Source organism: Streptomyces sp. NPDC025806 (assembly GCF_055558275.1).
On record NZ_JBVHMU010000033.1, the window covers coordinates 1 to 45,759 of the forward strand.

49 protein-coding genes and 1 pseudogene are annotated in these 45,759 nt (G+C 70.4%); 30 read left to right on the top strand and 20 right to left on the bottom strand.

Annotated features, from left to right (window positions below; genetic code table 11):
• Positions 1-165: 165 nt before the first annotated feature.
• The 3 genes from ACZ4E1_RS38280 to ACZ4E1_RS38290 form a co-directional block, all read right to left on the bottom strand.
• The gene (locus tag ACZ4E1_RS38280) at positions 166-1,923 is read right to left on the bottom strand and encodes an acetyl/propionyl/methylcrotonyl-CoA carboxylase subunit alpha (RefSeq protein ID WP_467548309.1); all 1,758 of its coding nucleotides are present in this window, start codon (positions 1,921-1,923) and stop codon (positions 166-168) included.
• An 86-nt stretch (positions 1,924-2,009) separates the two neighbouring features.
• The gene (locus tag ACZ4E1_RS38285; RefSeq protein WP_467548311.1) at positions 2,010-2,948 is read right to left on the bottom strand and encodes an NAD-dependent epimerase/dehydratase family protein; all 939 of its coding nucleotides are present in this window, start codon (positions 2,946-2,948) and stop codon (positions 2,010-2,012) included.
• A 26-nt stretch (positions 2,949-2,974) separates the two neighbouring features.
• Positions 2,975-3,889, bottom strand: a complete 915-nt coding sequence (locus ACZ4E1_RS38290; protein ID WP_467548396.1) for a ScbA/BarX family gamma-butyrolactone biosynthesis protein — start codon at positions 3,887-3,889, stop codon at positions 2,975-2,977.
• A gap of 473 nt (positions 3,890-4,362) precedes the next feature.
• On the opposite strand from ACZ4E1_RS38290, the gene ACZ4E1_RS38295 reads away from it, so the two are divergent.
• The 3 genes from ACZ4E1_RS38295 (at position 4,363) to ACZ4E1_RS38305 (ending at position 6,090) form a co-directional block, all read left to right on the top strand.
• Entirely contained in the window at positions 4,363-5,088 is a 726-nt protein-coding gene (locus ACZ4E1_RS38295; RefSeq protein WP_467548313.1) for a response regulator transcription factor, read from the top strand.
• Positions 5,085-5,300, top strand: a complete 216-nt coding sequence (locus ACZ4E1_RS38300; RefSeq protein ID WP_467548315.1) for a hypothetical protein — start codon at positions 5,085-5,087, stop codon at positions 5,298-5,300. Before ACZ4E1_RS38295 ends, ACZ4E1_RS38300 begins: the two co-directional genes overlap by 4 nt.
• 121 nt (positions 5,301-5,421) lie before the next feature.
• Positions 5,422-6,090 (top strand): ScbR family autoregulator-binding transcription factor, encoded by a 669-nt coding sequence (locus tag ACZ4E1_RS38305; protein WP_467548317.1) that lies wholly within the window; start codon positions 5,422-5,424, stop codon positions 6,088-6,090.
• A 31-nt stretch (positions 6,091-6,121) separates the two neighbouring features.
• On the opposite strand, the gene ACZ4E1_RS38310 is transcribed toward ACZ4E1_RS38305, so the two are convergent.
• Positions 6,122-6,658, bottom strand: coding sequence for a TetR family transcriptional regulator (locus ACZ4E1_RS38310; protein WP_467548319.1), 537 nt, complete (start codon positions 6,656-6,658; stop codon positions 6,122-6,124).
• Positions 6,659-7,018: 360 nt separating this feature from the next.
• Between ACZ4E1_RS38310 and ACZ4E1_RS38315 the strand changes: the two are divergent.
• Positions 7,019-7,675: pseudogene (locus ACZ4E1_RS38315) on the top strand (ADP-ribosyltransferase).
• On the opposite strand, the gene ACZ4E1_RS38320 reads toward ACZ4E1_RS38315, so the two are convergent.
• From ACZ4E1_RS38320 to ACZ4E1_RS38330, 3 genes are all read right to left on the bottom strand, one after another.
• Positions 7,648-7,866, bottom strand: coding sequence for a hypothetical protein (locus ACZ4E1_RS38320; RefSeq protein WP_467548321.1), 219 nt, complete (start codon positions 7,864-7,866; stop codon positions 7,648-7,650). The pseudogene ACZ4E1_RS38315 and the gene ACZ4E1_RS38320 overlap by 28 nt on opposite strands.
• Before the next feature lie 1,304 nt (positions 7,867-9,170).
• Positions 9,171-9,950, bottom strand: coding sequence for an alpha/beta fold hydrolase (locus tag ACZ4E1_RS38325; protein WP_467548323.1), 780 nt, complete (start codon positions 9,948-9,950; stop codon positions 9,171-9,173).
• 67 nt (positions 9,951-10,017) lie between these two features.
• Positions 10,018-10,638: a TetR/AcrR family transcriptional regulator gene (locus ACZ4E1_RS38330; protein ID WP_467548325.1), complete on the bottom strand. Its 621-nt coding sequence runs from the start codon at positions 10,636-10,638 to the stop codon at positions 10,018-10,020.
• A 126-nt stretch (positions 10,639-10,764) separates the two neighbouring features.
• On the opposite strand from ACZ4E1_RS38330, the gene ACZ4E1_RS38335 reads away from it, so the two are divergent.
• Genes ACZ4E1_RS38335 through ACZ4E1_RS38345 form a run of 3 tightly spaced genes read left to right on the top strand, consistent with a single transcriptional unit; the run spans position 10,765 to position 12,292 of the window.
• Complete coding sequence (locus ACZ4E1_RS38335; protein WP_467548327.1) at positions 10,765-11,316, top strand: dihydrofolate reductase family protein; 552 nt, start codon at positions 10,765-10,767, stop codon at positions 11,314-11,316.
• A gap of 47 nt (positions 11,317-11,363) precedes the next feature.
• Entirely contained in the window at positions 11,364-12,032 is a 669-nt protein-coding gene (locus ACZ4E1_RS38340) for a DUF998 domain-containing protein (protein ID WP_467548329.1), read from the top strand.
• Between the two features lie 56 nt (positions 12,033-12,088).
• Positions 12,089-12,292, top strand: a complete 204-nt coding sequence (locus ACZ4E1_RS38345; protein WP_467548331.1) for a DUF4287 domain-containing protein — start codon at positions 12,089-12,091, stop codon at positions 12,290-12,292.
• A gap of 49 nt (positions 12,293-12,341) precedes the next feature.
• Here the strand turns inward: ACZ4E1_RS38345 and ACZ4E1_RS38350 are convergent, their stop codons facing one another.
• The gene (locus tag ACZ4E1_RS38350; RefSeq protein ID WP_467548333.1) at positions 12,342-12,695 is read right to left on the bottom strand and encodes a hypothetical protein; all 354 of its coding nucleotides are present in this window, start codon (positions 12,693-12,695) and stop codon (positions 12,342-12,344) included.
• A 170-nt stretch (positions 12,696-12,865) separates the two neighbouring features.
• On the opposite strand from ACZ4E1_RS38350, the gene ACZ4E1_RS38355 reads away from it, so the two are divergent.
• The gene (locus ACZ4E1_RS38355) at positions 12,866-13,516 is read left to right on the top strand and encodes a hypothetical protein (RefSeq protein WP_467548334.1); all 651 of its coding nucleotides are present in this window, start codon (positions 12,866-12,868) and stop codon (positions 13,514-13,516) included.
• 49 nt (positions 13,517-13,565) lie between these two features.
• On the opposite strand, the gene ACZ4E1_RS38360 is transcribed toward ACZ4E1_RS38355, so the two are convergent.
• The gene (locus ACZ4E1_RS38360) at positions 13,566-13,844 is read right to left on the bottom strand and encodes a hypothetical protein (RefSeq protein WP_467548336.1); all 279 of its coding nucleotides are present in this window, start codon (positions 13,842-13,844) and stop codon (positions 13,566-13,568) included.
• Between the two features lie 39 nt (positions 13,845-13,883).
• Here ACZ4E1_RS38360 and ACZ4E1_RS38365 point away from each other — a divergent pair, with 39 nt between their 5' ends.
• Entirely contained in the window at positions 13,884-14,057 is a 174-nt protein-coding gene (locus ACZ4E1_RS38365; protein ID WP_467548338.1) for a hypothetical protein, read from the top strand.
• Positions 14,058-14,093: 36 nt separating this feature from the next.
• On the opposite strand, the gene ACZ4E1_RS38370 is transcribed toward ACZ4E1_RS38365, so the two are convergent.
• Complete coding sequence (locus ACZ4E1_RS38370) at positions 14,094-14,639, bottom strand: hypothetical protein (protein ID WP_467548339.1); 546 nt, start codon at positions 14,637-14,639, stop codon at positions 14,094-14,096.
• 949 nt (positions 14,640-15,588) lie between these two features.
• Here ACZ4E1_RS38370 and ACZ4E1_RS38375 point away from each other — a divergent pair.
• From ACZ4E1_RS38375 to ACZ4E1_RS38410, 8 genes are all read left to right on the top strand, one after another.
• Entirely contained in the window at positions 15,589-16,014 is a 426-nt protein-coding gene (locus tag ACZ4E1_RS38375) for a hypothetical protein (protein WP_467548341.1), read from the top strand.
• Positions 16,011-16,676 (top strand): hypothetical protein, encoded by a 666-nt coding sequence (locus ACZ4E1_RS38380; RefSeq protein WP_467548343.1) that lies wholly within the window; start codon positions 16,011-16,013, stop codon positions 16,674-16,676. The genes ACZ4E1_RS38375 and ACZ4E1_RS38380 overlap by 4 nt, the downstream gene beginning before the upstream one ends.
• Positions 16,676-18,478, top strand: coding sequence for a putative T7SS-secreted protein (locus tag ACZ4E1_RS38385; protein WP_467548345.1), 1,803 nt, complete (start codon positions 16,676-16,678; stop codon positions 18,476-18,478). Before ACZ4E1_RS38380 ends, ACZ4E1_RS38385 begins: the two co-directional genes overlap by 1 nt.
• Positions 18,472-18,768 carry a YrhB domain-containing protein gene (locus ACZ4E1_RS38390; protein WP_467548347.1) on the top strand — a complete coding sequence of 99 codons (297 nt, stop codon included), beginning with the start codon at positions 18,472-18,474 and terminating at the stop codon, positions 18,766-18,768. The genes ACZ4E1_RS38385 and ACZ4E1_RS38390 overlap by 7 nt, the downstream gene beginning before the upstream one ends.
• A gap of 13 nt (positions 18,769-18,781) precedes the next feature.
• Positions 18,782-20,074: a YrhB domain-containing protein gene (locus ACZ4E1_RS38395; protein ID WP_467548349.1), complete on the top strand. Its 1,293-nt coding sequence runs from the start codon at positions 18,782-18,784 to the stop codon at positions 20,072-20,074.
• Positions 20,075-20,194: 120 nt separating this feature from the next.
• A complete protein-coding gene (locus ACZ4E1_RS38400) occupies positions 20,195-21,418 on the top strand; it encodes a glycosyltransferase family 2 protein (RefSeq protein WP_467548351.1) in 1,224 nt (407 codons plus the stop codon).
• A 33-nt stretch (positions 21,419-21,451) separates the two neighbouring features.
• On the top strand, positions 21,452-21,658 hold the full coding sequence (locus tag ACZ4E1_RS38405; RefSeq protein ID WP_467548353.1) for a hypothetical protein: 207 nt from the start codon (positions 21,452-21,454) through the stop codon (positions 21,656-21,658).
• Positions 21,659-22,042: 384 nt separating this feature from the next.
• The gene (locus ACZ4E1_RS38410; protein WP_467548354.1) at positions 22,043-23,008 is read left to right on the top strand and encodes an SGNH/GDSL hydrolase family protein; all 966 of its coding nucleotides are present in this window, start codon (positions 22,043-22,045) and stop codon (positions 23,006-23,008) included.
• A gap of 153 nt (positions 23,009-23,161) precedes the next feature.
• Here the strand turns inward: ACZ4E1_RS38410 and ACZ4E1_RS38415 are convergent, their stop codons facing one another.
• The 3 genes from ACZ4E1_RS38415 to ACZ4E1_RS38425 all read right to left on the bottom strand — a co-directional run bounded on the left by ACZ4E1_RS38415 (position 23,162) and on the right by ACZ4E1_RS38425 (position 24,722).
• Positions 23,162-23,593, bottom strand: coding sequence for a hypothetical protein (locus ACZ4E1_RS38415; protein ID WP_467548356.1), 432 nt, complete (start codon positions 23,591-23,593; stop codon positions 23,162-23,164).
• Positions 23,594-23,727: 134 nt separating this feature from the next.
• On the bottom strand, positions 23,728-24,198 hold the full coding sequence (locus ACZ4E1_RS38420) for a hypothetical protein (protein ID WP_467548358.1): 471 nt from the start codon (positions 24,196-24,198) through the stop codon (positions 23,728-23,730).
• Positions 24,199-24,500: 302 nt separating this feature from the next.
• A complete protein-coding gene (locus ACZ4E1_RS38425; RefSeq protein ID WP_467548359.1) occupies positions 24,501-24,722 on the bottom strand; it encodes a hypothetical protein in 222 nt (73 codons plus the stop codon).
• 231 nt (positions 24,723-24,953) lie between these two features.
• Here ACZ4E1_RS38425 and ACZ4E1_RS38430 point away from each other — a divergent pair, with 231 nt between their 5' ends.
• A complete protein-coding gene (locus ACZ4E1_RS38430) occupies positions 24,954-25,709 on the top strand; it encodes an alpha/beta hydrolase family protein (protein WP_399130298.1) in 756 nt (251 codons plus the stop codon).
• A 142-nt stretch (positions 25,710-25,851) separates the two neighbouring features.
• Here ACZ4E1_RS38430 and ACZ4E1_RS38435 read toward each other — a convergent pair whose 3' ends face one another.
• Positions 25,852-26,406 carry a hypothetical protein gene (locus tag ACZ4E1_RS38435; protein ID WP_467548362.1) on the bottom strand — a complete coding sequence of 185 codons (555 nt, stop codon included), beginning with the start codon at positions 26,404-26,406 and terminating at the stop codon, positions 25,852-25,854.
• Positions 26,407-26,685: 279 nt separating this feature from the next.
• Here ACZ4E1_RS38435 and ACZ4E1_RS38440 point away from each other — a divergent pair, with 279 nt between their 5' ends.
• The gene (locus tag ACZ4E1_RS38440; protein WP_467548364.1) at positions 26,686-27,696 is read left to right on the top strand and encodes a helix-turn-helix transcriptional regulator; all 1,011 of its coding nucleotides are present in this window, start codon (positions 26,686-26,688) and stop codon (positions 27,694-27,696) included.
• Positions 27,697-27,703: 7 nt separating this feature from the next.
• Here ACZ4E1_RS38440 and ACZ4E1_RS38445 read toward each other — a convergent pair whose 3' ends face one another.
• The gene (locus tag ACZ4E1_RS38445; RefSeq protein WP_467548365.1) at positions 27,704-29,236 is read right to left on the bottom strand and encodes a class I tRNA ligase family protein; all 1,533 of its coding nucleotides are present in this window, start codon (positions 29,234-29,236) and stop codon (positions 27,704-27,706) included.
• A gap of 253 nt (positions 29,237-29,489) precedes the next feature.
• Here ACZ4E1_RS38445 and arr point away from each other — a divergent pair, with 253 nt between their 5' ends.
• Complete coding sequence (gene arr / locus ACZ4E1_RS38450; RefSeq protein WP_467548398.1) at positions 29,490-29,900, top strand: NAD(+)--rifampin ADP-ribosyltransferase; 411 nt, start codon at positions 29,490-29,492, stop codon at positions 29,898-29,900.
• A gap of 46 nt (positions 29,901-29,946) precedes the next feature.
• Entirely contained in the window at positions 29,947-32,061 is a 2,115-nt protein-coding gene (locus ACZ4E1_RS38455; RefSeq protein ID WP_467548367.1) for a HEAT repeat domain-containing protein, read from the top strand.
• Position 32,062: 1 nt separating this feature from the next.
• Here the strand turns inward: ACZ4E1_RS38455 and ACZ4E1_RS38460 are convergent, their stop codons facing one another.
• A complete protein-coding gene (locus ACZ4E1_RS38460; RefSeq protein WP_467548369.1) occupies positions 32,063-32,440 on the bottom strand; it encodes a toxin Doc in 378 nt (125 codons plus the stop codon).
• Between the two features lie 3 nt (positions 32,441-32,443).
• Positions 32,444-32,695 carry a hypothetical protein gene (locus ACZ4E1_RS38465; protein ID WP_467548371.1) on the bottom strand — a complete coding sequence of 84 codons (252 nt, stop codon included), beginning with the start codon at positions 32,693-32,695 and terminating at the stop codon, positions 32,444-32,446.
• Positions 32,696-32,835: 140 nt separating this feature from the next.
• Here ACZ4E1_RS38465 and ACZ4E1_RS38470 point away from each other — a divergent pair, with 140 nt between their 5' ends.
• The gene (locus tag ACZ4E1_RS38470) at positions 32,836-33,429 is read left to right on the top strand and encodes a VOC family protein (RefSeq protein WP_467548373.1); all 594 of its coding nucleotides are present in this window, start codon (positions 32,836-32,838) and stop codon (positions 33,427-33,429) included.
• A 40-nt stretch (positions 33,430-33,469) separates the two neighbouring features.
• Here ACZ4E1_RS38470 and ACZ4E1_RS38475 read toward each other — a convergent pair whose 3' ends face one another.
• Positions 33,470-34,162, bottom strand: coding sequence for a DUF4232 domain-containing protein (locus ACZ4E1_RS38475; RefSeq protein WP_467548375.1), 693 nt, complete (start codon positions 34,160-34,162; stop codon positions 33,470-33,472).
• Positions 34,163-34,292: 130 nt separating this feature from the next.
• The gene (locus ACZ4E1_RS38480; protein ID WP_467548377.1) at positions 34,293-35,753 is read right to left on the bottom strand and encodes a DHA2 family efflux MFS transporter permease subunit; all 1,461 of its coding nucleotides are present in this window, start codon (positions 35,751-35,753) and stop codon (positions 34,293-34,295) included.
• Between the two features lie 108 nt (positions 35,754-35,861).
• On the opposite strand from ACZ4E1_RS38480, the gene ACZ4E1_RS38485 reads away from it, so the two are divergent.
• Entirely contained in the window at positions 35,862-36,425 is a 564-nt protein-coding gene (locus ACZ4E1_RS38485) for a TetR/AcrR family transcriptional regulator (RefSeq protein WP_467548379.1), read from the top strand.
• 207 nt (positions 36,426-36,632) lie between these two features.
• Here ACZ4E1_RS38485 and ACZ4E1_RS38490 read toward each other — a convergent pair whose 3' ends face one another.
• Entirely contained in the window at positions 36,633-37,526 is an 894-nt protein-coding gene (locus ACZ4E1_RS38490; protein WP_467548381.1) for a LysR family transcriptional regulator, read from the bottom strand.
• A 161-nt stretch (positions 37,527-37,687) separates the two neighbouring features.
• Between ACZ4E1_RS38490 and ACZ4E1_RS38495 the strand changes: the two genes are divergently transcribed.
• From ACZ4E1_RS38495 to ACZ4E1_RS38525, 7 genes are all read left to right on the top strand, one after another.
• Complete coding sequence (locus tag ACZ4E1_RS38495; protein WP_467548382.1) at positions 37,688-38,365, top strand: CatB-related O-acetyltransferase; 678 nt, start codon at positions 37,688-37,690, stop codon at positions 38,363-38,365.
• Entirely contained in the window at positions 38,362-39,258 is an 897-nt protein-coding gene (locus ACZ4E1_RS38500; RefSeq protein ID WP_467548384.1) for a Vgb family protein, read from the top strand. Before ACZ4E1_RS38495 ends, ACZ4E1_RS38500 begins: the two co-directional genes overlap by 4 nt.
• A gap of 55 nt (positions 39,259-39,313) precedes the next feature.
• Positions 39,314-39,661 (top strand): YciI family protein, encoded by a 348-nt coding sequence (locus tag ACZ4E1_RS38505; RefSeq protein ID WP_467548386.1) that lies wholly within the window; start codon positions 39,314-39,316, stop codon positions 39,659-39,661.
• 297 nt (positions 39,662-39,958) lie between these two features.
• A complete protein-coding gene (locus ACZ4E1_RS38510; RefSeq protein WP_467548388.1) occupies positions 39,959-42,223 on the top strand; it encodes an MMPL family transporter in 2,265 nt (754 codons plus the stop codon).
• Positions 42,224-42,430: 207 nt separating this feature from the next.
• Entirely contained in the window at positions 42,431-43,639 is a 1,209-nt protein-coding gene (gene metK, locus ACZ4E1_RS38515) for a methionine adenosyltransferase (RefSeq protein WP_467548390.1), read from the top strand.
• A 49-nt stretch (positions 43,640-43,688) separates the two neighbouring features.
• Positions 43,689-44,672 carry a carbohydrate kinase family protein gene (locus tag ACZ4E1_RS38520; RefSeq protein WP_467548392.1) on the top strand — a complete coding sequence of 328 codons (984 nt, stop codon included), beginning with the start codon at positions 43,689-43,691 and terminating at the stop codon, positions 44,670-44,672.
• Positions 44,669-45,759 (top strand): homocysteine S-methyltransferase family protein (locus ACZ4E1_RS38525; protein ID WP_467548394.1); only part of this gene is annotated, 1,091 nt, incomplete at its 3' end. The genes ACZ4E1_RS38520 and ACZ4E1_RS38525, both read left to right, overlap by 4 nt.

Genomic DNA, 45,759 nt, shown 5'->3' on the forward strand with positions numbered 1-45,759 from the left:
GACGCCGTCTCCGATGTGAAACGGTCGCCGGTGAGCTGCATACCGTCACCGGAGTCGCCCGCGAACCGGATGATGACCCGGTCCACGCGCCGCACATCCTTGCCGTCCCGCCCGGACGTGCTCGCGGAAACGGTCGTAGTGGTGTCGACAGACATGAAAGTGCCCTCAGTCCTTGATTTCGCAGATGGTGGCGCCGGAGGTGAGGGACGCGCCGATCTCGAGGGAGAGACCCTTGATGGTTCCGGCCTTGTGCGCGTTGAGGGGCTGTTCCATCTTCATGGCCTCCAGGACCACGACGAGGTCGCCCTCCTTGACCTCCTGGCCCTCCTCGACGGCGACCTTGACGATGGTGCCCTGCATCGGGGACGCGAGGGTGTCACCGGAGGCGGCCGGGCCGGACCTCTTCGCGGCGCGGCGCTTGGGCCTGGCGCCCTCCGCGAGTCCCCGACGTGCGAGCGTCATGCCCATGCCGGCGGGGAGGGAGACCTCCAGGCGCTTGCCGCCGACCTCCACCACGAGGTTCTCGCGCCCCGTCTCCTGGTCGGCGTCCGGATCGACGGCGGGCACGCTGAAGGCCGGGATGTCGTTGACGAACTCGGTCTCGATCCACCGGGTGTGCACCGTGAACGGGTCCGCGGTGAACGCGGGGTCCTCCACCACCGCCCGATGGAAGGGAATGGCTGTCGCCATGCCCTCGACCTGGAACTCCGCGAGTGCCCGGGCGGCCCGTTCGAGGGCCTCCTTGCGGGTGCGGCCGGTGACGATCAGCTTGGCCAGCAGCGAGTCCCACGCCGGGCCGATCACCGAGCCGGACTCGACGCCCGCGTCCAGGCGCACACCCGGGCCCGAGGGGGCGTCGAACTTCGTGACGGTGCCGGGGGCGGGCAGGAAGCCGCGGCCCGGGTCCTCGCCGTTGATACGGAACTCGAAGGAGTGGCCGCGCAGCACGGGGTCGCCGTAGCCGAGTTCCTCGCCGTCGGCGATGCGGAACATCTCACGGACCAGGTCGATGCCGGCGACCTCCTCGGTCACCGGGTGCTCGACCTGCAGACGCGTGTTGACCTCCAGGAAGGAGATCGTGCCGTCCGCGCCGACCAGGAACTCCACCGTTCCCGCGCCGACGTAGCCGGCCTCCTTCAAGATCGCCTTCGACGCGCTGTACAGCTCCTCGACCTGCGCCTCGGACAGGAACGGGGCGGGGGCCTCCTCCACCAGCTTCTGGTGGCGGCGCTGCAGCGAGCAGTCACGCGTGGAGACGACCACCACGTTGCCGTGCGCGTCGGCCAGGCACTGCGTCTCCACGTGGCGGGGCTTGTCGAGGTAGCGCTCCACGAAGCACTCGCCGCGGCCGAACGCGGCGACGGCCTCACGCACGGCCGAGTCGTACAGCTCGGGGACCTCGTCCAGGGTGCGGGCCACCTTCAGACCACGACCACCGCCACCGAACGCGGCCTTGATCGCGATCGGCAGGCCGTGCTCCTTCGCGAACTCCACCACCTCGTCCGCACCCGACACCGGATCCGGAGTACCCGCGACAAGCGGGGCACCGGCACGCTGCGCGATGTGGCGGGCGGCGACCTTGTCACCCAGGTCCCGGATCGCATGCGGCGGCGGACCGATCCAGATCAGACCCGCATCCAGGACGGCCTGGGCGAACTCGGCGTTCTCCGACAGGAACCCGTAACCCGGGTGGATCGCGTCCGCCCCCGAGTCCTTGGCGGCCTGCAGCACCTTGGCCATGTCGAGATAGCTGGTGGCCGGGGTGTCACCACCCAGCGCGAAGGCCTCGTCGGCCGCGCGGACGTGCAGAGCGTCCCGATCCGGATCGGCGTAGACGGCAACGCTCGCGATCCCGGCATCCCGGCACGCCCGGGCAACGCGGACAGCGATTTCGCCACGGTTGGCGATCAGGACTTTGCGCACGATGCCTTAACTCCCTTGATAATGTTGATACTTGTAATAGGTGCTGCCTGGCTTGCGTCCGGCACCGGACGGAGGCCTCGGCGCGGTCAGACCGCTGCCGGCAGGTCGTCGTCCCACTCGCTCATGTCCACCGCGTCCACGCCCCGGCCGGAGCCCGCGGACCGGCCCAGGTCGTCCCAGAGGGGAGTGCTGTCGAACCAGTGGTCGGTGGCCAGCATCTCCAGGACGCGGGTGAGGGTCCCGTCGCCCGCGAGCAGGGCGCGGGCCTGCGCCGGATCCACCGTGCGGCCGGTCGGCGGCAGCGCCGCCCCCGTGGCCACCGAGCGCAGCAGCTCGCCGGCCGTGACCGGCTGCGGGTACGCCGCGTGGTAGACGGAGGACGAGAGCTGTTCGCGCGGGGCCCGGCCGAGGGCCACGATCAGCTCCGCCAGTTCGGCCACGGCGATCACCGACAGGCGGGCGTCCCAGCCGGCCGGGGTGCCGTGCAGCGCCCCCAGCAGCCGCCGCAGCGCGGGCCGCACCCACGCGTCGCCGGGGCCGAGGACCAGATGAGGCCGTACGACGATGCCGCCGGCATCGAGGACCGCGTCCTCCGCCTCGGCCCGGGTCCGCGACGTGTGCGACAGCGGCCGGCGCGGGAGGTGTTCGGGCAGCGCGTTGCGGAAGACGCCGCGTCCGTACACGGATGCGGTGCTGAGGTAGACGATGCGGGGGACTCCGGCGCGCTGCGCCTCGGCGACGAGCGCGGCGGTCCCCCGGGCGTTGACCGCCTCGTTGGCCTCGGCGCTCCCTCCGATCCGGGACGCGCAGTGCAGGACGGCGTCGACGCCGTCGCACAGGCCGCGCACGGAGTCCGGCTCCGCCAGGTTCATCCGTACGACACGGGTTCTGGCCCGTCCCCCGAGCGGTACCGGGGGACGTCTGCGGTGCGAGGCCAGGGTCAACTGCCCGCCGAACCGGGCCGCTTCGCGGGTGACGTGGGTTCCGATGAACCCGCCGGCCCCGGCGATCAGGACGTTCTGCATGTAAGGCTCCGATCGCGCAGGGCGGGTCAGTGCGTACGCGTGCGCAGGGTGACGTACGCCTCGAAGACGGCTTCGCCTTCCTGCTGTCCGCGCACCCGTACCTGGACGTCGCCCGCCGCGTCGACGCCGGTCGGCTCGGCCTCCACCAGGCAGGGCGCGTCGAGTTCGGCGTACCGCTCGAAGGTGCTGTCCAGGGCGACGACGAGGGTGTCGGGCATTCCGGTGACGGCGTGGGCCGCCTGCCGGGCGGCCTCCAGGAGCACCATGCCGGGGACGTGGTCCACGGGGTGGTCGAAGAAGATCGGGTGGCCGCAGTCGACGCGCAGCTCCCACCGGTCGCCGGCGCCGCGCGAGATCTCGGACAGGACCACGTGCCGCGCGTCGGTGCGGCCCACCAGGGCCGGGTCGATCGGCAGGCCCGGCAGGCGGTCGCAGTGGGTGGACCGGTCTCCGCGCAGCCGCCCGTAGACGGAGGGCCGTATGCAGGTCATGGTCGCGCCCGCGGAGCCCAGGGACTCGCCCTCGACCACGGCGGTCACCTCGTAGCGCATGCCGGCGAACCGCTTGCCGCGCTGCACGATGTCGTGGCACGCCACGTGCAGTTCGACCTCGGTCGGGGCGGGGGTGGCGACGAACAGGGGTGCCGGGGCGGCGAAGTGCATCGACCCCATGAGGAACTGGTCGCCGAACTCGACCCCGTACTCGGCGTGGGCGAGCAGCGCCCCCACCTGGCGAACCGATTCGGCGAAGAGCATCGGGTCCTGGTAGCCGCCCGACTGGGCGAAGAGTGCGTGGCCGCGGGGCCACTGGGTGCCCACGACGAAGGTGTGCGGCTCCTGCGCGGGCCGCCAGCCGGTGAGCAGCACTTCGGAGATGGCGGCGCGGTGCACGTACTGGCGCGGAACGGTAGTGGTGAACGCGGTGAGATCGAAGTCGAGCATCGCGGTCAAGGCAGGCGCTCCTGTAGGTAGTTGGCCAGGAGGGAGCTGCTGTGTGGCAACAGCCCCCGGTCCACACGCAAACAAAATACAGACAGGTCTGTAGGGTAAATCAAGTAAAGCTTGAGCCAGGACGCCGACAGCCAGGCCGCAAAAAACGGCGTCCTTGCCTGTTCTTGACCAACTCTCGACACTCGGTGCCGCCACCAAGAGCCCGATAAACAACCGGACTTATCCATGATCGGCGCAGGTCACATGGCATGTAACGCCTTGAGGGAGGGCGCCGTGAACGACATTGACAATCAGACAAGTCTGTTTGTTACTCTCCTCTGGCACCTGAACTTCAACACGAGCATGTGAAGGCAGCCGACACCGGCACGCTCCAGGAGGACCAGTTGAACCAGCAGGTAGCGGACCCGCCCGGCCTTGCCACAGTCGGTCGGCACTACGCCGCGCCCCAGCCAACCCGCCCCGCCATGCCCCGACTTCACGTTCCGGTCGAGCACCCAGCCCTGCGCATCCTGGTCGTCGAGAACGAGGAGCGGGCCGCGAAAGCACTGGTCCAGGATCTGGTCCGGCGCGGATACCGCGCCGACAGCGTGGCCACCGGAACGCAGGCCCTGCGCGTGCACCGGGAGGCCGATCTGATCCTGCTCAACCTCGACCTCACCGACATCGACGGCCTGGAGGTCTGCCGCAGCATCCGCGCGATGAGCGACACCCCGATCATCGCCGTCACCGAGCGCGGCAGCGAGCTCGACCGTGTCCTCGGCCTGCAGGCGGGCTCGGACGACTACGTGGTCAAGCCGTACGGGTTCCACGAACTGCTCGCCCGCATCGGCGCGGTGATGCGCCGGGTGCGGCCGCCGTCCTCGACGGCCCGCACGATCGAGCACGGCCCGCTGCAGATCGACACCGACGTCCGCAGGGTCACCCTGCACGGGAACCCGGTGAGCCTCACGCGCAAGGAGTTCGACCTGCTGCACGTCCTCGCGATCCAGCCGGGCGCGGTGGTCTCCCGGCGGCAGCTGATGACCCAGGTCTGGGAGGACGCCTGGTCGCACAAGGGACGAACGATCGACACCCATGTCAGCAGCGTGCGCGGCAAGCTCGGGTCCAGCCATTGGATCGTCACGGTCCGCGGTGTCGGTTTCCGTCTGGGCGGGCCGCCCTCCATGCCTGTCCTGGGCCAGGCCGGGTGACGTACCGCCGCCACCACCGCAGGTCCCGGCGCCGGCCCGGCCGTGCGCCGAGCGGCGCCCGAGCCTGGTGCGAGGACTTCTCCGACTGGTACAACCTTGGTCACCGCCACAGCGGCATCGGCATGCACGCACCCTTCGGCGTCCCCTTCGGCGTCCCCTTCGACCGCGCCGGACAGCTCCGCGGGACGCGGCGCGCCCTGACGTCCCCGTGACGTCTGCACCGAGTGGGCGGCCCGTTCCGCCTTCTGCCGCCGCCCCTCTGGCGAGTCTGGAAGGTCCAAGTACAATGCAGACTTGTCTGTATTGATAGTTGACTCACAGCAAGGACCGGGTATGGCGAAGCAAGAACGCGGGACGCGATCGAGGCAGGCAATCCTCGCGGCCGCCGCCGAGGTGTTCGACCTTCGCGGATACGACGCCGCGAGCACGAACGAGATCCTGGCGCGCACCGGTCTGACGCGTGGCGCCCTCTACCACCACTTCCGGTCCAAGGAAGCGATCGCGGCCGCGCTGTTCGACGCGCACAGCGACGCCCTCGCCGCCCCCGAGCGGTCCACCAAGCTCCAGTCGATCATCGATCTGACCTTCGGCTTCGCCGTACGCCTGCAGCACGATCCGGTGCTGCGGGCGAGCGTGCGCCTCGCGGTGGAGAAGACGTCGTTCCCGCGCCCGGTCAACACGCCCTACGAGCAGTCGACCGAGGCCATCCATCACCTGTTCACCGAGGCCCAGTCGCAGGGCGAGATCCTGCCCGGCGTGGACCTGCGCGCCGCCACCACCGTCATCGTCGGCGCGTTCACCGGGCTGCAGGCGATGTCGCTGGTCTACACGGATCGCAATGACCTGCCCGAGCGGCTCACCGAGATGTGGCGGTTCCTGCTGCCGGGCATGGTCGCCCCCGGCATGATCGGCACCCTGCGCGTCACTCCCCCGCCCGCGGCCCTCGTCGCGCAGGACGAGGGCCGGGCGGAAGCCCTGGCCGCCGGCGCCGTCACCTCGTAGGACGCGGGGGCGGGCGGGCCGGCGCGGCCGGTCACACCCCGGCGGCGCCGACCGGCGATTCCCGCACGACCAGCGGCAGCAGCACGTCCCAGATCCGCTCCGCGCGCTCCTCGCCCCACCACGCCGGGTCGGCGTAGCCCAGCGACTCCAGGCCCGCCACGACCACGACCGTCAGATCCGCGAGCACCGCGCGGTCGAGTCCCGCCGGCACCCGCGCCAGGGTCTCGGCACGCACCCGGTCCAGCACTTCTTCCCTCAGCCGGGGCGGGTCCTCGGTCCCGTCGGGGGCCAACCGAAGCCCCGCGCGCATCAGTTGGTCGCTCGCCAGCGCCTTGCCGAGGGCGACACTGAAGCGCGCCGGCGCGTCCGCGCTGGGCTCCGCGAAGGTCTCGTCGGCCAGGGCGAACACCTGGTCCCGGGCCTGCGCGTGCACCTCGCCCACCAACTCCGCGATGGAGCGGAAGTGGTGGTAGAGCGCACCACGGGTGACCCCCGCTGCGTTGCAAATGTTGACCAGTCCCGCGTCGGCGAGCCGACGGGTCGCGATGAGTTCCACGGCAGCACTCACGAGTGCCTGACGGGAAGTTTGCGCCCGCTTCTGCATCGCGCATGCCCCTTGCCTGATGTGACGGCTCTCAAAAACAGCAGTGAGCAGACGCAGTCCGGCGCCTCCTCCTTCTGAGTAACCATACAACCGTGCCTGTTTCTCTGAACACCCAGTGGCCGCTTCGAATTCAGAACCGCCGGGGCTCGGCCAATTCCTGCCGCCGGATGTCTCGTTCGGAGGGGAGGTCGAGGGAGGCCCTCAGATGACCAGACGAGCCAGACAAACAGGTCTGTATCTTTTCAGTGACAGTGCGTCCGCGCGGACGCGCCCACGTTCGGGTGGCGGCCCGGTGCCGCATGCCGTGCGCCCGATGGTCATCAAGTGATCAAGAACCCCTTCTTCGGCAAAGCAGCGGCTGCCCTCGGTGTCCTCGCGAGCCTGGCCGCCACGTCCGCCGCCTCTGCCACCACCCCGGCCGCCACCACCACCGCTCCCGCGCACGCCGCCGCCCTGACCGCCGCCGCAGCGGCACCCACGTGTCCGGTCGTCGAGGACAAGCTCTACGCAGCGGTCGAACGCCCCGTCCCGCTCGAGAAGATCACCCCTCAGCCGGTGTTCCGCAAGGACTGCAAGACGCTCTACCGCGCCGACGGCCGCGCCCCCGACAGCATCTTCAAGGAGGGCTTCCACCCCCGGGACATCGTCAACGGCCAGTACGACCTCGAGAAGTAGGTGCTGGTGAACCAGCCCTCCCCGTTCGTCTCCACCTCCTACGACCACGACCCGTACAAGTCCTGGACGAAATGGCTGAAGCCCGGCGCGTACAACTACTACATCGACGCCCCCAACGGCATCGACGTCAACCGCACCATCGGCGACACCCACAAGTACGCGGAACAGGTCGAGGTCGCCTTCCCCGGCGGGATCGCCCCGCGCTTCATCATCGGCGCCTGCCCGATCGACAAGCAGACCCGCACCGAGATCATGTCCGGCTGCCAGAGCAACCCGGCCTACCAGCCCGCCACCGCGGACAAGTAGAGCCGCCGGCGGCTCCGGGGGGCAGCGGCCGGATCGGTTCGGGCTGCTTCGGTTTCAGGACATGCAGCCCCGTCGGCGCAGCCTCTCGCCACGACCTCGACCGTGCCGAATACGGCCGAAACCGCCTCGACATCCACCTCGTCGATCCCCTCGAAAACCAGCGAGTTCCAGAACGGTGCGTCAGTCTGCATGACCAGCACCATCACCGCTCGCAACGGTCCACACAGCGATAGGCAGAAACCTGAGGGAGCGTCAACTCTGATCGTCGGACAACAAGGCGTACGCGGTCTCACGCGAGCCTGTCTCCTTGCAATCGAACAACAGGGTCACGCTCCGCGACGACTCCCCAAGATCTGTGCCAGAACCCCCAACTCATCGACATTGATCATGCGGCCGCGTCACGACGTGACTCCCGAAGTCGCGCGGGTCGCCGGGGCGCGGGCGTACAGCGCCTGGCCGCCGGGCCACCGTCCAAGCTCGGTCATCCGCTGAGGCTGAACGTAGCCCGGCCGAGCCGGACTTGCAGGTAAGCGTTACGGTGGCGAGCAGGGCCTGGTGCTGCATCCCCCGTCAGCACCAGGCCCTAACCGTTGCCATGTGGGGGCCACGGGTGTCACGCCCGACCAGGACCGTAGTCGTTGGTGGAGCATGAACCACACAGGCACCACGCACGCGCAGCCCGGCGGCACCTAGGCATAAACGCCGGAGAAGCGGCAACGCGACCTCGCCGAACTCCGTGCCGATCCCGACCTGTCCGCACTCGAGTACCGCCTCGACGACCTCGGCTAGGCGTCGGCCCACGCGCTGCGCACCCGTTGCTCCTGGCGCGTGGCGACAGCGGCCGGGCGCGGCGTGACCGGGAGCCGGAACTGACTCGGCCCTTGGCGTCTTTGGCGGCCAGGGGAAGCGGACAACGACGTCAGCCAAAGACGCCCGGGTCGCAACGGCAACGCCCAGGCCTCACCGGCGGCCGCCGCGTCACCGCCGGCGGCCAGGACCTCCGCGTCGCGCACACCGACGCCGAACTCGTCGGAATCCTGCAGAACGGGGGACGCGACGACGCGATCGAACTCTTCGATGAGCTGGCATGGCTGATGTGGCTCGGCGACAACGCCCACCGATACACCCCACCCGCATTCGCCGGGCCTCGGTGTCCTGTTCGGACCCAGCAGCGGCGGACTCAGCAGTGAGCAGCACAGCAGGGCACCGAGGTCCGGCGTGTGGAGCGGCCGGGCCCGGGGGTGAGGCCCGGCCGCTCCACAGGGGTGTCCCGCGCACGGGCGCCGACAAACCCTCCTGCCGTCCGATCGGGACCGACCCAGGCCGTGGTCAGTTGCCCACCCTGCCGTCGTAGGCATCGGGTGCTGTGCCACTGGGGTACGGCCGCTACTTCCACCTGGACCGCGGCTCCTGCGGCCTGTGGGGCGTGCGGCGCCTGGACGCCGGCGGGAGGGCCTGATTCTGTCCGGGGGCAGGCCGTGCCCTCCTTGCAGGTTCAGGGGTGGTGCTCGAGGAACTGCTCCACCAGATGCAGTACGACGCTGGGGTTCTGCAGATGTACGTCATGGCCCGCACCCGGGATGCTCACGGCAATAGCCCCTGGGTGTTGTCGGAGCATTGTTTCGGACTCGCCGGGCGGGATGATGCCCGACTGCCCGAGGATGATCAGGGTCGGGAGTGTGATCCGCGCCCATTTCTCCCAGAAGGAGCGCTGGGCGACCTCGGTCAACGAGTCGACCATGACGTCGCGTTCGAAGCGGGGCCACCAGCCGTTGTCGCGCTCCTCCAGTCCGGCGGCCCAGCCTTCGCCCACCGCGCCGCCGCCGAGGAAGGCGACGGCGGCCTTCCTCGATGGGAACGGGGTCGGCCAGGTGTCGAGCCATCCTCCGATCTCGGCCTGCACGCTCCGGTTCGGTCCGCCGGGTCCGGCTTCCACCAGGGCGATTGCGCGCACGAGGTCAGGGTGTGCGCAGGCGGTGAGCATGGCGGTGTGGCCGCCCAGGGACTGCCCCACCAGGATCGGGCGGTGCAGCTCCAGCTGTTCGAGGACGGCGACGACGTCGGCTACGTATGCGGCCCGGCTAACGTCGCGCGGGCGTCGCTCGGCGGCGCCATGGCCGCGCTGGTCCACAGCGACGACGCGGTGACGGGTGCTCAGGGCTTCTGCGAGGGCGTCCCATTCACCCGCGTGCCCCGCGAGTCCGTGCAGCAGAACGACCGGCGAGCCGGAGCCGCCCCAGTCACGGCAGGACAGTCGGACGCCGTCGCGTTCCACGACGCGCGTTCACTCCAGGGCATGCGGTTCCTTTCCGAAACAGGTGGATCGGGCGGTGGTGTGTCGGTCAGCGGTAGGCGGCGAGGAAGGCACGGGTGCCGGCAGCGGCGTATCGGTCGAGGTCGGCGTCGGTGTGCTGGGCGCGTCCGGTGAACATGGCCTGGTTCACCGGGATCCACAGCAGCAGGCCGGAGAAGTGATTGGCGGCCAAAAGCGTGTCGTCGATGTGGAGCAGCCCTTCGTCCGCCAGCCGCTGGAAGGTCGCCGCGAGTGTGGCGAGCCCTCGTTCGAAGCCTCTCTGGTACCACTCGGTGCCGAGGTCGGGGAAGACGTCTGCGTTGGCGATGATCAGGCGCCGCAGCTGGATGACCTGGGGGTGCGTGAGGCTGGCCATGAACTCGCGGGCGAGCCGGGTCAGGTTCTCTTCCAGGTTGGCGGCGTCTGTCGGGATGTCGGCCAGCAGGTCGATGGTGGTGTCGAGGCGGTCGGTGGTCGCGAGGACTATGGCGGCGAAGAGCTTCTCCTTGTCGGAGAAGTGCTTGTAGACGGTCTGCTTGGACACGGCGGCCAGCCTCGCGATGTCGTCCATGCTCGTGCCGGCGTAGCCCTTCTCCATGAACACCGCCGTCGCGGCCTCCATGATCGCCTGGTGCTTGAGGGCCGAGCGCCCCTGCCCGCTGGTTTCCATGCGTCGTCTCCTTCGGTGAACTTCGCGAGTACTGGACAGTCTAGTTTCTGTATGGGTACTGTACCGTCCAGTTCCGAACCGCGGGGGGAATCGAGACCGCGGGACGCATTCACTTAGGGGAGAACCATGCGGAAGATCGTTGCGGGCCTGTTCATGTCTCTGGACGGCGTCGTCGAGGGGCCGGAGAAGTGGGGCATGCCCTACAACACCGGTGAAGCCGCCGAGGCGGTGACGCGACTGTTCGACGACGCCGACACGGCGCTGCTGGGGCGCGGCACGTACGAGATGTGGAGCCAGTTCTTCCCGCACGTCACGAGCGAGCAGGTGCCGACCGCCGACTGGCTGAACGCCGCTCCCAAGTACGTCGTCACCTCCACCCTCACGGACGTCGGCCAGTGGCAGGGCAGCCGCCTGATCACGGGTGACGACATCGCCGGCCAGATCCAGGCCCTCAAGCAGCAGCCCGGCGGGAACATCAACGTCGGCGGCAGCATCACCCTCGTGCAGTGGCTCATGGGCAACGGCCTGCTGGACGACCTGTACCTGCAGATCGCGCCCGTCATCGCCGGCACCGGCCGCACCCTCGCCGACGGCGAGCAGATCCCGATGAACCTCGTCGGCACCCGCTCCTTCGCCAACGGCGTCATCGAGGCGCACTACACGCCTCTGCCGCGCTGACCTCCGCCGCCTGTCTCTCGCCTCTGCCCAGAAAGGGCTCTCACTCCATGTCCCAGACGCTCGACCGCCCCGCCGCCGTCCTCAACCTCGCCCCGTCCCGCCCCGCGCGCCGGCTCCTGCCGGCCGCCGGGATCGCGGCAGGCCCGCTCTTTCTCGCAGTGGGCCTGGTCCAGGGCCTGACCCGGGACGGCTTCGACTTCAGCCGCAACGCCCTCAGCCAGCTCAGCCTCGGCGACCTCGGCTGGATCCAGGTCACCGCCTTCCTCATCACCGGAATCCTGGTGACCGGCGGAGCCGTCGCCATACGCCAGGCACTGCGCGATACGCCGGGAGGCACCTGGGCGCCCCGGCTGCTCACCGCCTTCGGCGCCTCGTTCCTGCTCGCCGGCATCTTCCGCGCCGACCCAGGAGCCGGCTTCCCGGCCGGCACCCCCGACGACCGGGTCCCCACACTGAGCGCCCACGGCACCGTCCACCTGCTCGCCGGCACCATCGGCTACCTCGCCCTGTGCGCCGCCTTCCTCGCCGTCGCCCGGCACTTCGCCGCCCGCCGCCAGCGCGGCTGGACCCTCGCCACCCGGCTCGCACCTGTGGGCGTCCTGGCCGGATTCGCAGGGTCGGCCACCTCGGTGGCGGCCTTCACCGCCGGGGCCGGGTTCGGCCTGATCGCGCTCAGCATCGTCACCGCCCGGCTGACATGGCCCACGCGGGCCTGACCTGCGTCACCATCCACAGCACCCGCATCACAACCACACCGACGGGAGACCACGACATGACCACACCGGCCAAGGGCCCTGCCAGCTACTTCCCCGCGATCGAGAAGAAGTACGGCCGCCCGGTGGAAGAGTGGCTGGACCTCGTCCACTCCTCGCCCCTCACCAAGCACATGGAACTCGTCGCCTGGCTCAAGAGCGAGCACGGCCACGGGCACGCCAACGCACTGGTCGCGCACACCCGGGCGAACGACAGCAAGTGACCCTGACCCGGGGCCGGGCGCCTGCGCCGAGCCGTCGCCACGGCGGACGTCAAACGAAGCCTGATTCGCCGGCAGGGAAGAACTGGGCGCCCTGCACGTACTCCATGGCCGCGGTGAACTCCCGGTCGCCCAGACGGAGTTCCACCTCCTGCGGGCTCACGTCCTCCACCCGGGTCTGGATCCAGTACAGGTTGCCCAGCGGATCCCGTACCCGCGAGGTACAGCGCCGGCGGAACACCGACGCTGCCGTCGCCCAGGCCGTGGAGGAGGGCGTCGAGGAGTCCGTGGAAGCGGTCCGGCCCGGCCTGGACAAGATCCCCGACCCGCCCGACCCGGCCGGGTCGGGCGCGCTCACCCCGGAGGAGGAGGAGGAGGAGGAGGAGGAGCGCCTCCGGCTCTGCATCGACGGCATCGACCTTCATGGCCTCCGCCGGGATGCCGCAGCTCCGTGCCCTCGCTCACCGCCAGGCCAGTGCACGAGCGCAACAGCGGCTCCAAGAGCTCGAGCACGCGCTCGCCCGGCCCGCGGTCGTCCGTCCTCGGCCCGCCGCCGGAATCCGTAGACTCCCGGCCATGGACGAGGGGAAGGCGGCAGTAGTTGCCGCGGTGGTGGGGTTCGGGGGTGCCGTAATTGGTGCTGTACTGGCGGCTGTGGTGGCCGGCTGGTTCGGCAAGCGGGGTGCGGACCGGGTCGCGGTCGCGACCGAGCGAACTGGCGAGCGTGCAGTTCAGGCCGCGATCGAGGGCGCCAAGAAGACTGGGCAAGAGTCTCTCCGGCACTTGGAGTTGCAGACTCGGCATGCTCAAGAGGACTGGCTGTTTCAACGTCGCGTTGACGCCCTCGTCGGTCTGATGAATGCCTTTGACAACTTTGTTGATCTCACCGCAGGGTACGCGAACGCCATCTCGGCCAACGCAGATCACGTCGATCGGCGTGAGGCCGTAACGCTGGCGAGCTCTGGCGTGGCTCAGGCGTACTACCGGGTGAAGGCCTTCGGCCCGGAGAGCCTTCGAGCCTCGGCACGAGGCGTCTTCAACGCGGCAACGGACTACCGCGACAGGCTGGACGGCTGGAGCGACTCCGTGTCGATGCGCAACCCCACCAGCGCTCGTAATGAGGAGAGGGCGATGGAAGCCTGTGAGCTGGCAGGGGAGGCTTACCGCCACTTCGTGGAAGCGATTGCTCCGTTCCTCAATTCGGCAGGGCCAGACCGGCGGCGTTGAGGGGGCGTCAGGGTACGAATCCTCTGAGGAGCCTCCTCCGCGCCCTTGCTCACCTCTCCTCGGCTGCGACCTTCGGGGCGTGCGTCGGGACCTTCTTGAACGGGTCCTTCTCGGCGTTCTTGGCCGGGCGGACGTACCGTTCCCGCGGGATGCGGGACCCCTTCTTCCAGCGGTCGGCCTCCTCAAGTTCCTCGTCCGTCGCCCCGCTGGTGCCGAGGTCGGTGGCGGCGCCGGCGCGCAGTCCCTGGGAGGACACCGGGCGGCCGTCGCCCTGCAGCCCGGCCTTCTTGAACCAGAACTCCGTCGACCGTGGAACCCTGCTCTGCACCCTCGCGACAGCAAGGGGTGGTTCATCGAGACCGGTGGTGTGGTTCGGCTGTGGGGCAGCAAGCTCGCCCGCGAGCTTCACCAGGGCACCCAAGTCAGCCTGTCGCTCACGGGCCCACTCAAGGCGGTGGCCGGTCCCGACGCGTCGTTGATCCTGGCCGTGCTGCGACAGTTCACGCACGTCGTCGAGGAGAAGGGGGCGGTCCCTGGGTGATCCGGCCGCTTGCACAATTGTGCAAGAACGATCTTGTTAGCCCTTGCACCCAGGCAGCTCGGTCAGCTTGGCCTGAGGGGATGCCACCAATCCGCCCTTCCGGTCTGGGCTGTTCTTCTGTACGCCTTCGGGCGGCGGAGTGGCCCCGTACAGCCGGCCGGATGAGTTGCGGACCCAGCTGAGCATGTCTGAGGTGATGAAGTGGATACCGCCGAACCGCCAGTCCTTGTCGGGTCCTGGGGCACGCCGTGAAGCAGCCTCTTCTGCGAGAGAACGAGGGAACTTGACCGCTGTACACGGAGGGACCACGCCGAACCAGATGTAGGTCACCCCATCGTCGCCTTCCCTTCGCTGCCGCTCGTTCTGGAAGTACATGCTCATCCAGACCGGGTCCCAGGTCCGATTGGCGATGGTCGACGTCTTCTCATCCCCCCACACGGTTACCCGGGATGCGGCCGCGCGTTCCTCTTTCTCACCGTCCTCCTGCGACTGCTTGAGTTGGTCGTCCGCGACCTGAGCGGCCTTGTACGTCCCCCAGGCGGTTATGGCGAGACTCGCCGCGGCGACGACTGCAGCCAGCACGGCTGTATGTCTGGCCCAGTCGGATCGCTGGTACCAGCGGCGTAAGCGCGCGAAGCGTCCGACTCCTCTCGCGCGTCGCGCAGGGGGCATGGGTGGCCGGGGCCCCACCTGGCGAACACGCAATCGGGGCTTGCGTTCCGGCATTTGACCTCACAGACGCCTCGAGTCGTACTCAACGACGCAAGGAGATACCACGAAGCCGCGACACGGGGGGAGTGGATCGAGGGACATAAGCGTCTCCGCCCGTCATCCTCCGCGCCATGAGATACGGAATCGCCGTGAAGGCCCTCCCCAAGGGCGGCAACCGTTCGGGGACGAGGAAGACGACGAGCAGCCCGAAGTCGCCGACGGCGAGCAGAAGCTTCAGGCGTTCGCCCCTCTGGAGCCGACGGCAGAAGGCACCGGCGGCGAGCCGACCGCCTCAGAGGACGCGCCGGTCGAGGAGGCGCCTTCGGGAGAAGCGCCGCCGACGAGAGGGCGCGGCCTTGCCTGCCGGACGTCACGTTGCTTGCAGCTTTGCAGTTCGGAGCAGCTTTTCCGGTCTGGCTCTGCCCGGTGTCATGGTCGGCCTCGTGCTGGTCGTTGCGGGAGGCGCGGGCCACGGTGCCGCCGATCTGCCCCTTTCCTCCGTATCGGAACTGCTCTGGACCGCTCCCGTCCGACGGATGCGCAACTCAATGGCTCGGGTATCTCCCTGGGTCAGCTCCCGACCCCTCGTTGCGATCGGCAACGCGGGGGTGTGAAGATGCTTGGCATGTCGGGAAGCGGGGGCACCAGTGAGACGCCTGAGGTCGAGCGTCGGTCCGTGTTTGCGGAGTACGCGGATATGGCCGGAGACACGGGGCCATCGTCCGCAGGCTCTGAGGGCACGAACGTTCCGATAGCTGCTGGGTCGCCCGGCGAGCAGGCTGCCGTAACTGTGCACCCATCCTCAGATGCGACCACGGACGTGTCGGGGCTCGACGACCCCGAGGTGCTGGCACGTCAGCGGGAGTTCGCCGAGCTGCTGGGCGAGTTCCGGCGGACGCCGGTGCTGGTCCCCCTGGGCGAGGCCCCTGGCGACGGGGGCGAGTTGGGCATGCTCACTGCCGACTTCAACGGCATCCGCTTCATCCTCGCCTTCTCCGACGAGCAGGCACTGGCCCGGTATGCGCAGGCCCGTGGTGAGTACAGGCGCGAGTGGACGTACCGCACCGTGCTCGGCGCCAAGCTCCTTGATGTGGCGGTGCCAGCGGCCGGGGTCCCGTGCGGGGTCGCGCTGGACTGCGCCGACGCACCGGACGGCGGGATGGTGTTCCCGCCGGTGATGGGGATCGTGCCGGACGAAGCCGCGGTCGACGCGGGCGTCGACATACGTGAAGGGGATGGGGCGTGACCAACGGGGGCGCAGCAGGCGGAAAAGACCTCAAGGCCGAGGGCCTGGACCTGATCACCCGGGGGCTGACCGAGGCACTTGCGGAGCTCAAGGAACTGGGCATGGTCGGTGAGGCGGGAGCCGGGCGCGGTTTCTCCGATGTGTCACTGTCCGGGCTCGAGTTGGGCGTGGAGAACGTCACCGAGACGTTCAAGTCCTTCTGCGAGCGCTGGGAATGGGGCGTGCGCTCCCTGATCAACGAGGGCAACGAGTTCGCCCAGGGCGTCGGCCTGTCCGCAGGCACGTACTACGAGACGGACAAGTACGTGGAGGGCGCTCTGAAGGTCGGTGCGAACTCGATGATCGGCAATCCATACGCCACTGAGGACGAGGTCACCCGCCAGGGCTGGGGCGATATCGCCACGTCCGGGGTGCTGGGCGGTCCGGACTACAGCAAGGAGTCCTGGGATCAGGCGAACGCCAATGTGAAGCAGGGCTGGAACGACGCCGGCCGCGACATCATGACCTCGCGCACCAGCCTCTACGGCCTGAATCCCGAGAATCTTCACGGCGCCGCCGGAATGTCGGACGCCGAGTACAACCAGTGGCTGGACGAGACCTTCGGCCCCTCTCCTGAGGCTCGAGCTCAAGCGGCCCAGCAGCAGGGCGGGGGTGAAGGCTGATGGGCGTCCTCGGCGACATCAAGGACGGCCTCAAGGACGGCGTCAACAGCGGCCTGGAAGCCGGCGGTCATCTGCTCGACGAGGGCAAGAAGAAGCTCGGCGAGGGCGTCGACTACGTCAGCGACAAGGCAGGCGACTACCTGGACAAGGCCGGTCTCGACAAGGCCGGTGACGTCGTCCACAGCGTGGGCGACCACATCGCCGCAGGCCTCGGCGCCACGCCCACCGAGCAGGGACTGGGGCACACCGCCGACCCCACCCAGCTCATCCACGGCAACCCCGGTCACATCCGCGAGTCCGCCAAGCACCTCAAGGACTTCTACACAGCCTTCGACCATGTCGGGCAGGGCATGAAGAAGGTGCACTCCTCGGGCTGGACCGGCGAGGCCGCCGATGCCTTCCACCGCAAGTTCGAAGTGCACCCCACCAAGTGGCTGCAGGCCGCCGACGCCTGCCAGGACGCCTCCAAAGCCCTCGACGCCTACGCGGATGTGATCAAGTGGGCGCAGGACAAGGCGCAGGACGCCATCGACAAGTACGAGAAGGCTCAGCACGCCAGCAAGACAGCCATCAATGCGTACAACAAGAAGATCGACGCCTACAACGCCAAGGTCAACGCGAACGAGGATCCGGGGCCAGAGCCGGATCCATTCCATGATCCAGGCCATGCCGGACGCAAGGACGCCGAGAACATCCTGGCCGACGCCCGCCGCTCCCGGAACGAGGCCGCCGACACGGCGAACGCCGCGATCAAGGCGGCCCTCGCGCACGCTCCTGCCGAGCCTCCTCCCCTGTCCCAGATCAAGAGCAACGTCGGTGACGTCTTCACAGCCGCCGACATCGAACGAACGCATCTCCTCGGCGGCGTAGTCAAGGGAACCGCCGGCCTGGTCAACTTCGCCCGCGGTCTCAACCCCACCGACCCCTACAACCTGACGCACCCGGCCGAGTACTACCAGAACGTCAACACGACGCTGGCCGGTCTCGTCTCGACGGGCACCCACCCCGAACGCATTGTCACTGCCGCAGTGGAGGGCTTCAAGAAGGACCCAACCGAGTTCGTGGGCCGGCTCCTCCCCGAGCTCGTCGGCACCAAGGGCGCGGGATTGGCGCGTGGCGGCATGCGGATGGCGATGGAAGAAGGCACCGGGGTCGCCGCAACCACGGCGCGGAGGGGGCTGAACGTCGGGGAGGAGGTCGGCGGCTCCCCGAAGCTGCCGGACTCGTGGAAGATCGAGCCCCCGGCCCCGCCGAAGGACTGGAGCGACCTCGCCCAGAGCACCGATCACGTGCAAGCAAAGGCCATTCACTACGACTCGGTGAACCCCCAGAAGGCACAGGAGTTCCTCGATTCAGAGTATCCGTGGCTCAAGGACGTGAACAATACCGATCAGCCCGGATATACCATGAACTGCAGCCACAACACGGTCACCGTCGACCGGAGGCTGGACGGCATCGAGGTCAGCGCCTCACCTAGGGAAGCCGGTGACCATATTCCACCGGAGCAACTCGGCCTGACTAACAGGGCCAAGGGCCATTACGACCCGGTCAAAAGTTACGATGACCTCATTCACGATCTACAGTCCCGCGGCGAAGGCTCACGTAGCGTGGTGTACATCAGTCGTCCAGGAGAAGGGGGTGCCCACGTGTTCAACGCCGTGAACACTCGGCACGGCGTCGTCTTCCTGGACGGTCAGAGCGGGACCCTCGGCAAGTTGGAGCAGAACGTCTCCAGCATCATGCACATTCCCTACCGAGACGGATTGCACGTTCCCTACGATAATGCGAGTCCAAAATGGTGACTAAAGACGAGGCCGTAACAGCCGCAGAGAATTACCTGAAGAACGTCGTTTATCCGGACCGAGCCAGCTCGGTGGTGATGCTGCCAGACACGGCAAAAAACTTCCCGTACGCGTGGACTGTGACATTCGATTTCCAGGAGCACATCGACACGGGTGAATTCACCCAGGCCCCCTTCACTTCGCTGATCGTCGTACCTCACGACGGCTCACCGGCTCACTTCGCACCGACGTACCCGCCGCCGGCGGAGTACCTGGCCCTCCAGGCGGCCGGCAACTGGCCCCGCAAGTAAGGCTCATCCGTAGATGCCCACTCCCGACCAGACCGCGGCCGCATGGCTCCAGCAGCTCTATCGCGGCCTGGTGGAGCTCGCCGCACCGCACCCCGTGCACGAGAGCCCCACCGCCTGGCTGTTTCCCTGCCGTATCGTGCCTCAGCCCGGCTTCCCGCAGACGCCCATGCTCGCGGCCTCTGTCGTAGTGCCCAAGGACGGCAGCTCCCCGTTCCACCCGTCACCGAGCGCGCCCTTCTCGGACCTTGCGCCCGCGGCGTCGCGCGAAGAGGCCCTTGCCCGTGTCCAGAACCAGCCGCGCAGGATCAACGCCCGCGGCTGTCTCGTCACCCTGCACACCATGATCGACCGTGCTCCGTCGACGCCCCTCCCCTGGCAGCCGTCGGACGAGGCACCCGGGTGGTGGGCCCGGCTGCACCAGCGCTACTTCCCCGACTTCCAGCCGGTTCCAGTGAGTAACTGGGACGACGTGGTCAAGGCCGTGACCGAGACGGGACCCGATACACGCGGCGTGGTCTGGGTACGCCGCGAGGCCGGTGGGCACGAGGTCACAGGCAACCTGCTCTACGCACACAACAACAAGGGGCAGGTCGTCTTCCTCGACCCCCTCACCACCTCCCTGGCTCACCTCGACACGGCCAACGTGCGCGAACTGGTTCTCGTACGCGCCCTGCCGCAGTCCGCGCGTGCGCCCTGGGAAGGAGTCGCGAGCAATTTCGAGGCGGCGCGCGTCAAGGCGCAGCAGTGGCTGAACGCTGCGTACGGCGGCGAGGTGGAGCTGGTCGAGCCCGGGCCCGGCGACGAGACGACCCGCGGATGGGTGTTCTCCTGCGACTCCCGACGCCATCTACGTGAGGGCCGCTGGCAGGACACTCTTCTCGACGCGACCGTCGTCGTCCCGAAGGACGAGTCCGCCCCGTTCCATGTCCCGAACTCCGCACCGTGGGCCTGGCTTTCGCACTGGGACCAGGGCGGCACACCGGGCACCGGCACGTTCCCCATGCCACCGCAGCCCGGCCGGGCATACTGGTTCGAGCCGACACTCGCCGAGCTCGGGCCGGTCCTGTCGGCATCGGACCATCAGGTGTGGCAGACGGCCGTGGACGAGGTCTCAGCCTTCCCTGCGGGCTCACGCTCGCTGATCTGGGTACGCCGCACGGACGGACGAGGGCGGGAAGCGGTCGGCTGGCTCGTGACCGCGCTCACCACGGAAACAGGGGTCCTCCTCTTCGACGGCTCCTCCGACGAACCGGTCTCCATGGACGAGACAGGCGTCCGGGCCCTGCACGTGATCCGATACCGCTGACCCTTCGGAGCCTCCACCGCCTCCACCCGGCGAGACACGCTCCGCCGCGTCCTGCCGCGATCTGGCCGATCGCTACACTCCTCTTGATCATTTGTGTGTTCGGGGGAACAGGTGGACGCGGTGGAGACGGTCCGCGCGAGTGTGGGCGTGGCCGAGGAGCTGGCGGGTCGTGAGGCCGAGGCTCAGGATCGGTTCTTGACGGAGCATTCGTCCGTGGTGGCCGATGCCATGGCGGACGGGTTCACTCGTCGGTATCCGGACCTGGCGGCGAAGTCCGGGTTTGTGCGGTGGCAGGTTGTGGCCTTGGTGGTCGCTGTCATCGTGGTCGCGGCTGTGGTGGTGTTCGCGCCGCTGGTCGCTCTCGCGGGGCTGACCGCAGTGGTGACGGCTTACAGCCTGTTGCAGGCGGTCGTCGCGGGTGCCGGTCTGTTGCACCGCAGGCCCGGGGCGGCTGTGTCGGATCCGCCGGTCCCGGATGCGGAACTGCCGTTTTACACCGTGCTGGTGCCCGCTTATCGGGAGGCCGAAGTGATCGGTGGTCTGGTCCGGCATCTGGCCGCGCTGGACTATCCGCCGGAGCGGTTGGAGGTGCTGGTTTTGGTGGAACGGCACGATCCCGAGACTCGGGCGGCTGTCCTCGCGGTGGATCCGCCGCCGTTCGTGCGGGTCGTCCAGCTGCCGCCCGGCCCACCGCAGACCAAGCCCCGCTCGGTGAATCTCGGTCTCATGCTGGCTCGCGGTGAGCTGCTGGTGATCTTCGATGCCGAGGACCGGCCCGATCTCACTCAACTGCGGCGCGTGGCCGCACGGTTCGCCGCCCGCGACGGGCGCACGGCCTGCGTCCAGGCCCAGCTGCTGTTCCGTAACGCCGCCGGGAACTGGCTGACCAGGCAGTTCGACATGGAGTACGCCTTGCGCTTCGGGCTCGCTCTGCCCGGCCTTGAGCGCCTGCGGCTGCCGATTCCGCTCGGCGGTACCAGCAACCACTTCCGCACCGACACCCTGCGCGCGGTGGGCGGCTGGGACGCCTGGAACGTCGCCGAGGACGCCGACCTCGGCATGCGCTGCGCCACGATGGGTTACCGCACGGAGACCATCGAGTCGGTCACCTGGGAGGAGGCTCTCGACACGGTCGGCCCGTACGTGCGTCAGCGCACCCGTTGGTACAAGGGTTTTCTGATCACGGCCATGGTCCACACGCGCCGCCCCGGCCGGACCCTGCGCCGGTTCGGCCTGTCCGGGGGGCTCGTGCTGCTCGGCATCGTCGCCGCGGCTCCGGTGACCGCCCTGCTCCAACCCGTGTTGAGCGCCCTCACCGTGCTCGCTCTCACCTGCCCGGCCTGATCCTCGACCGGTGCCGGGCTGGTGGTGCCGTCGGTGGTGGCCCAGGGCGCGTCGATCGTGGTGTGGATCGCCATCACCTTTGCCGCCGCGCGGCGGGCGGGGCTGGCGGCGCCCTGGCACGCGGTGTTCAGTCCACTCGTCACGGTGTTGTGGTCGGTCGCCGCGTGGCGGGCCGCCCATCAGGTGGCGTTCTCGCCGTTCAGCTGGGAGAAGACCCCTCACCGGCCGGTCACCGACTGAGGGTTCCGCGCTTTCGTACGGGGCCGCTGCCTGTTCAGGTTGGTAGGCCAGTACGGGATGACGAGCGGTGCGTCCACGGTCGGGAGCGGTGGCGGCCGGGAGCGGTGGCGGCTGGGCCCTCTGATGATCAAGAACAGGACAGCTCCCGGCCGTTGCGGGCCGGCCGGGTTCTCTCGTAAACGATCAAGGATGGTGTCCACATGGGACGCGGTGGCGCCCAAGCGGTCAGGGGCTGAGGCGAACGGCTGACAGGCGGGAAGATCCGGTCACCGGCGGGGGTGTCTCGCGAACGGCCTGTTGTGACCCTTCGTGGTGATCATGGTGAATACGGTCACTCCTTGTTGATGTTCGACGTGGCGGCAACGCCTTCCGTCTGGAGAACCCGTGACACGCTTCCGTACCGCTTTCGCCCTGCTCAGCTCGGCCGCGGTCCTCGCCGCCGGCGCCGTCGTCCCCGCCCAGATCGCCGGCGCCCCGTCCGCCGCCGCGGCCGACTACCAGTGGGTCGCGCTGGGCGACTCCTTCACCGCCGGCGTCATCCCGGCCGCCGGTGACGTCTTCGAGGTCCCCCGCGACGGCTGCGAACGCACCGACCGGTCCTACCCGCAGGCCATCGACCGCGACCTCGGCTCGCTGTTCGACCTGACCAACGTCAGCTGCGGCGCCGCCACCGTCGAGGACGTCACCGAGACGGCGCAGGAGCCGATCGGCCGCCACTTCCCGCCCTTCATCGAGGACCCCGACTACCCCTTCCCCGCCGTCCCGCCCCAGTCCGCCGCTGTCGGCCCCGGCACCGACGTGATCACCGTCGGCGTGGGCGGCAACACCCTTGGCTTCGGCGACATCCTCAAGAAGTGCCCCGAGCTGGGGCAGGAGGCCGGCGGTGCCGGCACCCCGTGCAAGGACGCCCTGGCCGCCTCCATCCCCGCCAAGCTCAACCGGGTCGGCCAGGACTACGACCGGATGCTCACCGTCCTCCACGAGCGCGCCCCGCACGCCAAGATCCTCACCGTCGGCTACCCCACCATCATCCCCGCCGACGCCTCCAAGTGCCGCTTCGGCGACCCCACCCAGCTCGGCTCGATCACCGCCGGCGACCTGGAGTGGCTGCGCAAGGACGTCCTCGAACCCCTCAACAAGGCCATCGAGAAGTCCACCGGCACCCAGGAATCCGCCACCTTCGTCGACCTCTACGACTCCTCGAAGAGCCACAGCGTCTGCGATGACGGCAAGTGGGTCGAAGGCTTCATCACCGCCCCCGACCAGCTCTCCTTCGTCCACCCCAACGCCCTCGGCCACCGCAACGCCGCCGACCACGTCGAAGCCGCGATGCTGAACACCCTCGGCTGACCACATCGCCCAGGAAACGCCGACCGTCCTGCGGCGAACGGCCCCCGGCACCGGCCGGGGGCCGCTCCACGTTCCACGTTCTACGTAGAACCATGAGACACCCGGCTCGAGGTACTCGGCGTCCTGTCATCGGACGGGGCAGCCAGCTTCTCCTCACTCCAGCCGGTCCAGCCGTTGCGGTGCGAGGTAGGCCCTCAGCATGACCGGCTCCTGGAAGGCGCCGAGGACCACGTCCACGCCGTCGGTGAGGAAACGTTTCTTGTCGGGGATGCGCTGAGCTGGTTCAGCCTCGGCGCGCACCTGGTGGCCGTCCCGGGCCCGGCCCATGCTCTGCATGGCCTCGGTGAAGGGACGGAGCAGGTCGAGGGTGATCAGCTCGGCCGCGCCACCCGCGCCCTCGGTCACCGCGGTCTCCGTCCTGACAATTCCGGTGAGACGTTGCTCGAACTCCCCTTTGAGGCGTTCGAGCGTGTCGAGCAAGCCGGAAAGTGTGGCGCCCTGCGGGCTCGCCTCCGACCCCGGCCGGCCGGCGGCACAGGGTGGCTGGCGTTCGGCGTCGGTATCGAAAATCAAATGGTCATCCATGTGCACGACCACTCAACGAGCCCGACCGCGTCACGGAACGCCACACCCGGATAACTCACCCGACGCGAGCTGCTGTTCGGGCTCGGATGTCACCTCGCGCGCCCTGTGCCCCGCCTGCGGCGCCCTGGCCTCTCCTAGAGACCCGCGGGGCCCGCGACGACGCTGTACGCCCAGAGGGCGACGACAGCGCTCACGGCGAGCAGCACGACCCATGAGGCCAATCCCATGCGCCGCCCCTTCGGCGCACGGCCGGACTTGCTGCGCTGTCGGGCTGCCTGGTTCCCGCGGCCGGGCGGCGGCGAGGCGGGGGCGGCGTCGATGGCGGTCTCGGCCAGCAGGCGGCGGCAGATCGCGGCGAGCTCGCTGGTCCCGGCCGTGAGGTCGGCGACGGCCTCCAGGCGGGCCGGGGCGGTGGTGCCGCCGTCGAGGATCCGGCCGGCGCGGATCAGTGCCTGGTCCGCTCTGCCGGTCGGCGACATGCTGATCCAGCGACCCACGTGCTCCCCCCGGATCACCACACCGCCGCCGCGTTCGCGGTAGACGGTGTGGTCCTTCCACAGAACGCCTGCCAATTCGTCGGCGGTCTCTCTCAGTTGCGCCTGCATGACCCTCCCCTGTCATGTCCCTGCCTTCGGAACAGACGCCAGACTTTAGCTTCCCTCAAAGCAGCCCTTGATCGCGCCCTGCCGGTCGGCTCGCTGCGCGTCCCGGGGGGGGCGGACGATCGCCGGCGAGGGTGGGCTGACGGTCTGTCGGTGCTGTTGTGCGGGGAGGAAGGGAGGGCGGCGGCGTTCTCGTCCACGAGACGGGCGGCGCGTTCGTCCACCCCGGTCGGAAGCCCGACCAGGGGGCGTCTTTCCTGCCCGGCATCGTGACCCAAGCGTTGTACAGGGGGCGCGTCGGGGCCCTACAAAGTGGTCATCTTGGAGTACGGGCTCAGGATCCGCCGCTGCTCCGCACCGAAGTCCACGACCGCCGCGACACCCTCCTCGGTGGCCACCACCCGGCCGAGTCCGTACACGTCATGCGTGACCTGGTCGCCTACGGCGAAGTGCTTGGGAGCCGGTGCGACCGGGGCTTTGAAGGGGCTGGTGGGCAGGTGACGCTTGGGTGCCGAGGACTTAGTCATGGCTCAGTATGCGCCCACCTGGAGCCGCCTCCCGCCGCCGCGGACGGCCGCGGAAGCAAACAGGCAGGTCACGCCACGTTCCGCGAGCGGGCGACGGCTGCCGATCTGTCGAGCCCGGCCGCCCGTGCATGGGATGCTGCTCGTCGGCTCGCGGCGGCGCCGGCCGGCGTCTCCTCGTGCCCGTCCCCTGATCAGTTTCTGCCTAGGTGAGCACCACGTATGAGAGAAAAAGTGAGATTCCCCAGTGTCGTCGGCCCCGAGCTGGCCGGGGTGATCGATCTGCCGGAGGGCGAGGTCCGGGGGTGGGGACTGTTCGCGCACGGGTTCACTCTCGGCAAGGACTCGCCGGCCGCCTCACGTGTGTGCAAGCAGCTGGCCCGCGAAGGCATCGGCATGCTGCGCTTCGACAACCTCGGCATCGGCGACTCCGACGGTGACTGGGGCGACGGGTCCTTCACCGTCAAGGTGCAGGACACGGTGCGTGCCGCGGCCTTCATGGCCGAGCGCGGGACGCCCGTCGATCTGCTCGTGGGCCACTCGTGGGGTGGCGCGGCTGCCATCGCGGCCGCCGGAGAGGTGCCCGGGCTGCGCGCGCTGGCGACGATCGCCGCACCCGTCGACCCCAGCCACGTGGAGCGGCAGTACGACTCGGTCCTGGACCGTGTGCTCAGCGACGGCTCGCACGGGTGGTTCGTCGGCGGGCGGACCCTCGTCCTCAAGCGTGCCTTCGTCGAGGACGTCCGCAAGGCGCACCTGCGCGACCGGATCGGCGAGCTGAACCTCCCGTTCCTCGTGGCGCACTCCCCCACCGACTCCACCGTCGGCATCGACAACGCCGCCGAGATCTTCCAGGAGGCCCGGCACCCGCGCAGCTTCATCTCCCTCGAGGGCGCCGATCACCTGCTGACCGCGCGGGGGCAGGCGCAGCGTGCCGCGCACATCATCAGTGCCTGGGCCGACCAGTACCTCGACGAGGCCCGGCCCTGAGCGACGGCTGAGGTCCGGGGCAGGCAGGTTCGACCGCTCGCCGAGCCTGCCGGTCCGCTAGGCGTTACCTTGAAGTGAAGGGCTCGGTGCCGCATCCCCCGTCGGCGCCGGGCCCTTCACTCGTGCCGCGGTGGGGCTGCGGTCACCTGCCGGTGACCGGCACCTTGTCCGCCGTGGCGCTCGGTGGCCGCCCCACGCTTCGGGCCCCGATCGCGGCCATCAGGAGCAGCGCCCCGCTGATGCCCGGGACCAGTACCGCGAAGCTGATCGGCTGGGCTGATGTCGAGGCGCCGACGAGGTCGTCGGGGTCGCGCACGATCTCGTAGCGGTCGCCGGGGCGGGTGTCGCGGCCGCAGTGCTCGCTGTCGCGGAGCCAGAGGGTGCGGCCCTGGGTCGTTTCGGCCTTGCACTGGTGGTCGACGCCGCCGGTCCGTGGTTCGTCCTCTTGTCTCACCTCGGTGACCGTGGCCCGTACGTGCTCTCCTCGCCATTCGAGGACGGCACTGCGGAAGCCGTTGGGGACCGTGAGGAGCAGCAGGAGCCAGAGCAGGCCGAACCCCAGCATGCGTTTCTCCGAGGGCAGGCCGAGGGCCAGCAGGACCGTCAGGGATGCCAGAACGAGGGCTGCGTAGCCGACCATGGCGGCTTGGGGCGCGTTGTGCAGGAGGGCGGCGAGGACGCCGGCGGCCGTGACCATGCCGCCTCCGGCCAGTGCGAGGAGGGCCCCGGTCAGCCGTGGGCGGCGCGGGGTCAAGGTGTTCCGCCGGGTCATCGCCCTGTTCAGGCGTCGCCCCCATGCCGTCGCCTGCCGCTTCCTTCTCGGCTCCGCCACTCCCGCCGCCTCTCCCCCTCGCTCGCACACCCTTCAACTCGCATACCCGAAGGGGGTGTTCACCACGCTTGATCATCCCGTCACCGCTCCCATACCCCCGCTGGGTAGGGTCGTGCTCGCGATCACTGAGGACGAGGGGGCACGGTGACCACGGAGTTCGACGCTGTCGACGGTGAGGCGACGAGGGCGCTCTACCGCGAACTGCGGGGGCGGGAGCGGGGCCCGGAGGGTTTCCGGGAGGCGGCCGAGGCGGCGGGGCTGGCGGACCCGGAGGCGAAGGCGCATCGGGAGGAACTGGTGCGGCTGGGGCTGATCGACGGCGCGGACGAGGAAGCGGTCGTCCTGGTGCGGCCCGAGGTGGCGCTGCGGCGGCTGCTCGCCAGGGAGCGGCAGGCCATGCTGGACCGGGAGCGGGAGGCGGCATCGGCGCACTCCGCCATGGGCGAGCTCGTGGAGCGGTATTTCCGGGACGGGGAGTCCTGCGGGACGGGGTCGCCGGTCGAGATCGAGGTGATCACCGACCGGCCGGGCATCGACCAGATTCTGTTGGAGATCGCCGAGTCAGGGCAGAGCGACGAGGCGTCCATGCACCCAGTGGCGTTCCAGCAGAAGCATCTGGACGAGTCCTTGGAGCGGGACAGGATCTCGCTGGATCGAGGAGTCCGGCGGCGGAGTCTCTACAGTCGTCGGCTGCTCGGACTGCCGTATCTCGTCGAGCACTTCGACGACCAGGTCAGGATCGGGGTCGAGGTGCGTACCGCGCCGGCGGTCCCGCTCACCATGATGATCATGGACGCGCAGCTCGCTCTGCTTCCGCTCGATCCGGACCGGCCCGGCGACGGCCTGATCGTGGCGCGCGGGCCCGCCCTGGTCCGCTCGTACGCGGCGCTGTTCGAGTTCTGCTGGATGACGGCCACCCCGTACACCGGTGCGGTCGCCGCACCGGATGCGCACGGAGCGGACGCCCTCACCGAGCAGCAGATCCTCGCGCTGCGGATGCTGGCCGGCGGGGCGAAGGACGAGCGGATCGCGCGGGCGCTCGGGGTGTCGCTGCGGACCGTGAGCCGGTTGTTGTCGGAGCTGATGCAGCAGTTGGGGGCGTCGAGCCGGTTCGAGGCGGGCGTGCGGGCCGCCCGCCTCGGACTGCTCGACTGAGTACGGCTCAGAGCCCGAACAGCGGGCCCGTCGGGGGTTCCAGGCGGGTGCCCGGGGGCGGCGGGCACAGTGCCGCGGCGTCGATCGGTCGCGGTACCGGCAGGCCGAGTGCCGTCGCCAGCCGGGCCGCGCCGTGCGGCATCACCGGCCACGCCCACGCCGACAGGGCGCCGGCCACCGCGAGGTGAGCGGTGAGCGCGGGTGCGTCCCAGGTGTTGGCGCGGCCGAACTCCACGACGTTGTCGACGACTTCGTCGAGCAGTGTCACCGCCTGCCCGGCCGCGAAGTGCTCCGGGCCCAGGGCCGCGCGCAGTTCGGGTGCGATGCGCCGCAGCCGCTGTGCGAGCTCCGCCCACCCGACGCCGCCCGGCGTCGCGTCGGGGACCAGACCACCGTGTTCGTCGCGCGCTGCCGCGAACACGCTCCCCAGCCAGCCGTTCCACCGGCCGACGAGGTGCCGGCGCCCTTGCGCCAGCTCCCGCTGCCGGTGCTCCACGGGTGCGCCGTCGGGCCGTCGGAACAGGACGTGGCGGCGCAGGGCGTCCGAGCCGACCGCCGTCAGCGCGTCCAGCGCCCACAGCGGCGCGGCCGTGACGTACGGGTCGTTGATGTGGAAGCGCGCGGGCTGCGGAAGGCCGGCGATGCGCAGGAGCGCCGGTACGAGGGCCAGGTGGACGGCGGTGTCGTGGCGGCGCAGGAAGTGGACGGCCTCGTACGGGCCGTCCTCGGCAACTGTCTCGGCGGCCACCAGGTGGGCGAGTGCCGCCGCGAACTGCGGGTCCACGCGCTGTTCGGCGAAGCCTTGCACCGGAACGGCCGGGCCGCGGCTGCCGGGGGAGGTCGCGGGCAGGGCGTGCGTCCACGGCGCCCGGAGCACCTCGTGGTGGGGCTCCAGGGGGAAGAACAGGCGGCGCAGCTCGCGGGGGCGAGCGGGGCCGCCACACCGTGCGCAGTGCGGATCGGCCAGTTCCTCGGGGTCGTTGGGGCGCAGGCACGCCTCGCAGGGGCCGGCCCCGCCCGGCGCGCCGCAGGCCGGGCACTCCCCGACGACGAGCCGTCCTGCGCTCCACCGTGCGCAGGACGCGCAGTACGGGTGCCGTCCCTCCCGGGCGGTGAGCAGTCCGGCCGCGTGCAGCCGCCGGAACCAGGCCGCCACCCTGGCCCGGTGGCCCGCGTCGTGGCCGACGCGCACCACGCCGTCGAGGGTGATCTGCGCGTGCGCCCAGTCGGCGACGATGGTCTCGCCGAAGGACTCCGCGACTTCGGCGGGTTCGCGGCCGGACCGCAGGGCCCGTGCGAGGACGCCCGGGTGGTATTCGTCGATGGCGGACGTGAACACCACGGGTTCCCCGTCGGCGCGCATCCGCCGGGCCAGCGCGTCGGCCGCGACGTACGGGCCGGCGAGCTCGCCGATGTCCAGCTCGCCGTCCGCGGCGGCCGCGGCGGCGACCACCCATGTCGTGGGCGTCGGGGTGAGGGAGAGGCAGGGGCGGGGGCGGGTGGGCCCCACGGCGGGGGCGGCGGTGACAACCGCGGTCACGACACGACTCCTTGCTACGCGGACAACCGGTGGGTGTCTCCCCCGGACGGGCCCTCCGGAGGAGACGGAGGAACGCTCCGCCTGTCCCCCACCCTGCGTCGGGCGCGGGCCTGAACGCGAGTGATCACGGTTGCGTGCCCGCGCCATGGCGTGGATGCGCCATGCCTCGCACACCGCCGTCACGGCTTTGGAGCTGGAGGGTGCCGCTTCCCTCTCCGGGGCCTCGGCCGTCCGGCGGCGGTACGCTGCGCCGGTGAGCGAAGTGTTGGACGAGGGGCCGTTCTTCCACGGTACGAAGGCCGATCTGCGGGTAGGGGACCAGCTCACGGCTGGTTTCCGTTCCAATTACCGGCCGGAAGTCGTGATGAATCACATCTACTTCACCGCGCTGCGGGACGGCGCCGGGCTGGCTGCCGAGCTCGCCGCGGGCGACGGGGATCCGCGGGTGTATCTCGTGGAGCCGACCGGGGAGTTCGAGAACGACCCGAACGTCACCGACAAGAAGTTCCCCGGCAATCCCACCCGCTCCTACCGCAGCCGGGAGCCGCTCCGGATCGTCGGCGAGGTCACCGACTGGACCCGGCTGACGCCCGAAGCGCTTCAGATGTGGCGGGACCGGCTGGCGGCTATCCGGGTGGACGCCCGCGCGGAGATCATCAACTGAGGGGTGCCACACCTGGTTGTCAGTGCCGTTCGGCATAGTGCCGTGCATGATCAACGATCTGGACGGCGTCGACTGGGCGTCGATGAGCCACGCGTACGGACCCGCCGTCGAGGTGCCCGACTGGCTGCGGGCGATGGTTTCCCCCGATCCCGAGGTCCGGGCGAAGGCGTTCAGCGACTTCTCCAGCGCCGCCCACCACCAGGGGGACGTGTACGACTGCACGACGCGCAGCCTGCCGTTCCTGCTGGAGATGGCCGAGGATCCCGCCACACCGGATCGCGGCGCCGTCCTGGAGCTGGTCCTCAGCATCGGCCGGGAGGCCTGCGACCAGGAGGGTGCGGAGTGGGTGGTCGTCAACCCCGACGGAGAGGAAGTGGCGTCGACGGCGGGGCGCGACGCCGTCACGCTCCTGCGCGAGCACATCGACACCCTCGCCCCCTGCGCCTTCGACCCTGACCCGCGTGTCCGGCGGGCCGGTGTCGAAGCGGTCGGCCTGTTCATGGACGATGCCGACCGGGCGGTGCGGCTCCTGCGGGAGCGGTTGTCCGCCGAGACCGGAAGCGTCGAGCGGCTGCTCGTCATCCGTACGGCGGCCGACCTGGCCCTGCGACTGCCGGCCGCGCACTCCGGCGTCATCGCGTGGCTCGGCGGTCTGGCCCAGGCGAGTGCGACCGAGCCGGACATCCGTCTCGCCGCGCTCGTGCACCGGGCCCGGTGCGCCCCCGCGGACCTGGATGCGGCGGTCGGCACGGCTGCACGGCTGCTGGGCCGGATCGCCGGCGACGCCGTGGAGTCGGGGCGTGCGGCCCCCGCAGTGTGCGCGTGTGCCACCGAAGGCACGGCCGAGGCGGCGGACGGGGAGGCGGACGGGGTCCCGCCGCAGATCGCCGCGGCGTTCGCCGACATGGAACGGCACAACCGGCTGCACGCGCCCACCACCACGCTGCTGCGCACCTTCCACCAGGTCCTCGACGAACGCCTGGCCGCGCGCACGGAGTTGCTCACCGCGCAGCTCACCAGCGCACATCCCGCCATCCGCCACGACGCGATCCGTATGGCCCGGGACCTGATCACGGCCCGGCGCGGCGATCACAGCTCGCTCGTCCTGCTGCTGGCCGGGTGTCTGCTGCCCGATGACTGCTACACCTCCGCTGCCGCGGGCGAGAGTCTGGGGGCTCTGGCCGTCGTCGCGGAGCCGGCCCGCGAAGCGCTGGCCGCGTACGTCGCAGCCCTGGAGACCGCCCACGGCCCCGACGTGTGGGCCACGCCCAAGCCGCTGCTGCGCCGCGCCTATCAGGAGGCTGTCATGGCGCTGGCACGTCTGGGCGACGTGCGGGCCCTTCCGGCCCTGCTGGTGGGTCTGGACAGCGGCATCGACACCTGGCGTGCCGTGCAGGTGGCCGGTCAACTCCGTTCGGCAGTAAGCGAGTTGACGCCACGACTGTCACGGATTCTGGCCGAGGCCGATCTCTCCGACCAGGGGGCCGACATGAGCGTCAGGGCCCTGATATCGGCCCTGTCCCACCTGGGCGATCCGCGCGCCGTGCCCGTCCTCGTAGACACGGTCACCACCGCCGTCGAGCACGGTCAGGGGCGCACCGCCGCCAGTGCTCTCAAGGCCCTCGCCTCCTTCGGGCCCCAGGCCGCTGCCGCTCTGCCCGTGATCCGGCCGCTCGCCGACGCGGCCGACGTGAAGGTCCGTGCCGCCGCCACCGCCGCCGTGTGGGACCTCGAGGGCGATCCCGCCCACGCCGTGCCCCGGCTTCAGGCCCTGCTGGACACTCCGTGCCGGCACGAGGCGGCCGATGTCCTGGGGCGGATCGGACCAGCTGCGTACGCCGCGCTGCCGCAACTGCGGGAGATGACGACGGCCTCGTACGAATGGACGCGGGTGCACGGCGCCGCCGCGCTGTGGGACATCGCGGGCGACGCCGAAGTCGACCTCGTCCTGCGGACGTTGCTCACGGCGTGGGAGGTCAATGAGGCGACCTCGAACCATGTCCTGGACTGCCTCGACCGGATGGGTCCGGCCGCCGCGCCGGCCCTGCCCCGCATCGAGGCCGAGCTCGCGCTGAGCCGCCGCAGCGGTCGCTTCGCCGGGCTCTCCAACGACGAGGACCTCCAGCGCGTCTGCCGGACGGTGCTGGCCCGCCTCGCCTGAATTACAGGCGCCAGGTGCGGATGCGGTCGGCGGCCGTGAAGACGTCGGTCTTGCCGGTGAGGATCTCGGCGGCCAGGTCGACGAGTTCGCCGTAGGGGGCGTCGACGCCTTCGCCGCTCGCGTGCATGTAGGCGATCGTCACCGCGCAGGCGAAACGGACGTTGTGCGCGGGCAGCGGCTTGAGGAGCAGGAAGGTGTGGAGCAGGGCGGCCGCGCGCCAGGAGGCGTCGGAGTCGGTGCCGGCGCGGGGCGGGTCGACGCGGTGGCGGGCGACGGCGGCCATGAGGGCGGAGAAGTCGCTGACGGTGGGGTGCTCGGGCATGGCGGTCTCCTGCTGTTGCAGGAGCCACCGCATGTCGACGTGAAGGACGGGCGGCATGGGTCAGGCGGCCCGCCCTGTCGTGCGGGTGGCGGGTCCGTCGTCGAGCCCCGCGGCCTTGATGGCGTCGGCGAGGGCCGGGTCGTGGAAGGTGCGGGCGAACATTTCGGCGCCTTCCTTCAGGGCCCGGTGGCGGGCGATCTGGTCGGCGGTCGAGGCGCGTACGAGGGCTTTGAGGGTGACCCCTTGTTCGCGTGCCAGTTCGCGGAGCTCGTCGAGCTCTTCTTCGCTGAATTCCACATTCAAGGCGGGCATGGCTTCAGGGTAGCGGTCGGGTACCTGGTCTTCAATCGTTGCAGGTCAGAGCCTGTTGTGTGAGGTACCTGGGGACAGCGGGGGCGGCAGCGGTCATGATCGGGGGACGGGGACCGGTTCGACGGGTGGGGGTAAGCGGGATGCTGACCGGGATTGTGATCGACGCTGTTGATGTCGTGGGGATGGAGCGTTTCTGGCGGGGTGCGACGCAGGGGCGGACGGACGGTCTGCGGCTGCGTTGCGTGCCGACGGGGCAGCCGAAGGGGGCGTACAAGAACCGGCTCCACCTCGACCTGGCCGGTGGGCCGGACTGGAAGGGCGAGGTGGAGCGGCTGCTCGCGCTGGGAGCGTCGCGGGTCGACATCGGTCAGGGGGATGTCCCGTGGGACGTGCTGGCCGATCCGGAGGGCAACGAGTTCTGTGTGCTGCGGCCCGGCCATCCCGGTGTGCTCGCGGATTCCGGTCTCGTCGCGATCTGCCTCGACGTCACCGAGGAGGAGCGGGAGGCGCAGTCTGCTTTCTGGCAGGCGCAGGCCGGGTGGCAGTCGGTCGAGTCGCACGCGTGGGGTGTCCGGTTGCGCCGGACGCCCACGAGCACGGTCTCGTTGGTGATGGGGCCGCCTGCCGCGCCGAAGGTCGTGCGGAACCGGGTGCGGCTGGAGGTCAGCCGTCTCGATGGGGAGCCGGGTGAGTTCGTGGATGCCGGTGGGAACGAGTTCCAGGTGGCGCGCTGACGCCTGCCCTGGTCGGTCGTGGCGGGGCCCCGGTGCGTTCCTACTCGGTCGTGTGCGTGGGGTACACCTCGACGTCGGTGTAGGCGCCCTTGATGTCACCGGCGTTCGCGGGCCAGTTCAGGGTGACCGTATGGGTCTCGTTCGGGGGTGTGACGAGGATGTTGGTGGGGGACGCGAGGCTGTTGCCGGAGTTGTCGATGGTGTAGGCGAGGTTGAAGACGGCGGCGTCGCCGGGCTTCAGGACGGTGATGCGGGGCTCGGCCTTGCCGCGGGCGACGGGGCTGGTGGTGTGGTCGGCGTCCTTGATGTCGACGCCGGCGAAGCCGGTGGCGGAGCAGGTCGTCGCACCGCGGTTGACCATGGTGATGTCGATGCGGCCCTCGGTCTGGTCGGGGGCGGCGTCCGCGGCGTCGATGGCCAGGTCCGCGGTCTTGCAGAACGGGGTCTTGCGGGTGCCGGTGCCGGAGTTCGCCGTGCCGTTCCCGGTGCCGGAGGACGACGTGTCGTCGCCGGAGTCCGTCTTTCCGTTGCTCGCCTGTGCGCCGCCGGTGGAGGCCGTGTCGTTGGCGGGCTTGGCGTCGTCGTTCGTCGAGGAGTTGGAGGAGTGTCCGGAGGAGGACGAGCCCTTCCGGGAGGAGGAGCCGGTGCCGGATCCGTCGCTGTTGCAGGCGGTGAGCGAGAGGGTGGCGGCGACGGTGATGGCGGCGAGTGCGGTGACGCGGGTGTGCTTCACGGTGTTCCCCCGGTGGATGGTGCTGTGCTGCTTGCGGTCGGAAGTATTTGTATCTCGCACCGAGTCACAGGCGGTGTCCCGCGCCGTCTTCGTTCTGTCACAGGGGTGTGGGTCCCTCGCCTGGCGTCGGTCAGGGGGTGGGGACGGCTTCCGGTTCGGTGGTGGTGGCGGGATGCTGCGGGGTCGCGGGGGCGGCCTCCGTGGACTTGGACTTGGCCAGCCAGAGGCCGGTGAAGACGGCGGTGGTCAGGGTGACGGCTCCTGCGGTGAGGAAGGCGCTGTTGAGGCCGGCTTCGAAGGTGGCGCCGCCGAACTGGCGGGTGCGGACGACGGCTCCGAGGAGGGCGACGCCTAGGACGGCGCCGATCTGGCGGGTGGTGCTGCTGATGCCGGAGGCGAGGCCGCCTTCCTGGGGGCTGACGGCCTGGACGGCGGCTCCGGTCAGCGGGGAGAGGGTGAGGGCGAAGCCGGTGCCGACGATGGCGAGGCGCCACCACACGTTGGCGTAGGGGGTGTCGGCGTGGACGGTGCCGAGTGCGAGGAGTCCGAGGCCGGCGAGGGCCATGCCGACGGTGACCAGGGTGCGGAAGCCGTGGCGGGCGGCGAGTCGGCCGGCGTAGGGGCTGACGAGCACCATGGCGAGGGAGACGGGGAGGGTCTGGAGGCCGGCGCGCAGGATGGAACTGCCCTGGACGTAGACGAAGAACTGGGAGAAGAAGAACGACGAGCCCATGAGCGCGAAGCCGACGACGACCATGGCGGTGTTGGCGACGGTGAACAGGCGCTGGCGGAACAGGCGCAGCGGCAGCATGGGGTGGGGGCGGCGTGCTTCGACGGCGATGAAGGCGGCGAGGAGGACTGCCGCGGTGGCGAAGCTGCCGAGGATGAGCGGTGAGGTCCAGCCGCGGGCGCCGCCTTCGATGAGGGCGTAGGTGAGGACGCCGACGCCGAGGGCGGAGAGCACGGTTCCGGGGACGTCGATGGCGGGGGCGTGCGGGTTGCGGGTCTCCTGGAGGGTGCGCAGGCCCGTCAGGAGGAGGATCGCGCCGATGGGGAGGTTGACCAGGAAGATGGCGGGCCAGCCGAAGGCCTCGGTGAGGACGCCGCCGGCGACGGGGCCCGCGGCGAGGCCGATGCCGCTGAGTCCGGCCCACAGGCCGATCGCCTTCATGCGTTCCTGCGGTACGGGGTACGCGGCGGCGAGCAGGGCGAGTGAGGCGGGGCTGAGGGCGGCGGCGCCGATGCCCTGGAGCACGCGTCCGGCGATGAGCCAGCCGAGCGAGGGGGCGAGGGCGCAGATGAGGGACGCGGCGGTGAACACCGTGACGCCGGTGAGGTAGACGCGTTTGCGGCCGAACCGGTCGGCGAAGACGCCGCCGGAGAGCAGCAGCATGGCGACGAGGAGGACGTAGGCGTCGACGATCCATTGCAGGCCGGTCAGTTGGGTGTTGAGGCGGTGCTGCATGTCGGGGAGTGCGGCTCCGACGATGGTGTTGTCGAGCAGGACCATGAACTGGCCGAGGCAGGTCACGGTCAGGAGTACGGCTCGGTGGGGGCCGTGGTGTGGGGTTGCGGGTGTCGTAGCGGTCATGTGGGTTCCTCTTCCTCTCGCCCTTTAACGCAGTCAGCGACTGCGTTAGGCGACCATAAGGGGAGCCGCTCCGCAAACGCAAGTGCTGACTGCGTTAAGGTGGTGGGTATGAACGAAGGACAGCGAGCCCGCAGGCCCGGCGGGCGCAGCGCACGCGTCGGCGCGCAGGTGCACCAGGCCGTCACCGAACTCATCAGCGAGCGCGGCTACGGCAACTTCACCGTCGGCGAGGTCGCGGCCCGCGCGGGCGTGGCCGACAGCAGCGTCTACCGCCGGTGGGGCAGCCTGGAGGCCCTGCTCAGCGATGTGGCGCTGACCCGCCTCAACGCGCAGTCGCCGATGCCCGACACCGGGAGCCTGGACGGCGATCTGCGGACCTACGCGGCTGCCGTGGCGCGCGAGATCACCGGACCCGACGGACTGGCGCTCGTACGCCTGGCCGTCGCCCTGACGAGCGACGGACCGCAGGGCCTGAAGGCGGGCGATGCCCTCTTCGCCGACCGCATGGGGCAGTTGCAGTCCATGCTGGATCGCGCCGGTGACCGCGGCGAGCAGGCGCTCGACGCACTCGACGTGCTGGACCACGTCCTGGCGCCGCTGTACATCCGGGTCCTGTTCGGCGTGGAGCTCACGCCGGAGTACGTCGACGGGCTGGTGGACCGGCTGCTGTGACCCCGGCCCGGCGCCCAGCCCCCGGCCGGGGCTAGGGCGTGTGTCGAAAGTCCCGTCGTCCGCCCGAAGGGCGGGCCCCGCGGTGTCCGGTGCGTGCGATCGCAAGGCGCCGGAGCGTCCTCATAGCGGAGCTATCAGGTCGTTTCGGCAACGCCGCGAGCGTGCGTGCCGGGCGCCGCGGGGCAGGCGGGACTTTCGACACACGCCCTAGCCCGCCGTCAGGCCCCCGCACTCGGTCGCCGCGTCGGCGAGCGCGCGGACGAGCGGAGTCGCGCGGTCCTTGCGCCAGATCAGAGCCCGCTGAACGGGTGGGGCGTCGTGGAAGGGGACGTAGGCGATGTCGGTGTGCGCGTTGTAGCGCCGCCCTTCGTCGGGGACCGCGCACACCGCGTCGCCCGACGCGACGAGGGCGAGGACCTCGTAGAAGGTGGCGACGGCCGGGCCGCGGGGGACGAGGCGTCCGGCGGGTGTGCGCTCCGGCAGGACGGCGGCGGTCCAGTAGGCGGGGGCGGGGCCGTCCACGCGCGGCACGATGTGGTCGCCGAGCACCTCCAGGCTCACCGAGTCCAACCGGGCGAGCGGGTGATCCGCGGCCACCATCAGATTGAGCGGCTCCTCGCGCAGCACCACGCCGACCGTCAGGTCCGGCTCGCGCACCGGCAGCCAGGTGGTCACCACGTCGACCTCACCGGCCCGCACGGCCCCGAACGGGTCGCTGAACAGCACTTCCCGGTACCGGAGTTCGACGGACGGATACTGCTCCCGGAACCGGTCGAGGACCGGACGCATGTCGTGCATCTGCGCGCCCATGACCCCCAGCGTCAGCGTGCCGGCCGGGCGACGGGCGACGGCGGTCGCTTCCGCCACGGCCTCCTGGATGCCCTCGTACGCCGGTTTCAACCGCTGGAGCAGCACCTCTCCGACGGGGGTCATCCGCACCTGGCGGCTGGTCCGCTCGAAGAGCGGGGCGCCGATGGCGCGTTCCTGCTTCTTGATCGCCTGGCTGACCCGGGCCGGTGAGACGTGCAGGCGTTCGGCGCTGCGGCCGAAGTGGAGCTCCTGCGCGAGCGTCAGGAAGATCTCGATGTCCCGCAGTTCCATCCCGCCCCCGGCCCTCTCGGCCCCATCTCATCGTGAACCTCTGGGTTAACGACCCTAGCAAGATCGGTCGTTGCTCCCGGGCGGCCCGGTGCCGATGCTGAGGTGCGGGCCCGTGCCCGCATCCTTCAGCCGAGCCGACGCCCCCACGGAGAGATGCGCGCGTGACATCCGATCAGAACGCCCCCGCGACACCCGATCCGGACACCCTCCACCCCCTGCCCGCCCACGAGCGGGTCGTCCTCCTCAAGCCGCTGGTCGCCGGGACGAACGTCGTGGCGGGTGACTTCACCTACTACGACGACCCCGACGGCGCGACCGAGTTCGTCCGGCGCAACGTGCTGTACGCCTACGGCCCCGAGCGCCTGGTCATCGGGAAGTACTGCGCGATCGCCACGGGCACGAGGTTCCTGATGGCGGGCGCCGACCACCCCACGATGGGTGTGTCCACCTTCCCCTTCACCATGTTCGGGGGCCGGTGGGCCGAGCAGACGCTCGACCTCGTCACCGGCATGCCCAGCCGCGGGGACACGGTGGTCGGCAACGACGTGTGGTTCGGGTACGGCACCACCGTGATGCCGGGGGTGCGGATCGGCGACGGCGCGGTGATCGCGGCCGGCGCCGTGGTCACCGCCGACGTGCCGCCTTACACGATCGTGGGCGGGAACCCGGCCCGGACGATCCGGCAGCGCTTCGACGACAGCGACGTCGAACGGCTGCTGCGCGCCGCCTGGTGGGACTGGCCCGTCGAGCTGGTGACCGCGCACGCGCGCACGATCATGTCCGGCTGCGCGAAGGACATCGAGCGCGTCGCCGTCGCCGAAGGTCTGGAGCGGCCGTGACGAGGCGGACCGTCGAGGAGTACCCGGTGTCCGGTCGCGACGGCGGCCCGTACGCGGTCACCACCGGCCCGGACGGGGCGCTGTGGTTCACCCTGGTGCACAGCGGGCGGATCGGCCGGCTCGTCCCCGGGCAGGAGCCGACCAGCCATCGGCTCGACCCCGACAGCGGGCCGACCGTCATCACCGACGGGCCGGACGGCGCCCTGTGGTTCACCGAGTACCGGGCGCACCGGATCGGCCGGATCACCACGGACGGCCGGGTGACGGAGTTCGCGCCGCCGACCGAGGAGTGCGGCCCCTTCGGTATCGCCGCGGGGCCGGACGGCGCGCTGTGGTTCACCGAGACCGCCGCCGACCGCATCGGCCGGATCACCACCGACGGCACCGTCACCGAGTACCCGTTGCCGCGCACCGGCGCGTTCCCCTCCGCGATCGCGGCGGCCGGGGACGCGATGTGGTTCACCATGAACCAGGCCAACGCCCTCGGCCGCATCGGCATGGACGGCCGCATCACGATCCACGAGCTGCCCACCGAGGCCGCCGCACCGGTGGGTATCGCCACCGGACCGGACGGCAGTGTCTGGTTCACCGAGATCGCGGCCGGCCAGATCGGTCACCGCGCGCCCGACGGCCGGATCACCGAGCACCCGCTGCCCGACCGGTCGTCCCGGCCGCACGCCGTCACCACCGACGCGCGGGGCACCGCGTGGTTCACCGAGTGGGGCGCCAACCGGGTCGGCTCGATCACGCCCGACGGCGCCGTCACCCTCCACGAACTGCCCACCCCCGCCTCCGAACCGCACGGCATCACGGTGGGCCCCGACGGCGCGCTGTGGACCGCGCTGGAGACGGGCGCGCTGGCCCGCGTCGAGCCGGCCGCCGCCGTCGACTGAGCCCCCCGGACCACCGGAAACACCGGAAACACCGAACCGAACAGAGGAACACCGCATGAAGTACGCCCTCGTGATCTTCGAGACCGACGCGTCCCGCGCCCTGATCCAGGCCGACCGCGACGCCTACCGCAAGACGTACGAGACCTGGATCGGCGAAGTGGCGGGCGCCGGAAAGCTGGTGGGCGGCGACGCCCTGGAGACCGAGCATCAGGGGCCTGTCACCGTGCGCAAGGCGGCGGACGGATCCGCGGTGGTGAGCGACGGCCCCGTGCACGGAGGCGAGGAGACCCTCGGCGGCTGGTTCCTGCTGGAGGTGGCCGATCACGCCGAGGCCGTCGAACTGGCCCGCAGCTTCCCCACCCCCGAGGCACTCGAACTGCGGCCGGTCCTCGAGTCGGCCTGACGGAGGTCCGCACCGCACGACGGGGGTCCCGCGCCGCACGGACGACGGGGCGCACGCACACCGCTCGCCCCGTACTCCGCACGGGTCGCCGGCGTGCCCGTCCGCACGAGGTCCGAGGCGGTCCCGCTCGACGTTCGCTGGAGGAACGGTCCTGACCTGGCGGAGTGAATGGCCGTGCGCGCGCCGACTGCGTCACCGTGGGCCCATGTCGGAATCGACCGCCCGGTGACAGGTACCAGGGCGGTCGCTCGCATGCGTCCCCCTGTCACCCCCCACTCGATGGAAGTGCGGTTTCCCGTGGCTACCTTCCTGTACAAACTCGGCCGCTTCGCCTTCCGGCGACGCGGCCTCGTGACCCTGCTGTGGGTGCTGATCGTCGCCGGCGTCGGCGCCGCGGCATCGTCGGCCCCCACTCCTCCCACCGAACAGTTCTCGATGCCGGGCACCGAATCGCAGAAGGCGTTCGACGTGCTCGAGAAGAAGTTCCCCGACGCCGGCGCTGAGGGCGCCACCGCCCGTGTCGTGATCCGCGCCCCCGAGGGCAAGCGGATCTCCGACGAGAAGGCGGCCGTGGGCTCGCTCGTCGCCGAGCTCGGCAAGGCTCCCCAAGTGACGGGCGTCGCCGACCCCTTCACCGCCAAGACGATCAGCGCGGACGGCCGTACCGGCTATGCCGTCGTGAAGTACAAGGTCGCCGCTCCCGACCTCACGGACGCGGCGCACGACGCGCTCACCAAGGCCACCGACCGGGCCCGTGACGGCGGCCTCACCGTCGAGGCCGGCGGTGACGCGGTCGCCGTCGAGGCGGCGATGTCGGGCACCGGCGAGCAGGTGGGCGTGCTGATCTCGGCGCTCGTCCTGCTGCTGACCTTCGGGTCCCTGATCGCCGCGGGCATGCCGCTGGTCACCGCCATCATCGGCGTGGCCGTCGGCACGTCGGCCATCACCGCGCTGGGCAGCACGCTCGGGCTGTCGGCCACGACGTCGACGCTGGCGATGATGATCGGCCTGGCCGTCGGCATCGACTACGCCCTGTTCGTCGTCTTCCGCTACCGCTCCGAGGTCTCCGAGGGCCACAGCCCCGAGGAAGCGGCGGGCCGGGCCACCGGCACGGCCGGTTCGGCGGTCGTCTTCGCCGGACTCACCGTCATCATCGCGCTGGCCGGACTCACGGTCGTCAACATCCCGATCCTCACCAAGATGGGCCTCGCCGCGGCCGGTACCGTCGCCGTCGCCGTACTGATCGCGGTCACCTTCGTGCCCGCCCTCCTCGGCTTCGCGCCGCGGCGGGTGCTGCGGGTCGCGGACCGCCATCTGGTCCGGGTGAAGCGGCCGTTGCGGGCGCGCGCACAGCGCCGGTCCGAGAAGAAGGCCGCGAAGCTGGCCGCCCGCACGAAGCCGAACCTGTCCGCGCGCTGGGCCGCGTTCGTCGTGCGCCGCCCGGTCGGCGTGCTGGTGCTCGCCGTGCTCGGTCTCGGCGCGCTCGCCCTGCCCGCCGCCAAGCTGGAACTGGGCCTGCCCGGTGAGGGCACCATGGCGACGGACACCACGCAGCGCAAGGCGTACGACCTGCTGTCCGACTCCTTCGGCCCGGGCTTCAACGGTCCGCTGACGGTCACCGTCGAGGGCAAGGACGCGAAGGCGGCCGGCGACAAGGTCGGCGCCGAGCTGCGCAAGACCGCGGGGGTCGCCTCGGTCTCGCCGGCCACCCCGAACAAGGCGGGCGACACGGCCATCGTCAGCGTCGTGCCGAAGACGGGCCCGAACGACGCGAAGACCGAGCGGCTGGTCAAGGACATCCGTGCGAAGGCGGCGTCGCTCGAGGCGTCGGCGGGCTCCGGCGAGATCCTGGTGACCGGTCAGACCGCCCTGTTCATCGACTTCTCGCGGACCCTGTCCGACGCACTGCTGCCCTACCTGGGGCTGGTCGTGGGCCTGGCGTTCCTGCTGCTCCTCCTCGTGTTCCGCTCGGTCCTGGTCCCGCTCAAGGCCGCGCTCGGGTTCCTGCTCTCGGTCAGCGCGGCGCTCGGCGCGGTGGTCGCCGTGTTCCAGCTGGGCTGGGGTGCCGACGTCTTCGGCATCGAGCAGCCGGGGCCGATCATGACGACGATGCCGATCTTCATGATCGGTGTGGTGTTCGGTCTCGCCATGGACTACGAGGTCTTCCTCGTCACGCGCATGCGTGAGGCGTACGTGCACGGTGCCCCGGCCAAGGAGTCCGTCGTGACCGGGTTCCGGTACAGCGGCCGTGTGGTCGCGGCCGCCGCGGTCATCATGATCAGCGTCTTCTCGGGCTTCGTGTTCGAGGTCGACGACCTGGTCAAGATGATGGGCTTCGGTCTCGCCTCGGCCGTGCTGTTCGACGCGTTCGTGGTGCGGATGGCGATCGTGCCGGCGGTGCACGCGCTGCTCGGCGACTCCGCCTGGTGGCTGCCGCGCTGGCTGGACCGTCTGCTGCCGAACGTCGACGTCGAGGGCGAGAAACTGCAGCGGCGGCTGCGGGCGACCCCGTCGCAGGTGCCGAGCGGCCGGCAGGAGTCCGAGCCGGATCTCGTGCACTGATCCGGTCCGGCGGTTGAACGACAGGGCCCGGCGTCACCTGGTTCAGGTGGCGCCGGGCCTTGGTCAAGGGGTCCCGAGCCGTCCTCCGTCACGGTTCCGCCGTCTTTCGAGCGCTCCTCGTTCGACGTCGTCCATCGTGGCCGTCGCCCGGTCCCCCGTCCGCCTCCGATGCCCTTCCGCGTCATGGGGCGCAACCTCTGGAGAGCCATGTCCCGACGTCTGTTCACCTCGGAGTCCGTCACCGAGGGACATCCCGACAAGATCGCCGACCGGATCAGCGACACGATCCTCGACGCCCTGCTGAGCGAGGACCCGACCGCGCGCGTGGCGGTGGAGACGCTGATCACGACCGGTCAGGTGCACATCGCGGGCGAGGTCACCACCACGGCCTACGCCCCGATCGCGCAACTCGTGCGCGACGCCATCCTCGACATCGGCTACGACTCCTCCGCGAAGGGCTTCGACGGCGCCTCGTGCGGCGTCTCCGTGTCGATCGGCGCGCAGTCGCCCGACATCGCGCAGGGCGTGGACACGGCGTACGAGCAGCGCGTCGAGGGTGACGAGGACGAGCTGGACCGGCAGGGCGCGGGCGACCAGGGGCTGATGTTCGGGTACGCGACGGACGAGACCCCGAACCTGATGCCGCTGCCCATCGAGCTCGCGCACCGGCTGTCGCGCCGGCTCACCGAGGTCCGCAAGGACGGCACGGTCCCCTACCTGCGCCCCGACGGCAAGACGCAGGTCACCATCGAGTACGACGGTGACCGGGCGGTCCGTCTCGACACGGTCGTGGTCTCCACCCAGCACGCCTCCGACATCGACCTGGACTCGCTGCTGACGCCCGACATCCGTACGGAGGTCGTCGAGCACGTCCTGGGCCTGCTCGCCGCCGACGGCATCAAGCTGGACACCGACGAATACCGCCTGCTGGTCAACCCGACCGGCCGCTTCGAGATCGGCGGCCCGATGGGCGACGCCGGCCTCACCGGCCGCAAGATCATCATCGACACGTACGGCGGCATGGCCCGGCACGGCGGCGGCGCCTTCTCGGGCAAGGACCCGTCCAAGGTGGACCGCAGCGCCGCGTACGCGATGCGCTGGGTCGCCAAGAACGTCGTGGCGGCCGGTCTCGCCTCGCGCTGCGAGGTCCAGGTCGCGTACGCGATCGGCAAGGCCGAGCCGGTCGGTCTGTTCGTCGAGACCTTCGGCACGCACACCGTCGACACCGACAAGATCGAGAAGGCCATCAAGGAGGTCTTCGACCTCCGGCCGGCCGCCATCGTCCGCGACCTCGACCTGCTGCGCCCCATCTACGCCCAGACCGCCGCCTACGGCCACTTCGGGCGTGAACTGCCGGACTTCGCCTGGGAGCGCACCGACCGCGCCCCGCGGCTGCGCCAGGCCGCGTACCTCTGAGCCCGGCACCCACCGCAGAGCAGCGACCGAAGCGACCGAAGGAGTAGCCGTGCGCATCGCGGTGACCGGATCCATAGCCACCGACCACCTGATGGTCTTCCCGGGGCGGTTCGCGGACCAGCTGCTGCCCGACCAGCTCGCGCACATCTCGCTCTCCTTCCTCGTCGACCGCCTGGAGGTCCGCCGGGGCGGCGTCGCGGCCAACATCGCCTACGGGCTCGGTGGCCTCGGGCTCGACCCGCTCCTGATCGGGGCGGTCGGCACGGACTTCGCCGAGTACGAGGTGTGGCTGAAGGAGCACGGCGTGAACACCGGCGGCGTGCGCGTCTCCGCCGAACGGCAGACGGCCCGCTTCATGTGCATCACGGACGACGACGCCAACCAGATCGCGTCCTTCTACGCGGGCGCGATGGCCGAGGCCTGCGACATCGATCTGGGTGTCCTGCTCGCGGGCGCCGAGCGGCCGGGCCTCGTCCTGGTCTCGCCCGACGACCCGGCCGCGATGCTGCGCCACACGGCCGCCTGCCGGGCTCTCGGCATCCCCTTCGGGGCCGACCCCTCGCAGCAGCTGGCCCGGCTGGACGGCGGCCAGGTCCGCGATCTCGTGGACGGGGCCACCTGGCTGTTCACCAACGAGTACGAGGCCGCGCTCCTCAAGGAGCGCACCGGCTGGAGCCGTGCCGACGTCCTGGCGGCGGCCGGTACCTGGGTCACGACGCTGGGCGAGAAGGGCGTGCGCATCGAGAGCAGCGGGCAGGCGCCGCTGCTGGTGCCCGCGGTCCCGGACGCGCAGACCGCCGACCCGACCGGCGTGGGCGACGCCTTCCGCGCGGGATTCCTCGCGGCCGTCGCCCGCGACGTGCCGCTGGAGGCGGCGGCCCGGCTGGGCTGCGCTCTGGCCGGCGTGGTGCTCGGTTCGGTCGGTTCGCAGGCGCACGAGGTCGACCCGGAGCAGCTGTCCGGCATCGTCAAGCGCGCGTACGGCCGCGGCGCCGCCGCGCCGCTCGCCCCGGTCCTCGGCGGACGTTCATGAGCGCCGCCGGCCGCTCCCGCGCCGCGGCGCTGCGCGAGGCCCTGGCCAGCCGGGTGGTCGTCGCCGACGGCGCCATGGGCACGATGCTCCAGGACCGCGAACCCACGCTCGAGGACTTCCAGCAGCTGGAGGGCTGCAACGAGATCCTCAACGTCACCCGGCCCGACATCGTGCGCTCGGTGCACGAGGCGTACTTCGACGTCGGCGTCGACTGCGTGGAGACCAACACGTTCGGCGCCAACCACGCGGCTCTCGGCGAGTACGACATCTCGGGGCGCGTGCACGAACTGTCCGAGGCCGGCGCCCGGGTGGCCCGCGAGACCGCGGACGCGTACACGGCCCGCGACGGCCGCCCGCGCTGGGTGCTCGGCTCCATGGGGCCCGGCACCAAACTGCCCACGCTCGGCCACGCGCCGTACCGGACCTTGCGCGACGCCTACCGGCAGAACGCCGAAGGGCTGGTCGCGGGCGGCGCCGACGCCCTGCTCGTCGAGACGACGCAGGACCTCCTCCAGACGAAGGCCGCCGTCCTCGGCGCCCGCCAGGGCCTGGACGCCCTCGGCGCGGACCTGCCGCTGATCGTGTCGGTGACGGTGGAGGCGACCGGAACGATGCTGCTGGGCTCGGAGATCGGGGCGGCGCTCACCGCCCTGGAGCCGCTGGGCATCGATCTGATCGGCCTGAACTGCGCGACCGGCCCGGCGGAGATGAGCGAGCACCTGCGCCATCTGGCGCGGCACTCCCGTGTCGGGCTGTCCTGCATGCCGAACGCGGGTCTGCCCGTTCTGACGAAGGACGGCGCCCACTATCCGCTGTCGGCCGGCGAACTGGCCGACGCCCAGGAGGGCTTCGTCCGCGAGTACGGTGTCTCGCTCGTCGGCGGCTGCTGCGGCACCACCCCCGAGCACCTGCGGCAGATCGTGGAGCGGGTGCGCGGCACGGCACCGGGCGCACGGGACCCGCGCCCCGAGCCGGGTGCCTCGTCGCTCTACCAGACGGTGCCGTTCCGGCAGGACACGGCGTACATGGCGATCGGTGAGCGGACGAACGCGAACGGGTCGAAGAAGTTCCGTGAGGCCATGCTGGA

What these genes read in the sequence shown, in the direction of transcription:
- ACZ4E1_RS38415 (WP_467548356.1), bottom strand. Translation starts at nt 23,593, where the DNA reads ATGGATGACCATTTGATTTTCGATACCGACGCCGAACGCCAGCCACCC.
- ACZ4E1_RS38390 (WP_467548347.1), top strand. Translation starts at nt 18,472, where the DNA reads ATGGTGACTAAAGACGAGGCCGTAACAGCCGCAGAGAATTACCTGAAG.
- ACZ4E1_RS38340 (WP_467548329.1), top strand. Translation starts at nt 11,364, where the DNA reads ATGTCCCAGACGCTCGACCGCCCCGCCGCCGTCCTCAACCTCGCCCCG.
- ACZ4E1_RS38305 (WP_467548317.1), top strand. Translation starts at nt 5,422, where the DNA reads ATGGCGAAGCAAGAACGCGGGACGCGATCGAGGCAGGCAATCCTCGCG.
- ACZ4E1_RS38425 (WP_467548359.1), bottom strand. Translation starts at nt 24,722, where the DNA reads ATGACTAAGTCCTCGGCACCCAAGCGTCACCTGCCCACCAGCCCCTTC.
- ACZ4E1_RS38420 (WP_467548358.1), bottom strand. Translation starts at nt 24,198, where the DNA reads ATGCAGGCGCAACTGAGAGAGACCGCCGACGAATTGGCAGGCGTTCTG.
- ACZ4E1_RS38490 (WP_467548381.1), bottom strand. Translation starts at nt 37,526, where the DNA reads ATGGAACTGCGGGACATCGAGATCTTCCTGACGCTCGCGCAGGAGCTC.
- ACZ4E1_RS38435 (WP_467548362.1), bottom strand. Translation starts at nt 26,406, where the DNA reads ATGGTCACGGCCGCCGGCGTCCTCGCCGCCCTCCTGCACAACGCGCCC.
- ACZ4E1_RS38460 (WP_467548369.1), bottom strand. Translation starts at nt 32,440, where the DNA reads ATGCCGCCCGTCCTTCACGTCGACATGCGGTGGCTCCTGCAACAGCAG.
- ACZ4E1_RS38295 (WP_467548313.1), top strand. Translation starts at nt 4,363, where the DNA reads ATGCCCCGACTTCACGTTCCGGTCGAGCACCCAGCCCTGCGCATCCTG.
- ACZ4E1_RS38470 (WP_467548373.1), top strand. Translation starts at nt 32,836, where the DNA reads ATGCTGACCGGGATTGTGATCGACGCTGTTGATGTCGTGGGGATGGAG.
- ACZ4E1_RS38320 (WP_467548321.1), bottom strand. Translation starts at nt 7,866, where the DNA reads ATGCAGACTGACGCACCGTTCTGGAACTCGCTGGTTTTCGAGGGGATC.
- ACZ4E1_RS38345 (WP_467548331.1), top strand. Translation starts at nt 12,089, where the DNA reads ATGACCACACCGGCCAAGGGCCCTGCCAGCTACTTCCCCGCGATCGAG.
- ACZ4E1_RS38480 (WP_467548377.1), bottom strand. Translation starts at nt 35,753, where the DNA reads ATGACCGCTACGACACCCGCAACCCCACACCACGGCCCCCACCGAGCC.
- metK (WP_467548390.1), top strand. Translation starts at nt 42,431, where the DNA reads ATGTCCCGACGTCTGTTCACCTCGGAGTCCGTCACCGAGGGACATCCC.
- ACZ4E1_RS38385 (WP_467548345.1), top strand. Translation starts at nt 16,676, where the DNA reads ATGGGCGTCCTCGGCGACATCAAGGACGGCCTCAAGGACGGCGTCAAC.
- ACZ4E1_RS38395 (WP_467548349.1), top strand. Translation starts at nt 18,782, where the DNA reads ATGCCCACTCCCGACCAGACCGCGGCCGCATGGCTCCAGCAGCTCTAT.
- ACZ4E1_RS38505 (WP_467548386.1), top strand. Translation starts at nt 39,314, where the DNA reads ATGAAGTACGCCCTCGTGATCTTCGAGACCGACGCGTCCCGCGCCCTG.
- ACZ4E1_RS38290 (WP_467548396.1), bottom strand. Translation starts at nt 3,889, where the DNA reads ATGCTCGACTTCGATCTCACCGCGTTCACCACTACCGTTCCGCGCCAG.
- ACZ4E1_RS38465 (WP_467548371.1), bottom strand. Translation starts at nt 32,695, where the DNA reads ATGCCCGCCTTGAATGTGGAATTCAGCGAAGAAGAGCTCGACGAGCTC.
- ACZ4E1_RS38285 (WP_467548311.1), bottom strand. Translation starts at nt 2,948, where the DNA reads ATGCAGAACGTCCTGATCGCCGGGGCCGGCGGGTTCATCGGAACCCAC.
- ACZ4E1_RS38335 (WP_467548327.1), top strand. Translation starts at nt 10,765, where the DNA reads ATGCGGAAGATCGTTGCGGGCCTGTTCATGTCTCTGGACGGCGTCGTC.
- ACZ4E1_RS38330 (WP_467548325.1), bottom strand. Translation starts at nt 10,638, where the DNA reads ATGGAAACCAGCGGGCAGGGGCGCTCGGCCCTCAAGCACCAGGCGATC.
- ACZ4E1_RS38485 (WP_467548379.1), top strand. Translation starts at nt 35,862, where the DNA reads ATGAACGAAGGACAGCGAGCCCGCAGGCCCGGCGGGCGCAGCGCACGC.
- ACZ4E1_RS38455 (WP_467548367.1), top strand. Translation starts at nt 29,947, where the DNA reads ATGATCAACGATCTGGACGGCGTCGACTGGGCGTCGATGAGCCACGCG.
- ACZ4E1_RS38355 (WP_467548334.1), top strand. Translation starts at nt 12,866, where the DNA reads ATGGACGAGGGGAAGGCGGCAGTAGTTGCCGCGGTGGTGGGGTTCGGG.
- ACZ4E1_RS38350 (WP_467548333.1), bottom strand. Translation starts at nt 12,695, where the DNA reads ATGCAGAGCCGGAGGCGCTCCTCCTCCTCCTCCTCCTCCTCCTCCGGG.